At 48.8% G+C, this 57,671-nt stretch carries 48 protein-coding genes and 1 pseudogene (1 of these 49 only partly in view); 37 read left to right on the top strand and 12 right to left on the bottom strand.

Annotation, left to right across the window (positions count from 1 at the left end):
* Positions 1-24: 24 nt before the first annotated feature.
* Positions 25-1,215, bottom strand: coding sequence for an NO-inducible flavohemoprotein (gene hmpA / locus HMPREF3091_RS01160; protein WP_070713470.1), 1,191 nt, complete (start codon positions 1,213-1,215; stop codon positions 25-27).
* A 370-nt stretch (positions 1,216-1,585) separates the two neighbouring features.
* On the opposite strand from hmpA, the gene glyA reads away from it, so the two are divergent.
* Positions 1,586-2,839: a serine hydroxymethyltransferase gene (gene glyA, locus HMPREF3091_RS01155; protein ID WP_004847488.1), complete on the top strand. Its 1,254-nt coding sequence runs from the start codon at positions 1,586-1,588 to the stop codon at positions 2,837-2,839.
* 61 nt (positions 2,840-2,900) lie between these two features.
* Here the strand turns inward: glyA and HMPREF3091_RS01150 are convergent, their stop codons facing one another.
* Complete coding sequence (locus HMPREF3091_RS01150; RefSeq protein ID WP_070713468.1) at positions 2,901-3,911, bottom strand: PRD domain-containing protein; 1,011 nt, start codon at positions 3,909-3,911, stop codon at positions 2,901-2,903.
* Positions 3,912-4,090: 179 nt separating this feature from the next.
* Between HMPREF3091_RS01150 and HMPREF3091_RS01145 the strand changes: the two genes are divergently transcribed.
* The gene (locus HMPREF3091_RS01145; protein WP_070713464.1) at positions 4,091-4,756 is read left to right on the top strand and encodes a DUF1007 family protein; all 666 of its coding nucleotides are present in this window, start codon (positions 4,091-4,093) and stop codon (positions 4,754-4,756) included.
* Positions 4,747-5,757 (top strand): nickel/cobalt transporter, encoded by a 1,011-nt coding sequence (locus HMPREF3091_RS01140; protein WP_070713460.1) that lies wholly within the window; start codon positions 4,747-4,749, stop codon positions 5,755-5,757. Before HMPREF3091_RS01145 ends, HMPREF3091_RS01140 begins: the two co-directional genes overlap by 10 nt.
* 65 nt (positions 5,758-5,822) lie before the next feature.
* Here the strand turns inward: HMPREF3091_RS01140 and suhB are convergent, their stop codons facing one another.
* On the bottom strand, positions 5,823-6,626 hold the full coding sequence (gene suhB, locus HMPREF3091_RS01135; protein ID WP_008812492.1) for an inositol-1-monophosphatase: 804 nt from the start codon (positions 6,624-6,626) through the stop codon (positions 5,823-5,825).
* 231 nt (positions 6,627-6,857) lie between these two features.
* Between suhB and trmJ the strand changes: the two genes are divergently transcribed.
* From trmJ to HMPREF3091_RS01015, 24 genes are all read left to right on the top strand, one after another.
* The gene (gene trmJ / locus HMPREF3091_RS01130; RefSeq protein ID WP_004847477.1) at positions 6,858-7,589 is read left to right on the top strand and encodes a tRNA (cytosine(32)/uridine(32)-2'-O)-methyltransferase TrmJ; all 732 of its coding nucleotides are present in this window, start codon (positions 6,858-6,860) and stop codon (positions 7,587-7,589) included.
* A 232-nt stretch (positions 7,590-7,821) separates the two neighbouring features.
* A complete protein-coding gene (gene iscR, locus HMPREF3091_RS01125; RefSeq protein WP_004847474.1) occupies positions 7,822-8,319 on the top strand; it encodes a Fe-S cluster assembly transcriptional regulator IscR in 498 nt (165 codons plus the stop codon).
* A gap of 70 nt (positions 8,320-8,389) precedes the next feature.
* Positions 8,390-9,604: an IscS subfamily cysteine desulfurase gene (locus tag HMPREF3091_RS01120; protein WP_004847473.1), complete on the top strand. Its 1,215-nt coding sequence runs from the start codon at positions 8,390-8,392 to the stop codon at positions 9,602-9,604.
* A 30-nt stretch (positions 9,605-9,634) separates the two neighbouring features.
* Positions 9,635-10,021, top strand: a complete 387-nt coding sequence (iscU, locus tag HMPREF3091_RS01115; RefSeq protein ID WP_004847471.1) for a Fe-S cluster assembly scaffold IscU — start codon at positions 9,635-9,637, stop codon at positions 10,019-10,021.
* Between the two features lie 100 nt (positions 10,022-10,121).
* Positions 10,122-10,445 (top strand): iron-sulfur cluster assembly protein IscA, encoded by a 324-nt coding sequence (iscA, locus tag HMPREF3091_RS01110; protein WP_004847469.1) that lies wholly within the window; start codon positions 10,122-10,124, stop codon positions 10,443-10,445.
* Between the two features lie 149 nt (positions 10,446-10,594).
* Entirely contained in the window at positions 10,595-11,113 is a 519-nt protein-coding gene (hscB, locus tag HMPREF3091_RS01105; RefSeq protein ID WP_070713455.1) for a co-chaperone HscB, read from the top strand.
* Positions 11,114-11,193: 80 nt separating this feature from the next.
* Positions 11,194-13,044: a Fe-S protein assembly chaperone HscA gene (gene hscA, locus HMPREF3091_RS01100; RefSeq protein ID WP_070713452.1), complete on the top strand. Its 1,851-nt coding sequence runs from the start codon at positions 11,194-11,196 to the stop codon at positions 13,042-13,044.
* Positions 13,045-13,046: 2 nt separating this feature from the next.
* Positions 13,047-13,382: an ISC system 2Fe-2S type ferredoxin gene (fdx, locus tag HMPREF3091_RS01095; RefSeq protein ID WP_004847463.1), complete on the top strand. Its 336-nt coding sequence runs from the start codon at positions 13,047-13,049 to the stop codon at positions 13,380-13,382.
* A 65-nt stretch (positions 13,383-13,447) separates the two neighbouring features.
* On the top strand, positions 13,448-13,648 hold the full coding sequence (gene iscX / locus HMPREF3091_RS01090) for a Fe-S cluster assembly protein IscX (RefSeq protein ID WP_004847462.1): 201 nt from the start codon (positions 13,448-13,450) through the stop codon (positions 13,646-13,648).
* A 296-nt stretch (positions 13,649-13,944) separates the two neighbouring features.
* On the top strand, positions 13,945-15,243 hold the full coding sequence (gene pepB / locus HMPREF3091_RS01085) for an aminopeptidase PepB (protein ID WP_070713448.1): 1,299 nt from the start codon (positions 13,945-13,947) through the stop codon (positions 15,241-15,243).
* An 88-nt stretch (positions 15,244-15,331) separates the two neighbouring features.
* Entirely contained in the window at positions 15,332-16,168 is an 837-nt protein-coding gene (gene sseB / locus HMPREF3091_RS01080; protein WP_004847458.1) for an enhanced serine sensitivity protein SseB, read from the top strand.
* A gap of 138 nt (positions 16,169-16,306) precedes the next feature.
* Entirely contained in the window at positions 16,307-21,286 is a 4,980-nt protein-coding gene (locus HMPREF3091_RS01075) for an alpha-2-macroglobulin family protein (RefSeq protein ID WP_371328669.1), read from the top strand.
* A gap of 10 nt (positions 21,287-21,296) precedes the next feature.
* Positions 21,297-23,621, top strand: coding sequence for a peptidoglycan glycosyltransferase PbpC (gene pbpC / locus HMPREF3091_RS01070; protein WP_070713443.1), 2,325 nt, complete (start codon positions 21,297-21,299; stop codon positions 23,619-23,621).
* 298 nt (positions 23,622-23,919) lie between these two features.
* Positions 23,920-24,351, top strand: coding sequence for a nucleoside-diphosphate kinase (ndk, locus tag HMPREF3091_RS01065; protein WP_004847454.1), 432 nt, complete (start codon positions 23,920-23,922; stop codon positions 24,349-24,351).
* A gap of 287 nt (positions 24,352-24,638) precedes the next feature.
* Positions 24,639-25,898 carry a dual-specificity RNA methyltransferase RlmN gene (locus HMPREF3091_RS01060; protein WP_004847452.1) on the top strand — a complete coding sequence of 420 codons (1,260 nt, stop codon included), beginning with the start codon at positions 24,639-24,641 and terminating at the stop codon, positions 25,896-25,898.
* Between the two features lie 87 nt (positions 25,899-25,985).
* Entirely contained in the window at positions 25,986-26,738 is a 753-nt protein-coding gene (pilW, locus tag HMPREF3091_RS01055; protein WP_004847451.1) for a type IV pilus biogenesis/stability protein PilW, read from the top strand.
* On the top strand, positions 26,728-27,738 hold the full coding sequence (rodZ, locus tag HMPREF3091_RS01050) for a cytoskeleton protein RodZ (RefSeq protein ID WP_070713440.1): 1,011 nt from the start codon (positions 26,728-26,730) through the stop codon (positions 27,736-27,738). The genes pilW and rodZ overlap by 11 nt, the downstream gene beginning before the upstream one ends.
* Positions 27,739-27,944: 206 nt before the next feature.
* The gene (gene ispG, locus HMPREF3091_RS01045; RefSeq protein WP_070713435.1) at positions 27,945-29,069 is read left to right on the top strand and encodes a flavodoxin-dependent (E)-4-hydroxy-3-methylbut-2-enyl-diphosphate synthase; all 1,125 of its coding nucleotides are present in this window, start codon (positions 27,945-27,947) and stop codon (positions 29,067-29,069) included.
* Positions 29,070-29,186: 117 nt separating this feature from the next.
* Entirely contained in the window at positions 29,187-30,461 is a 1,275-nt protein-coding gene (gene hisS / locus HMPREF3091_RS01040) for a histidine--tRNA ligase (protein ID WP_004847443.1), read from the top strand.
* 13 nt (positions 30,462-30,474) lie between these two features.
* Positions 30,475-31,095, top strand: a complete 621-nt coding sequence (locus tag HMPREF3091_RS01035; RefSeq protein WP_004847441.1) for a YfgM family protein — start codon at positions 30,475-30,477, stop codon at positions 31,093-31,095.
* An 11-nt stretch (positions 31,096-31,106) separates the two neighbouring features.
* Positions 31,107-32,285, top strand: a complete 1,179-nt coding sequence (gene bamB, locus HMPREF3091_RS01030; protein WP_070713432.1) for an outer membrane protein assembly factor BamB — start codon at positions 31,107-31,109, stop codon at positions 32,283-32,285.
* Between the two features lie 190 nt (positions 32,286-32,475).
* Positions 32,476-33,963 (top strand): ribosome biogenesis GTPase Der, encoded by a 1,488-nt coding sequence (gene der, locus HMPREF3091_RS01025; protein WP_070713430.1) that lies wholly within the window; start codon positions 32,476-32,478, stop codon positions 33,961-33,963.
* A 160-nt stretch (positions 33,964-34,123) separates the two neighbouring features.
* Entirely contained in the window at positions 34,124-35,080 is a 957-nt protein-coding gene (locus tag HMPREF3091_RS01020; RefSeq protein WP_004847435.1) for an AEC family transporter, read from the top strand.
* Positions 35,081-35,089: 9 nt separating this feature from the next.
* Entirely contained in the window at positions 35,090-35,311 is a 222-nt protein-coding gene (locus HMPREF3091_RS01015; protein WP_004847432.1) for a zinc ribbon domain-containing protein, read from the top strand.
* 95 nt (positions 35,312-35,406) lie between these two features.
* Here HMPREF3091_RS01015 and HMPREF3091_RS01010 read toward each other — a convergent pair whose 3' ends face one another.
* The 3 genes from HMPREF3091_RS01010 to xseA all read right to left on the bottom strand — a co-directional run bounded on the left by HMPREF3091_RS01010 (position 35,407) and on the right by xseA (position 39,934).
* A complete protein-coding gene (locus HMPREF3091_RS01010) occupies positions 35,407-36,594 on the bottom strand; it encodes a MalY/PatB family protein (RefSeq protein ID WP_070713427.1) in 1,188 nt (395 codons plus the stop codon).
* 14 nt (positions 36,595-36,608) lie between these two features.
* Positions 36,609-38,180, bottom strand: coding sequence for a maltose/glucose-specific PTS transporter subunit IIBC (gene malX / locus HMPREF3091_RS01005; protein ID WP_070713424.1), 1,572 nt, complete (start codon positions 38,178-38,180; stop codon positions 36,609-36,611).
* A gap of 377 nt (positions 38,181-38,557) precedes the next feature.
* On the bottom strand, positions 38,558-39,934 hold the full coding sequence (xseA, locus tag HMPREF3091_RS01000) for an exodeoxyribonuclease VII large subunit (RefSeq protein WP_070713422.1): 1,377 nt from the start codon (positions 39,932-39,934) through the stop codon (positions 38,558-38,560).
* A 170-nt stretch (positions 39,935-40,104) separates the two neighbouring features.
* On the opposite strand from xseA, the gene guaB reads away from it, so the two are divergent.
* The 3 genes from guaB (at position 40,105) to HMPREF3091_RS00985 (ending at position 45,608) form a co-directional block, all read left to right on the top strand.
* The gene (gene guaB, locus HMPREF3091_RS00995; protein WP_008812510.1) at positions 40,105-41,571 is read left to right on the top strand and encodes an IMP dehydrogenase; all 1,467 of its coding nucleotides are present in this window, start codon (positions 40,105-40,107) and stop codon (positions 41,569-41,571) included.
* 102 nt (positions 41,572-41,673) lie between these two features.
* Positions 41,674-43,251, top strand: a complete 1,578-nt coding sequence (gene guaA / locus HMPREF3091_RS00990; protein WP_004847419.1) for a glutamine-hydrolyzing GMP synthase — start codon at positions 41,674-41,676, stop codon at positions 43,249-43,251.
* A 299-nt stretch (positions 43,252-43,550) separates the two neighbouring features.
* Positions 43,551-45,608, top strand: coding sequence for a hypothetical protein (locus tag HMPREF3091_RS00985; RefSeq protein ID WP_070713419.1), 2,058 nt, complete (start codon positions 43,551-43,553; stop codon positions 45,606-45,608).
* A 174-nt stretch (positions 45,609-45,782) separates the two neighbouring features.
* On the opposite strand, the gene hemL is transcribed toward HMPREF3091_RS00985, so the two are convergent.
* The gene (gene hemL / locus HMPREF3091_RS00980; RefSeq protein ID WP_004847413.1) at positions 45,783-47,066 is read right to left on the bottom strand and encodes a glutamate-1-semialdehyde 2,1-aminomutase; all 1,284 of its coding nucleotides are present in this window, start codon (positions 47,064-47,066) and stop codon (positions 45,783-45,785) included.
* A gap of 248 nt (positions 47,067-47,314) precedes the next feature.
* Between hemL and clcA the strand changes: the two genes are divergently transcribed.
* Both clcA and erpA read left to right on the top strand, forming a co-directional pair.
* Complete coding sequence (clcA, locus tag HMPREF3091_RS00975) at positions 47,315-48,763, top strand: H(+)/Cl(-) exchange transporter ClcA (protein ID WP_035503242.1); 1,449 nt, start codon at positions 47,315-47,317, stop codon at positions 48,761-48,763.
* A gap of 125 nt (positions 48,764-48,888) precedes the next feature.
* Positions 48,889-49,233, top strand: coding sequence for an iron-sulfur cluster insertion protein ErpA (erpA, locus tag HMPREF3091_RS00970; RefSeq protein ID WP_004847400.1), 345 nt, complete (start codon positions 48,889-48,891; stop codon positions 49,231-49,233).
* 81 nt (positions 49,234-49,314) lie between these two features.
* Here the strand turns inward: erpA and yjdN are convergent, their stop codons facing one another.
* On the bottom strand, positions 49,315-49,743 hold the full coding sequence (yjdN, locus tag HMPREF3091_RS00965) for a VOC family metalloprotein YjdN (RefSeq protein ID WP_070713414.1): 429 nt from the start codon (positions 49,741-49,743) through the stop codon (positions 49,315-49,317).
* Positions 49,744-50,433: 690 nt separating this feature from the next.
* Here yjdN and HMPREF3091_RS00960 point away from each other — a divergent pair.
* Both HMPREF3091_RS00960 and HMPREF3091_RS00955 read left to right on the top strand, forming a co-directional pair.
* The gene (locus HMPREF3091_RS00960; RefSeq protein ID WP_070713411.1) at positions 50,434-51,687 is read left to right on the top strand and encodes a PTS ascorbate transporter subunit IIC; all 1,254 of its coding nucleotides are present in this window, start codon (positions 50,434-50,436) and stop codon (positions 51,685-51,687) included.
* 83 nt (positions 51,688-51,770) lie between these two features.
* Positions 51,771-52,094, top strand: a complete 324-nt coding sequence (locus HMPREF3091_RS00955) for a cupin domain-containing protein (protein WP_070713408.1) — start codon at positions 51,771-51,773, stop codon at positions 52,092-52,094.
* Positions 52,095-52,188: 94 nt separating this feature from the next.
* On the opposite strand, the gene HMPREF3091_RS22785 is transcribed toward HMPREF3091_RS00955, so the two are convergent.
* Positions 52,189-52,422, bottom strand: a complete 234-nt coding sequence (locus HMPREF3091_RS22785; protein WP_246839938.1) for a glycosyl hydrolase-related protein — start codon at positions 52,420-52,422, stop codon at positions 52,189-52,191.
* Between the two features lie 221 nt (positions 52,423-52,643).
* Here HMPREF3091_RS22785 and HMPREF3091_RS00945 point away from each other — a divergent pair.
* Positions 52,644-53,291, top strand: a pseudogene (locus HMPREF3091_RS00945) (GntR family transcriptional regulator); the annotation flags it as partial.
* Here HMPREF3091_RS00945 and HMPREF3091_RS00940 read toward each other — a convergent pair.
* From HMPREF3091_RS00940 to mtnN, 3 genes are all read right to left on the bottom strand, one after another.
* Positions 53,292-53,906: a TRIC cation channel family protein gene (locus HMPREF3091_RS00940; RefSeq protein ID WP_004847386.1), complete on the bottom strand. Its 615-nt coding sequence runs from the start codon at positions 53,904-53,906 to the stop codon at positions 53,292-53,294. It lies immediately after the preceding pseudogene.
* Positions 53,907-54,121: 215 nt separating this feature from the next.
* Positions 54,122-54,940 (bottom strand): vitamin B12 ABC transporter substrate-binding protein BtuF, encoded by an 819-nt coding sequence (btuF, locus tag HMPREF3091_RS00935; RefSeq protein ID WP_070713404.1) that lies wholly within the window; start codon positions 54,938-54,940, stop codon positions 54,122-54,124.
* Positions 54,941-54,964: 24 nt separating this feature from the next.
* Entirely contained in the window at positions 54,965-55,666 is a 702-nt protein-coding gene (mtnN, locus tag HMPREF3091_RS00930; RefSeq protein ID WP_035503237.1) for a 5'-methylthioadenosine/S-adenosylhomocysteine nucleosidase, read from the bottom strand.
* A 165-nt stretch (positions 55,667-55,831) separates the two neighbouring features.
* Here mtnN and dgt point away from each other — a divergent pair, with 165 nt between their 5' ends.
* Positions 55,832-57,343 (top strand): dGTPase, encoded by a 1,512-nt coding sequence (gene dgt / locus HMPREF3091_RS00925; RefSeq protein ID WP_070713401.1) that lies wholly within the window; start codon positions 55,832-55,834, stop codon positions 57,341-57,343.
* 254 nt (positions 57,344-57,597) lie between these two features.
* A protein-coding gene (gene degP, locus HMPREF3091_RS00920) for a serine endoprotease DegP (RefSeq protein ID WP_070713399.1) crosses the window boundary here: on the top strand, positions 57,598-57,671 show its start. Its footprint extends 1,354 nt past the window's final position; 74 of the gene's 1,428 nt are visible here — the first part of the coding sequence; it begins with the start codon at positions 57,598-57,600; the stop codon falls past the right edge of the window.

The raw sequence follows: 57,671 nt of genomic DNA, 5'->3' as shown, positions 1-57,671 counted from the left end.
CATCATTAATCGCTAATCGAAAACTCATACCACTTTATGCGGCCCAAAACACTCATAGTGCATACGATCCGCATCGACACCCAGTGCCTGTAGCTGTTTTGCAACATGTTGCATAAAGCCTACCGGTCCGCAGAAGTAATAGTGCATTTCATTATTTTTCAGCGCATCAGCGACCGGCGTGATATCCATTAAACCCTGATAGTTAAAATCGACATCAATGCAATCGTCTGTGCTGGTTTGCTGTAGCCAGACGTGGCTTTGTGCGTTTGGCATAGCGGCAATAATCGTATTCACTTCATCGGCAAAGGCGCGTACTTTGCTGTTTTCTGCAGCATGCAGCCACTGAATTTCTCCCTGATGACCGCGAGCCTGTAGCGTACGCAGCATGCCGAGCATAGGTGTTTGGCCTACGCCGCCGGAAATCAGTGCAACAGGCGTGTTTTCTTTGACTTCAAGGAAGAAATCACCGTGCGGAGGCGCGATTTGAATTACGTCGCCTTCTTGCGCGATATCATGCATAAAGTTCGAAACTTGACCCTGACCTTCGCGTTTTACCGCAATACGATAGTATTCACCGTTGGGTTCGTTGGTCAGAGAATATTGGCGGATTTCTTGATGTGGCAAGCTCGGATGGTGGATATAAACCGCTAAGTACTGACCCGGCTGGAAATCAGCCACGCGGCTTCCGTCTTCGGGCACCAGAATAAAGCTGGTGATGAGATCGCTTTGTTTCTCTTTTTTGAGGATCTTGAACGGACGCAGATCGCGCCAGCCACCTTGTGTGCTTTCACTCTGTTGATAAATCTGTGATTCGCGCTGAATAAAGACGTCGGCTAAAACGCCATAGGCTTTGCCCCATGCATCCAGCACTTCATCTCCCGGATTAAACATCTCTTCCAGCGTTTTTAGCAGGTGATGACCGACGATCTGATACTGTTCGGGCTGAATATTGAAGCTGGCGTGTTTCTGTGCAATACGCTCAACTGCAGGTAACAACGCCGCCAGATTTTCAATATTTGTCGCGTACGCGCAGATCGCATTGAACAGCGCTTCACGCTGGTCGCCATTACGCTGGTTACTCATATTAAAAATTTCTTTCAGCTCTGGATTGTGCTCAAACATGCGATCGTAAAAATGCGCGGTGAGTTTTGGTCCAGTTGCAGCCAGTAAAGGGATGGTCGATTTAACGGTGGCGATGGTTTGGCTATCCAGCATAAAAGTATCCTCACAGATGCAGGTGTTTTTAATGATGTATTTTAAATGCAACTTACAGATTTTTCTTTGCGCTGTAAATCCCTATTTTTGTTGTGTTGATGTTATTTAGTGACCTCTCTTACAAATATTGTTTCTGTTAAGTGAAATAGTTGCACATCACATTTGAAGAAAACTCCGGTTGCAATGCCTGTTGTTTCGCCAGATCAAATCCTTATTCCACGCCAAGCCAATCGTTTGCGTAAAAACATGGCCTAGGGTCTATCGTAACAAGGTGAAAACATATTACACTGTGGGCAGTCGCCCAAGAGGGTGTGTTTTTATTGAACAATGTCTAATAGACAATTCAGGTTAGCTGAGTCAGGAGAAGCGGATGTTAAAGCGTGAAATGAACATTGCCGATTACGATGCCGAGCTGTGGCAGGCAATGGAGCAGGAAGTCGTGCGTCAGGAAGAGCATATTGAGCTTATCGCATCAGAAAACTACACCAGCCCGCGTGTCATGCAGGCTCAGGGCTCTCAGCTGACCAACAAGTATGCTGAAGGCTATCCAGGTAAGCGTTACTACGGCGGCTGCGAATATGTCGACGTAGTTGAACAGCTGGCAATCGATCGCGCTAAAGAGCTGTTTGGTGCTGATTACGCGAACGTGCAACCGCACTCAGGTTCTCAGGCTAACTTTGCTGTTTACACCGCGTTGTTGCAGCCAGGCGATACCGTTTTAGGCATGAACTTGGCACATGGTGGCCATTTAACCCACGGTTCTCCAGTTAACTTCTCTGGCAAACTGTATAACATCGTTCCTTACGGTATCGATGAAAGTGGTCATATTGACTATGACGATCTGGCTACTCAGGCTGAAAAACATCAGCCGAAAATGATTATCGGCGGCTTCTCTGCCTATTCTGGCGTGGTTGACTGGGCTAAAATGCGTGAAATTGCTGACCGTATTGGTGCCTATCTGTTTGTCGATATGGCTCACGTTGCTGGTCTGGTCGCAGCCGGTGTTTATCCAAACCCAGTTCCACATGCTCACGTTGTGACCACCACCACACACAAAACTCTGGCTGGCCCTCGCGGTGGCTTGATTTTGGCGAAAGGCGGCAGCGAAGAGATGTATAAAAAGCTGAACTCCGCGGTATTCCCTGGTGCGCAAGGCGGCCCTCTGATGCATGTCATCGCGGGTAAAGCGGTAGCGCTGAAAGAAGCGATGGAACCTGAGTTCAAGGCATATCAGCAGCTGGTTGCGAAAAATGCCAAGGCGATGGTTGAAGTCTTCCTGAACCGTGGATACAAAGTGGTTTCTGGCGGTACTGAAAACCACCTGTTCCTGTTGGATCTGGTTGATAAAAACATCACCGGTAAAGATGCCGACGCCGCGCTGGGTCGTGCAAATATCACCGTGAACAAAAACAGCGTTCCTAACGATCCTAAGAGCCCGTTTGTCACTTCAGGTGTGCGTGTTGGTACCCCTGCAATTACTCGCCGTGGCTTTAAAGAAGCTGAAGCGCGTGAACTGGCTGGCTGGATGTGTGATGTGTTGGATAACATCAACGATGAAGCTACTATTGAACGCACCAAACAGAAAGTTTTGGATATCTGCGCCCGGTTACCGGTTTACGCATAATCTCTGATTTCTGATGTGCTAAGCCCGCGTAATTGCGGGCTTTTTCGTCTCTGTGAAACCTCTATCTTTCGGCGAGCACGCCTTCCTGCATTAGCCATGCGCCAAAACTAACCGCGATGAGGCAAAGCTCTTCGGGAGGAAAATGAATTTGGTAATTCTGTTCGATACGTTGAACGGCTTTCTGAGTCATTGACATCAGTCCGGGATAGCGGGTTTCGATCTCTTCCAACAGAGGGTTACCTATTTTTATCCCAAATAAGCAGCGCTCGATTGCTGGCCCCATATGGGCAAAGAGTTGGGTGCAAAGCTGTTCACGATGGTTAAAGGTTATTTGGGTCAGTTTTTCAATTTGCTGAATGGCTAATTCTGTTTCATCCATGAGATGCCGATCTTCTGAGTGCATCTCAGGTAAATAGCGATAGGTTTTAATGAGCGTTAAGAATAGCGTGGTAAATTCAGACTCAAGCTCATGTATACCGATAGGCAACGAACCGTGAGTGGCTTGGCAGAGGCGTTCTGCAATACGGTATTCTTCTTTCTCGTGCAGCCAATATCTTAAATGTTGCGGGAATGACGGCAGAGAGAGCGTTTGTCTTTGATACTGGCAGTAGCGTAAAAAATACTGAATTAGCTCTCGGGATTGCTCGCCAAACGTCCGATGTAGTGCCGACTCGGCTTGCTCAAGAATATCGTCGATCTGCTGGAGAAAGTGTACAGATGGTGGGGCAGGATATTTTTCATTGATGCGTGGAATGAATATGGTTTCAATGCTATTTGGGAGCAGACGTTGAGCTCGCCTCAGCCAATGCAGCATACATAGCCGCTGATCGTAGGCCGAGCCCTGTAGCCGATACCCCTGTTTCGGATGATATACCACGCGTAATGCATGGAAACGCATGATCTCCTGACCGATGCTATGGATATCTTGTTCGGCTTGTTCAGGCAAAACCCGATTGATCCGACCAATAGTGGTCAGATGCAGTGGAGTCGTCGGTGTAAAAAGCAATAGCACAAGATTGCAGTGCCTTTGCTGTGCTGAGAGCTCAGGCACCAGAGGTGTGTCTAAACTCATATTCATTTCTCTTTGGCTGAGGTCAGTGAATGAACATGTTTCGTTGGCTAAGAATAGCAAAGTTGTGCAAAGCCGCGGGGTTGATATGCCATGTTTTTGTATTTTTGTGATACAGAAATAAATGAATGTAGTATTTTGCCGCGCTTTGTCGCGGTGGCTAATGATTAAACAGGGAGTTTATGTTGCATTTTGACATCAAAAATCAGCGTATTTACCGTTGGATTAGCATTTTATTCATTGCATTAGGCTTGTTTTTGACGCGGGCTGTCATGGCTCATCCACACAGTTTCATTGAGATGAAAAACTCTTTGGTCATTACGGATAATCAATTAACCGGCATGAAAATGACGTGGACCATGGATCCTTTGACGTCCGCTGATTTGCTTTATGATGCGGGAAATGCGGCGAACGGATCGGAGATTTGGAAGCAGCTTGCGGCAGAAGTGATGGCAAACGTCATTGGTCAGCACTATTTTACCGAGCTATACCATGAGGGCAAAAAGGTAAAATTCCTCAATCGTCCGAGTGAGTATCACCTTAGCCGTGAGGGTAATAATGCCATTTTGTCATTCGAGATGCTGCTGGCAAAACCCCAGTCGCTCAATGCTGAATTTACGCTCATGACATATGATCCTACGTACTATGTAGATATGACCTACGCCGATGAGAAATCTGTGACTTTGCCAATAGATGTGCAGGCACGCTGTACTCTCAAGGTGATAACACCAAAGCCAGATACGTCGCTAAAAGCCTATGCGTTGAACTTAGATAAGGCCGATGCGCCGGATGAAGATATGGAGCTTGGCAAGCAATTCGCCCAGCGAGTGGAGATAAAATGTCATTGATATTCTCCTCTGCCAAAAAATCCTCTACGCGTTGGCGTTTTATCCCTATTGCCATGATGACTGCGTTAGCGATGAGCGCGCTGGTATATGCATTTGTACACTGGAATGAGTGGTTACTGGTGAGTATTGAATGGCAGAAATCGCTCCATCAGTCGATGTCATATTTATTACAGCGGGTGGCAGATAATGCGCGGCAGGCAGGTGTAACGCTAGTCGCATTGAGTTTTGCTTACGGTGTTCTGCATGCGCTTGGGCCGGGACACGGTAAAGTTGTCATTACGACCTATTTGGCAACGCATCCCTCACGTTTACGTAGCAGTGTACGTTTGACGCTGGCGGCTTCATTACTGCAAGGCTTGGTGGCTATTGCGCTGGTTTCCGGCGTGTTAGGTGTGCTGCAGCTTTCAACCCGTGACTTACACCTAAGCAGTTTTTGGTTAGAGAAAGCCAGCTATGCTTTGGTGATATTTCTCGGTGCGGTGCTTTGCTGGCGAGCGTTAAATAAGATCAGGTTGATGAGGCGCAGCTCGGTAAAATCCGGCCTACATATTTCTGCGATAAAGCCGTTAGAGCGCCATCACCAGCATAGCGCCAACTGTGGCTGTGGTCATAAGCATGTGGCAAATGACCGTGAAATTGCGACGGCAACCACGTGGCGAACTCAGTTGGCAGTGGTTGCTGCGATGGGTATGCGACCTTGTTCTGGGGCTATTTTAGTGCTGCTGTTTTCCAAGGTCATTGGCGTTTATCTGTGGGGCGTGTTAGCTGCCATGGCAATGGCTGCAGGTACGGCGTTGACGATTAGCGGAATTGCATTTTTAGTGCACATCGCTCGGAAAATAGTGGAACGTTGGGCAATACAACGTGGCCGAAGTTTTAGTCCTTATTGGCGTTTAGCGCTGATGCTATCCGGAGGTGTGCTGCTTATTTTGATTGGCCTATTGATGTATCAAAGTGCGGTGCTAACGGGGATGGGAAGCGGCAGAGTGTTTGGACGATAACGGCCAGTCGCTAAAACGAAAAAGCCGCTCGAAAGAGCGGCTTTTTTACTGAACAAGCGCAAGAATTAACGCTTCAGCGCTTCGCTCAGTTCATCACGTACGTTAGCCAGAATAGCTTTAACAACGCGTGGGTTACCCGCAATGATATTGCCTGAGCTCAGGTAGTTATGACCACCAACAAAGTCAGTCACCAGACCGCCAGCTTCACGAACCAGCAGTTCGCCACCGGCGAAATCCCATGGTTTCAGACCAATTTCAAAGAAACCGTCAACGCGACCAGCGGCAACATAGGCCAGATCCAGCGCAGCGGAACCGGTGCGACGGAAGTCAGCGCACTGAGTGAACAACTTGCCCAAAATGGCGATATAAGCAGGAGCGTGTTGTTTAACTTTGAATGGGAAGCCAGTTGCCAGAATAGTGCCGTCTAAATCTTTAGCCGCTGCACCACGCAGACGATAGCCATTCAACTGAGCACCCTGACCGCGGGTTGCCGTGAACAGTTCGTTACGCATTGGATCATAAACAACAGCAACTTCAGTACGGCCTTTGATGCGTACTGCGATAGAGACTGCGAAATGTGGAAGACGTTTGATGAAGTTTGCAGTGCCATCCAGTGGATCAACTACCCATTGAATGTCGTGATCTTCACCGACCAACTCACCGCGTTCTTCGCTGATAATCGTGTGCTTAGGGTAAGACTTACGGATGGTCTCAATGATCAGGTGTTCAGCGTCACGGTCAACGTTGGTCACAAAATCGTTGCTGCCTTTCTGTGTAGTTTCGACAGCGTCAGGAGTTTCGTAATTTTTGGCAATCAGGTTACCAGCCTTACGCGCAGCGCGTATGGCGATATTCAGCATCGGATGCATGGGTATCTTCCACGGGATGTTAAAGAACAGGAAACGGCGCGCATTATAGCAGGCTGTGAATTAAACAGCCACGTCTGATTTCAATTCACTCCTGTTTATATCTGACCAATAGATTGCGATGAAAAGGTGGCGTGATGAAAACTCAATCAGAAACGGATTAAATCAATAGAAACGATCAATAGAAGCTTTATGTTAAGATATCCCGATTATCCAAACCAACTCAGAGTTAGCATGCTGGACAACATTCGTATTGTGCTGGTGGAGACTTCCCATACCGGAAACATGGGTTCGACTGCACGAGCTATGAAAACTATGGGGTTAACTAACCTCTATCTCGTCAATCCACTCGTGAAACCGGATTCTCAGGCTATTGCCTTGTCGGCTGGTGCGAGCGACGTGATTGGTAACGCGACTATCGTTGATACCTTTGATGAGGCTATCGCAGGCTGTAGCCTCGTAGTCGGCACTAGCGCACGTTCTCGTTCGTTGCCTTGGCCAATGTTAGAGCCACGCGAATGCGGTCAGCGTAGCGCGATGGAATCTGAACATGCGCCGGTAGCGATTGTCTTTGGCCGCGAGCGCGTTGGTCTGACAAATGAAGAATTGCAAAAGTGTCACTACCACGTGGCGATCCCAGCTAATCCAGAATACAGCTCGTTAAATCTGGCGATGGCGGTGCAGATCATTTCTTATGAAATACGCGTTGCTCATCTCGATCGTATTGCCGCGCACGAACCGGTGCCGGAAGAAGAGCCGTATCCATTGGTAGACGATCTTGAACGTTTCTACGCTCATCTGGAAGAAACTCTGCACGCGACAGGATTTATCCGTCCGACTCATCCAGGCAATATCATGAGCCGCTTGCGCCGATTGTTTACTCGTGCTCGCCCTGAAGCGCAAGAATTGAACATTTTGCGCGGTATTTTGGCGTCAATTGAGAAGCAAGAGCACGGAAAGCACTAAATCGAGACTGCTTTCGTCGGAATATCATAGTAAAATACACAGGTATTCCGATGAGTAAGATGCTGATAGTAAACAGGGAATGTTGTTGTACTGGTAACGTTGTTTTAACAGGATGTAATAGTTGAGTGAATTACTAGGTTAAATAGTTGACTGTTTTACTCAGGAATGAGAAAATTAACGCGTTCGATAAGTAAGCGTGTTTCATCTTTTTTCTTAAAGGTTACTATTTGCCATGAGACTGACATCCAAAGGCCGTTACGCTGTTACAGCTATGCTTGATGTGGCATTGCACTCCCAGGAAGGGCCAGTTCCGCTGGCAGATATTTCCGAACGTCAGGGCATCTCGCTCTCTTATTTGGAACAATTATTTTCGCGTCTGCGCAAGAATGGATTAGTTTCCAGCGTGCGTGGACCGGGCGGTGGTTATCTGCTGGGTAAAGACGCAGCTGAAATCGCCGTAGGTACCGTGATCACTGCCGTTGATGAATCTGTTGATGCAACGCGTTGTCAGGGTAAAGAAGGTTGTCAGGGTGGGACCCGTTGTCTGACGCATACGCTGTGGCGTGACTTGAGTGAGCGTATCAGCGGTTTTCTGAATAACATCACTCTGGCTGAACTGGTGAATAACCAAGAAGTGCTAGATGTTGCCGATCGCCAGAATTCCGATACGCGTCGTGGTGCCAATACTAACGGTCGTCAGGACACGATTAACGTGAATCTGCGCGCATAAGCAGCTGCGACGACGAGTCATAACACTTTCTTTAAATGCATTATTTGGAAGTGATGTACGGAGCAAGAGAATGAAATTACCGATTTATCTAGACTATTCAGCAACTACGCCAGCCGATCCGCGCGTAGCTGAAAAGATGATGCAGTTTTTAACCTTGGACGGTACTTTCGGTAACCCGGCTTCACGTTCCCACCGTTTTGGGTGGCAGGCGGAAGAAGCGGTAGATATCGCACGTAACAACATTGCTGAACTGGTCGGTGCCGATCCGCGTGAGATCGTCTTTACCTCCGGAGCAACCGAATCTGACAACTTGGCGATTAAAGGTGCTGCTAATTTCTATCAGAAGAAAGGCAAGCACATCATCACCAGCAAAACCGAACATAAAGCTGTGCTGGACACTTGCCGTCAGTTAGAACGTGAAGGCTTTGAAGTGACCTATCTGGCACCGCAACGTAACGGTATTATCGATCTCAAAGAGCTAGAAGCAGCCATGCGTGAAGATACCATTGTGGTTTCTATCATGCATGTAAACAACGAGATTGGCGTGATTCAGGACATCGAAGCTATCGGTGAACTGTGCCGCAGCCGTGGCATCATCTTCCACGTTGATGCGACGCAAAGCGTAGGCAAACTGCCTATCGATTTGAGCAAATTGAAAGTCGATTTGATGTCTTTCTCTGGCCACAAAATTTATGGCCCGAAAGGTATTGGTGCACTGTACGTCCGTCGTAAACCACGCGTTCGTATTGAAGCACAGATGCACGGCGGTGGTCATGAGCGCGGTATGCGTTCGGGTACCTTGCCTGTTCATCAGATCGTCGGTATGGGCGAAGCTTACCGTATCGCTAAAGAAGAAATGGCTACCGAAGTTCCACGTCTGCGCGCGCTGCGCGATCGTCTGTGGGATGGATTAAAAGATCTTGAAGAAGTGTACCTAAATGGTTCTTTAGAGCACGGTGCACCGAATATCCTGAACGTAAGCTTTAATTACGTCGAAGGCGAATCCTTAATTATGGCATTGAAAGATCTAGCCGTATCTTCTGGTTCAGCCTGTACTTCTGCCAGTTTGGAGCCGTCATACGTGCTGCGTGCTTTGGGAATGAACGATGAGTTAGCACATAGCTCTATTCGTTTCTCATTGGGTCGCTTTACCACGGAAGAAGAGATCGACTACGCCATCGCTCTGGTTCGTAAGTCTATTGGCCGTCTGCGTGACCTGTCTCCACTGTGGGATATGTTCAAGCAGGGTGTAGACATCAGCACCATTGAGTGGGCTGCTCATTAATCTCAGGATTCAAATTTAAGGAGTAACGTTATGGCTTACAGCGACAAAGTTATTGATCATTATGAAAATCCGCGCAACGTTGGTTCTTTCGATAACGAAGACCCAACCATTGGTAGCGGCATGGTCGGCGCACCCGCGTGTGGCGACGTGATGAAGTTGCAGATTAAAGTCAACAATGAGGGTATCATTGAAGATGCTCGCTTTAAGACTTATGGCTGTGGTTCAGCAATCGCATCAAGTTCACTGGTTACCGAATGGGTAAAAGGCAAGTCTCTCGACCAAGCTCAGGCTATCAAAAACACGGATATTGCCGAAGAGCTGGCTCTGCCACCAGTGAAAATTCACTGTTCGATTTTGGCTGAAGACGCCATCAAAGCGGCTATTGCAGATTATAAAACGAAGCATTCCGCTAAGTAATTTGTAGACGTTTTTCAGTGAGTTTCAGGACTGGCGATTTAAGACTGAATCGCCAGTAACCGTTATCAGAGAAACGCTTAACAAGAATTGAGGTTGTTGTATGTCTATTAGCATGAGCGACGCTGCCGCACAGCGCGTACAGACATTTTTGGCTAACCGCGGTAAAGGGTATGGCTTACGTCTGGGAGTGAGAACTTCTGGCTGTTCGGGAATGGCGTATGTACTGGAATTTGTTGATGCACCCAATGAAGATGATGTGGTGTTTGAAGACAAAGGCGTAAGAGTGATCGTTGATGGTAAAAGCTTGGCGTATCTTGATGGTACGGAGCTGGACTTCGTGAAAGAAGGCCTGAACGAGGGCTTTAAGTTCAACAACCCAAATATGACCAGCGAGTGCGGCTGCGGCGAAAGCTTTAACGTCTGATTGGCCGGACTGCTGTCTGCTGACGTATCGCAACGTTTTGTATACCCGTCATAGTTCAAGCTGCATGTGCGTTGCCTGCGACTCGAATTATTTAGGGTATATGAGGTATTTTGGGACACCTCATCCACAGACCAACATCAGAGCACGGCATGGATTACTTCACATTATTCGGGCTGCCGGTTCGCTACCCAGTGGACGGCAGCCTTCTTGCTTCACGCTATCAGGAATTGCAGCGTCAATTCCACCCCGATCGCTACGCGTCTAAACCTGAACGCGAGCGTATGCAGGCTATTCAACAAGCTGCAACCATCAATGATGCCTATCAAACTCTAAAACATCCCCTTAAACGCGCAGAGTATATGCTCTTTTTGCAGGGATTTGATTTGAGTAATGAACAGCACACAATGCGTGATACATCGTTCCTTATGGAACAGTTAGAATTGCGTGAAGAGCTTGATGGTATTGCGCATAAGGCCGACCCTGAAGAAGCGTTAATAGCCTTTTCAGCGCGGATCGCTAAAATGACCAAAACGCGCAGTGCACAGATGCTTACCGAGCTGGATCAACAGCAGTGGGAATCAGCGGCGGACACTGTACGTAAGCTACGTTTTCTCGACAAGCTACAGCAGCAAGTGGAACAACTCGAAGAAAAACTGCTGGGCCTATAACCGATTTTTGATTGTGTTGATTCAATGGATGTTTGCTAACAGACGTTGTTCTGACAAATCTTGTTTAACGGAAGCTCAAGATGGCTTTATTGCAAATTAGTGAGCCGGGGCTGAGTGCTGCTCCGCATCAACGCCGTTTAGCGGCGGGTATCGATTTAGGTACGACCAATTCATTGGTGGCGACCGTGCGCAGCGGCCAAGCAGAAACTCTGGCCGATGCGCAGGGCCGTCATTTGCTGCCTTCTGTCGTCCATTATCTTAAAGATGAAATTAACGTTGGCTATGACGCTCGCCAACAGGCGGCTCAAGATCCGGTTAATACCATTAGTTCTGCCAAGCGCCTGATGGGACGCTCTTTAGCCGATGTGCAAGCACGCTATCCGCATATGCCTTACCAGTTTGAGGCCAGCGAAAATGGCTTGCCGATGATGATAACGGCGGGCGGATCGGTGAACCCGATTCAAGTGTCAGCTGAAATTTTAAAAGCGCTGGCAGAGCGCGCCAAAGCGACCTTGGAAGGTGAGCTGGATGGCGTGGTGATCACCGTTCCTGCTTATTTTGATGATGCTCAGCGTCAGGGGACGAAAGACGCGGCGCGTCTGGCTGGCTTGCATGTATTGCGCTTGCTGAATGAGCCTACCGCAGCGGCGATTGCCTATGGTTTGGATTCAGGCCAAGAAGGTGTGATTGCGGTATACGATCTGGGCGGTGGCACTTTCGATATTTCTATTCTGCGCTTAAGCCGTGGTGTCTTCGAAGTTTTAGCGACCGGCGGCGATTCTGCTCTGGGCGGTGATGATTTCGACCATCTGCTGGCCGATTTTTTACGTGAGCAATCTGGTTATGCCGATCGCAGCGATGCGCGCATTCAGCGTCAGTTCCTTGATGTGGCTGTTGAAGCCAAGATCGCGCTCAGCGATGCTGAAAAGGTAGACGTTGAGGTGGCGGGCTGGAAAGGCTGCGTGACTCGCGCGCAGTTTGACGAACTGATTGGATCTTTGGTTAAGCGTACGTTGCTTTCCTGTCGCCGTGCGTTGAAAGATGCTGGCGTCACCGCCGATGAAGTGATTGAAGTGGTGATGGTTGGGGGTTCTACTCGCGTTCCTTTGGTTCGCGAACTGGTGGGCGATTTCTTTGGCCGTACACCGCTGACCTCTATCGACCCCGATCGCGTCGTGGCCATTGGTGCCGCTATTCAGGCAGATATTCTGGTGGGTAACAAACCTGATTCGGAAATGCTGCTGTTGGACGTTATCCCACTGTCTCTGGGCTTAGAAACCATGGGCGGATTGGTTGAGAAAGTGATCCCACGCAATACCACGATTCCGGTAGCGCGTGCGCAGGAGTTCACGACGTTCAAAGATGGCCAAAACGCCATGATGATCCACGTGGTGCAGGGTGAGAGAGAACTGGTTCAAGACAACCGATCCCTTGCTCGTTTTACTCTGCGAGGGATCCCTGCCATGCCTGCTGGCGGTGCGCATATTCGCGTAACTTTCCAAGTCGATGCTGACGGCCTGCTGAGCGTCACCGCGATGGAGAAATCCACCGGTGTGCAATCTTCGATTCAGGTAAAACCATCCTATGGCCTGAGCGATGATGAAATCATCACCATGATTAAAGACTCCATGGCAAATGCCACGGGGGATATCAGTGCGCGTATGCTGGCGGAACAAAAAGTAGAAGCGGCTCGTGTGTTGGAAAGCCTGAACGGTGCGCTGGCGGAAGATTCTGCACTGCTCAGCGAGTCAGAGCTGAGTAACATCAAGCAGGCCGTTACTGCCCTAGAGCAGGCCGCTGCGGGTGATGTTGCTGGAGATATTGAAGCTGCGATTAAAGTGCTTGATGCACAAACGCAAGAATTTGCTGCGCGCCGGATGGATGCATCTGTTCGCCGAGCGCTGGCTGGTCATTCTGTGGATGAGGTTTAAAAATGCCAAAAATCGTATTTCTTCCTAATCAGGAGCACTGCCCAGATGGCGCAGTTCTTGAAGCTCAGGAAGGCGAAACGATTCTCGACGTTGCTCTGCGTAACGGAATCGAAATTGAACATGCCTGCGAGAAATCATGCGCTTGCACAACCTGCCACTGTATCGTCCGCGAAGGTTTTGACTCGCTGGAAGAAAGCAGCGAGCTGGAAGATGACATGCTAGATAAAGCATGGGGTCTAGAACCGGAAAGTCGCCTGAGCTGTCAGGCAAAAGTTGCGGATCAGGATTTGGTTGTTGAGATCCCTCGTTACACCGTTAACCACGCGCGTGAGCATTAAAATAAGCGATTGCGTCTGTCATTTTGAACGTGGGCAGTGCTGATAACGCTTATTAGGGAGAATATATGGGACTTAAGTGGCAAGACAGCCGTGAGATTGGCGAAGCGCTGTATGACGCGTTTCCAGATGTTGATCCTAAAACGGTTCGTTTCACCGATATGCACCAGTGGATTTGCGATCTAGAAGATTTCGATGATGATCCTACAAAATCGAACGAAAAAATTCTGGAAGCGATCCTGCTAGTCTGGTTAGATGAAGCAGAGTAAACAGCATAGGGCTACCTGAGAAGGTGGCCTTTTTACTAAATGTACCCGTAGTAAATGTACCCGTCATAATTCAAGCAGCATCAGGGGTGGCGACGTTCGCTGTGTACGCATCATTGGAATGCGCTTGCTGGCTTTCTCAATGCAACTCGAATTATTTTTGGTATAAATACTGAGCAATAATAATCGCTGAACAATTTCACTGAAAAACGAACGATTAATAACTATACCCCGCATCATACAAGTTACGGCCAACGCATCTGTATTTGACGTAAGACGGGGATATCAGGAGAAGACTTATGTCGAACGAATTTATGCCGATTAGTTTGTCCCATCAGCCAGCGGATGCACGCTGGGGGGAAAAAGCGCTGTTGAGCTCTAATGCCGAAGGTATGGTGATCCACCTGAACGGCAGTAGCGAACTTGTCGCCGTCCAGCGTGCGGCACGTAAGCTGGATGGCCAAGGGATCAAACAGGTACACCTGAGTGGTGAAGGCTGGGATCTGGAAAAATGTTGGGCATTCTGGCAAGGCTACCGTGGTCCAAAAGGATCGCGTCAGGTGCAGTGGCCAGAACTGAGTGAATCCGATCGTGCAGAATTAGATCGCCGCCTGAAGATCGTTGACTGGGTACGAGACACGATCAATGCGCCAGCGGAAGACGTTGGGCCTTCGCAACTGGCACAGCGTGCCGTCGATCTGATGTGCAGCGTAGCGTGTGATAACGTGAGCTATCGCATTACCAAAGGTGAAGATCTACGTGAACAGGGTTACATGGGGCTGCATACCGTCGGTCGTGGCTCTGAACGTTCGCCAGTGTTGCTTGCGTTGGACTACAACCCAACCGGCAATCCTGATTCACCGGTTCTGGCTTGCTTGGTCGGCAAAGGTATTACCTTTGACTCAGGTGGCTACAGCATGAAGCAAAGCGCATTCATGGACTCCATGAAGTCGGATATGGGCGGCGCGGCCACGGTTACTGGCGCACTGGCGCTGGCGGTGTCACGCGGTTTAAATCAGCGTGTAAAACTGTTCCTGTGCTGTGCAGATAACTTGGTCAGCGGCAACGCCTTTAAACTGGGCGATATTATCACTTACCGTAACGGTAAAACCGTTGAAATTATGAATACCGATGCGGAAGGACGTTTGGTCTTAGCCGACGGTTTAATTGATGCATCAGAACAGAATGCCGAGATGATCATCGATTGTGCCACCCTGACCGGCGCGGCTAAAACCGCATTGGGTAATGACTACCATGCATTGTTCAGCTTTGATGATGCACTGGCCGCTGATTTACTGCAAAGCGCAGAGCAGGAAAACGAAGCCTTCTGGCGTTTACCGCTGGCTGAGTTCCACCGTAGCCAACTGCCATCTAATTTCGCGGAACTGAATAACGTTGCTGGTGCTGCCTATGGCGCTGGGGCGAGCACCGCTGCGGCCTTCCTATCTTACTTCGTTAAAGAGTATCGCCAAGGTTGGTTACATATTGACTGTTCCGCGACCTATCGCAAAAGTGCGGTCGACCAGTGGGCTGCGGGTGCAACGGGTCTAGGCGTGCGAGCGCTGGCGAATCTGTTGTTGGAAAAGGCGAAGGCTTAATTACGAGCTTTAGACCTCATTCTACGTCTCCCCCGAGAAGGGGGAGGCTAGAAGACGGTTGATATACCGATCATTTTTGGAGTACCCGATGAGTTCTCATCATCACGATCATCACCATGACACGCCGGAAGAACAGCTAGAAAAAAGCCTTGAAAAGGCGGTGAAAGATCCTGCTTATCGCACGTTGTTTTACCGCACGTTGCTAGATTCCACGGTTTATATTCTGGCCGAAAGCGGTGTACAGGATAAAGGTGAGTTAATCATAGCGCCTAATGCTGAGCTGAATGTTCAGCATTGGGAGATGCAGGATGGTCTATCAACGATTCCCTTTTTCTCCTCGCTGAAAATGCTACAGCAGGCGGTTGAGGATGAAGAACAGCCGTTTATGGCGCTGCCGGTGCGTGATTTATTTGCAATGACAAAAGGCGCACAGCTGTTTCTGAATCCAAAATGTGAATATGGCAAAGCCTTTTATCCGCAGGAAGTGGCGATGCTCCTCCAGACTGGGGGCATGGCGCAGCCGATGGAGCAGGTGATTGACGGTGGAAGCAAAATCTTGCTTGGCCAGCCGGAAGAGTACCCGTCTGCAATGGTTGATGCGTTAACGACGTTATTTACCCAGCGTAAAATTGTACGTAATGCTTATTTGGCCCTATTTCAGGATCAAACCGTGGATGAAAAGCCAAACCTGTTGATTGGATTAGAAATTGACGGCTCAGATGCTGAAATCGAACTGTTGATTCAGGAGACGGGAAGCTTAGCGAGCGAAACGGCACCAGAAGAGGAGCCCGTTGATCTCTGTCTGGTGACGGATGAGAAAGGCGATGCGGTAAGTCACTATCTCAAAACGCATACTCAGCCGTTTTATCAGCGCCGCTGGGGCAGCTGGCTTAGAAACAGCATTCCAGCCAGTGGAACTGCGTAATAATGCAATGATAGAGAGAGCCGCTAGGCTCTCTATTTTCATTTTAGGCCTAGTATATTCCGAATTAAATTTTCGGCATTTCACTTTCATTATTTGTCGCAGATAATAGAGTCATTCAGACTAATAATGGAAAATGTCATGCGCCAAGGATCATCCCTGCCAGATAAACACCGTACCGCACGTATTTTACGTCGCAGTGTACTTGTGGCCACATTTATCTCAGCGCTTTCTGCATGTGATAACAACGATGTTAAAACGGCGCAGTCTGCTCCAGCGGAAGTGACGCAGAAGAAAGCCCTAACCGATGCTGAACTTACGGTATTGGCGAAACAGTCGCAGGGTAAAGCGTTGACCATGCTGGATGCTTCAGAGCTACAGCTGGATGGTGCTGCGGCACTGGTCCTGACATTTTCCGTTCCTTTAGATCCCAAACAAAAATTTGCCGATCGTGTTCATTTAGTCGACACCGAGAATGGCAAAATTGATGGTGCATGGGAGCTGGCAGATAACTTACGTGAACTGCGTTTGCGTCATTTGGAGCCCAAGCGCAAATTATTATTAACGGTTGATCCTGAATTGACCGCTCTTAACGGTGCGACTCTGGGTAAAGAAGCCCAACAGAAAATAGCCACCAAGGATATTCAACCAAGCGTTGGGTTTGCTAGCCGCGGTTCGCTATTGCCAGGTAAAGTCGCAGCGGGTTTACCGGTTATGGCGCTTAACGTGAACAGTGTTGATGTGAATTTCTATCGCATCAAATCGACGTCGCTACCCGCGTTTCTATCTGAGTGGGGCTATGGCCAGTCTGTTGAATCTTGGCGTGCCGACGAATTGCTAAAAATGGCCGATCTTGTTTATACCGGACGTTTTGATCTTAACCCTCAGCGTAACACGCGAGAAAAACTTCAACTGCCACTCGCAGATATAAAGCCATTACAAGACAGCGGTGTTTACCTTGCGGTTATGCAGCAGGCAGGTCGTTACACCTATAGCAATCCAGCCACGCTACTCACGCTGAGCGATATCGGTGTTTCGTTACATAGCTACCATGAGCGCATGGATGTATTTACTCAAGCACTCGCCGGTGGTGGAGCGATGAAAGACGTCGCTTTGCAGGTGCTAGATGAGAAAGGCCGCGTGCTGGCTGAAGGTAAAACGGATGCGCAGGGTCATGCACAGCTGGGTAAATCACCGAAAGCGAAATTACTGTTGGCGACCCAAAATGGGCAGACCAGCATTATCGATTTAACACAACCTGCGTTGGATCTCAGCGAGTTTGATATTGATGGTCCAAAGGGGTTCACTAAGCAGATATTTGCCTTTGGTCCTCGCGATCTCTATCGCCCAGGCGAAACGGTCATTGTTAACGCGTTGCTGCGCGATGCCGATGGGCAGCCACTGCCGGAACAGCCGATCAAAGTGGATGTTTTACGTCCAGATGACAGCTTGGCATCCAGCTTTGTCTGGAAACCAGAAAATGGACTGTATCAATATCGTTATGCCTTGCCGGAAGGTGCGGCTACGGGCAAATGGTCGCTGCGCTTTAATCTTGGTGATAACCAGCCACGTTACTACGCCATTAACGTTGAAGACTTCATGCCTGAGCGTATGGCATTAGAAGTCAAGCCGCAAAGTACGACTCCGCTTGAGATGAAACAGAGCGTAACGTTTGATGTCTCTGGTCGCTATTTATATGGCGCTCCGGCGGATTCTAATCGCTTACAAGGCCAGCTTTATTTGCGTCCACTCACTGAAGCCGTTGCCGATTTACCGGGCTATCGTTTTGGTTTAGAGCCTGAGGAAAGCCTCAGACGCACTTTGGATGAAGTCGATACCACGCTGGATGCGCAAGGTAAAGCGAGTATCAAAACAGAAAGCCAGTGGGGTGATGTTAAATCGCCGGTGCGTCTTATTTTTCAAGCCAGTTTATTAGAATCAGGTGGACGTCCTGTCACTCGTCGCAGTGAGCAGAATGTGTGGCCTGCCAAAACGTTGTCAGCAATTCGTCCTTTGTTTGGCAAGCAAGAAATCTACGATTATCAAACCAATAGCTATCGCAGCCAGCCAATGGTGGATGAAAATAGCGAAGCCTCGTTTGATGTTATCTATACCGATCCTCAAGGGAAGCGCTTGGCGAAGCAGGGACTAAAAGCCACGCTCATTCAGGAACGTAGGGATTACTACTGGCAGTGGTCTGAGTCATCTGGCTGGCAGTCGCAGTACGATCAAAAAGATCTCGCGGTGGGAGAGCAAACGCTGAATATCGCTGCTGAAGGCAGTGCAAAAGTGAGCTTCCCCGTAGAGTGGGGCTCTTATCGTATTGAGGTCAAAGATCCCAATAATGGCTTAATTAACAGCGTGCGCTTCTGGGCTGGATACCGTTGGCAAGATAATACCGATGGTACGGGAGCAGTGCGTCCCGATCAGGTTAAGCTCAAACTGGATAAACCAAACTACCAGCCGGGTGAAAAAGCTAAGGTCACGATTACTGCGCCAAGCGCAGGTAAAGGCTATCTGATGATGGAGTCCAGTGAAGGGCCTCTGTGGTGGCAGGAAATTGATGTGCCGGAAAAAGGCATTACGGTCGACGTTCCCCTAAATCAGGCTTGGCGCCGTCACGATTTGTATCTTAGTGCGCTGGTGGTTCGTCCTGGAGAGAAAGATCGCCAAGTGACGCCGAAGCGCGCAGTAGGCCTATTGCATGTACCGCTGAATGAAGAGGCGCGTAGATTAGATGTGACGTTGACCGCTCAAGATAAAATTCGGCCTAACCAAACCGTACCCGTTCAGGTAAACGTTGCCAGCGTCAAAGGAGAGAAACAGAAAGATGTCATGGTATTGCTCTCTGCGGTAGACGTTGGAATTCTGAATGTCACTGATTTTAAAACGCCTGATCCTTATGACGCCTTCTTAGGCCGTAAACGCTATGGCGCAGATCAATATGATATTTATGGTCAGTTGATTGAAGGATCGGGTCGTTTGGGTACGCTGCGTTTTGGTGGTGATGGCGATATGTCCCGCGGCGGTAAAAAACCACCAACGGATGTCAATATTGTTGCTCAGCAGATGCAAAGAGTGACCTTAGATGAAAATGGTAACGGTGTCGTTCAACTGCCGGTACCTGATTTTAACGGTGAACTGCGCTTGATGGCGCAGGCGTGGAATGGCCAGAATTTTGGTAGTGCAGAACGCAAGATGACGGTAGCAGCGCCGGTGATCGCAGAGTTGCAAACCCCGCGTTTCTTAGCGGGCGGTGATAGCAGCCAACTCGCGCTTGATGTGACGAATTTATCAGGACATCCGCAGACCTTGGGGGTTGCGTTGACCACAAGTGGCTTAATTAGCCTCAGTGGTGAAAATAGTCAGCCGCTTGTTTTGGAAAATGGCGAACGCAAAACCCTAACCATCCCGGTGACTGCGCAAAATGGTTTTGGTGAAGGTAGCGTTGCGGTGCGGATTGTAGGGATGCAACTGCCTGGCGAACAAATCAGTGACTATCAGCACAGCTGGAAAATTGGTGTCCGCCCTGCGTACCCCGCTGAAACACGTCATTTGGCGAGCGTGATTCAGCCGGGAGAAAGCTGGAGTGTGGATACAGAACAGTTTTCTGGGCTAGAGGCTCCTGAAGCGAAGTTATTACTGACAAGCCGTCCGCCACTGAATATAGCCCGCTATATTCGTCAACTGTACGCCTATCCGTATGGCTGTGCGGAGCAAACAACCAGTGGGCTCTATCCATCGTTATATACCAATCAGCAGCAGTTGGCGCAGTTAGGCATTAAAACCTCAAGCGATGAGGTTCGCCGCCAAAAAATTGAAACCGGTATTAATCGCCTACTGGGAATGCAACGCTACGACGGCAGCTTTGCGCTATGGAGTAGTGATGGCCCAGAGGAATATTGGCTGACCGCTTATGTCACCGACTTCTTGCATCGCGCGCGTGAGCGTGGATTTGCGGTGTATGACGACGGATTAAAGCAGGCAGATGCCGTATTACTTCGTTACCTGCAGGATCGCAACCGAATTGATGTGAGTTCCAGTGCTCGCCCAGACGCGACTCGCTTTGCCGTACAAGCCTATGCGGGATTTGTATTAGCCAAGCAAAAACAGGCTCCGTTAGGTGCCTTACGTGAGTTGTATGAGCGTCGAGCTCAGGCCGAATCGGGTTTACCGCTGGTTCAATTAGGTATTGCTCTGAAGGTCATGGGCGATGTGCCACGCAGCGAAGAAGCTTTAAAACAAGGCTTGGCAATGTCGCGTCAGTCTAACAACTACTGGTTAGACGATTATGGTAGCCCAGTGCGCGATGAAGCGATGATTATCGCGCTGATGGAAGAGTTTAACGTGGATCCAAAAGCACAGGAGCAGCGCTTACTCTCACTGTCCGATCGACTGACCACCATCCAGTATTTGTCTACGCAGGAACTGAATTCTGTGTTTATGGCAAGCAAAGACGCTATTGGTCAAGCTGAGGGGCCGTGGAAAGCGGTTATTTCATCTGCCAAAGGGATGGATTTAGCCAGCGGTGAAAGCATGCAGGTGAAAGACTATGATGAGTCTTGGTTAGCTAATGGGGTAGTGATCAATAACCAAGGCGAGTCCGCACTTTATCCTCGTTTTGACGTAGTGGGATATCCAACGTCAGCGCCGCAGCCGATGAGCAACAATTTGGATATCAAACGTGACTTCCTTGGCTTGGACGGCAAACCTGTAGATCTAAACCAACTGAAAAGTGGACAATTGTTCTTAGTCCACTTGGATATCTGGTCATCTGAGCACGTCCCAGACGCGCTGGTTGTTGATTTGCTACCGGCGGGCGTGGAACTGGAAAACCAAAATCTTAATGATTCCAGCGCCAGTATGAATGAAGCTGCCGCCGAAGTGGTTTCCCTGTTAGATGCATCTCGCCAGTCAGCGGTTAAACACCAAGAGTTTAGAGACGATCGCTATATTGCCGCGATAGACGTTCAGCCAGAACAGCATACAACGCTGCTGTATCTTGCAAGAGCCGTTACTCCAGGGAAATACTTACTACCCGCGCCGCAGGTGGAGTCTATGTATATTCCACAATGGCGAGCGGTGGGAAGCACGCCAGAATCAGTCACCATTGGGCAGTGATAACCGGTTGATGATGTTACTAAAACGGTTATGCAAGTGGTGCGGGATAATCGCACTGCTTGCGCTGTTGGCTGTTACTGGACTTTGGGTAGCGGATAGGGTGTGGCCGCTACCCATCAAAGATGTGCAAGTCGCTCGCGTCGTGGTTGCCGCTGATGGATCTCCACTATGGAGATTCGCCGATGGGCAAGGCGTTTGGCGATACCCTGTGAATGTTGATCAGGTTTCCCCTTATTATCTCCAAGCATTGTTAACCTATGAAGATCGCTGGTTTTACCAACATCCTGGCATCAATCCTTTTGCTTTAGCGCGTGCGGCATGGCAAGACGTTAGCCATGGCAGAATTATTTCTGGTGGTAGCACGTTGTCCATGCAGGTCGCGCGTTTGCTGGATCCTCATTCTCGAACGTTTGGCGGCAAAGTTCGCCAAGTTTGGCGAACGGCTCAGCTTGAATGGCACCTGTCTAAGACCCAAATCCTTGAGCTTTATTTAAACCGCGCTCCTTTTGGCGGTACGCTGCAGGGAATTGGCGCTGCAAGCTGGGCCTATTTGGGTAAACCCCCCGATGAACTCACTCGCTCTGAGGCGGCACTGCTTGCGGTATTACCCCAGGCTCCTAGCCGTTTACGTCCCGACCGTTACCCTATTCGCGCACAAACCGCGCGTAATAAAGTGCTCGATCGCTTGGCGCAGTATCAAGTATGGACACAGCAGCAAGTTGATGATATTAAACAGGAACCTGTTTGGTTGTCACCGCGCCAGATGCCACAGAGTGCACCGCTGTTAGCTCGACGGATGATTCAAACCTATCCTCAGCAGGGCGTCATCAACACGACGATAGATGCCTCGTTACAGCGACAACTAGAGACGCTGGCTAAAGGCTGGGTCTCTCGTCTTCCTGCTAAGACTTCCGTTGGCGTTTTGATTGTTGATCATACCGATATGCAGGTGAAGGCGTATCTGGGATCGCTAGATTTTGCCGACAATAGCCGCTTTGGACATGTGGATATGGTGAGAGCCTCGCGTTCTCCTGGCTCAACCTTAAAGCCATTCTTATATGGATTGGCCTTGGATGATGGTTTGATCCACAACGAGTCGCTATTACAAGATGTTCCACGACGATTTGGCGATTATCGACCCGGTAATTTTGATACGGGTTTCCACGGCGCGGTAAGCGCCAGTGAAGCATTAACCCGTTCGTTAAATCTGCCAGCTGTGCAGCTATTAGAGGCCTATGGCCCTAAACGCTTTGCTGCGCAATTACGTAATGCCGGGTTAGAACTGAGTTTTCCCGATAACGCCGAGCCGAATCTTGCGTTAATTTTAGGGGGGGCGGGGGCTCGATTAGAACAGCTGGTTTCCACCTATAGTGCCTTGGCTCGTCAGGGGGAAAGTGCTGATTTGCGCTATGTCGTTGGGCAGAAAATATATAACCGTCCATTAATGTCGCCGGGAGCGGCATGGATTATTCGGCGTACGTTAGCAGGGCAAGCAAGGCCAGAGCCCGATGATTCACTTAGCGCAGTTGTGCCTCTTGCTTGGAAAACGGGCACCAGCTTCGGTTATCGCGATGCGTGGGCGATAGGGGTTAATGCGCGTTATACCATTGGCGTATGGGTTGGGCGGCCAGATGGTACGCCAGTAGCAGGGCAGTTTGGTTATGCCACCGCGGTACCATTGCTATTTCAGCTGAATAATTTATTGCTGAATAACCCGACATTACGGGGGAATGGCTGGCCCACTGATCCGCGCCCATCAACGGTTACACGAGCAATGATCTGTTGGCCCAGCGGACAACCATCAAATGAACAAGACGGAAATTGTCGTCAGCGGCGCTCGGCATGGGTGTTGGATGAAACCACTCCGCCGACGTTGGTTGCTCCAGAACAGGAGAGCAGTCAGGGGATTTGGCAGCATGAATGGCTAGATGCCGAGGGCAAGCGGGTTGCACCAGAATGTCATGGTGCGGTCGAGAAGTTGCTAGCACTCTGGCCCTTGCCGCTTGAGCCTTGGTTACCTGAGGCAGAAAAGCGAGCTAACCGTATTCCGGCTGCGAGTAAAGTTTGTCCTCCACCGGTAGAAAACCTATCAGCCCCTCTCATCTTGATTGGATTAAGTGATGGCTCGATTCTGCGTCGCCCCCCAGGAAAAACGGACATTGATTTGCGGCTGATTACGCAGGGCGGTGAGGGACAACGCTGGTGGTTTTTGAACGGAGAACTTGTTTCGCAGGAGGCATCGTTATTTTATCGATTCACTAAAGTTGGCCGTTATCAGCTCACAGTAATGGATGGCGGTGGGCAGATTGCCAGCGTAGATTTTCAGGTGGAGTGATACCGCTTTGTGCTTTAAATCAAAAAAGTAATATTTCCTTAACATTTTTATCTCATTTCAATAGGCAAATATTAGCTGCCCATCTATAATCGGCGGCGATTCATAGCCGGAGTTTGGCTATCGAGGTATGAAAATAAGAGAATAATCCTTTCATTCAAATGGTTAGAACTCTAAAAATATTCCATCTGCCTTGATGTGGTCGTAAACTCACGAAAATAGTCTCTCCGTAGTTCTTAGCGTTAACGCGCTAACCGCGAAGGAGTTAACGGCTTTCATTGGAAGTTAGACAGAGGTTTAAATGACAGTAGAACGTACCTTCTCCATCGTAAAACCCAATGCGGTGGCTAAAAATGTTATTGGCGCTATTTATTCTCGTTTTGAAGCAGCAGGGCTGAAAATCGTTGCAGCAAAAATGGTTCATCTCACCCGTGAACAGGCTGAAGGTTTCTATGCTGAGCACAAAGGCCGCCCATTCTTCGATGGTCTGGTTGATTTCATGACTTCTGGCCCGATTATGGTTCAGGTGTTGGAAGGTAAAGATGCCGTTCGCCGTAATCGTGAAATCATGGGGGCAACAAACCCTGAAAATGCATTAGCAGGTACGTTGCGCGCTGATTATGCAGATAGCCTGACCGAAAATGCGGCACACGGTTCTGATTCATTAGAATCAGCCGAGCGTGAAATTGCCTATTTCTTTGCAAGCAATGAAGTTTGCCCACGCACTCGTTAATCGACTGCGCAAATCGGTAAGAGATTCTGTTCGTGAAGCTTAACGGCATAGCATCCCGCCGATAGACCGAGTACAATATCGCGCCCTGAGTGGTTATTCCTCAGGGCCGTTTTTTTAAACACATTATCAGCGTAATTATTAATACAATGTTTTTAATGTGTTGTACCTAACAAGACTGAATACGATGCGAACCGAGTTTGTATCTACCCGCAACAGGCGTTACGCTTGTCTAGTCAGTCACCTTAATTATCGCGCCGCAAAGTGTAACAACGAGGCCAGAGTTTAGTATGTCAAAAGATCCAGTGATCAAAGCCCATTCATCTCATTCAGATATTACGTCTGAATCTATTGTCGTCGAGTCAAACTTGTCTGAAATTAGCGCACCTATAAATGCTGCGCAGGCTGATGCTATGCAGTCTGCCCCGGCCAATACGTCGGAAAAAATTAACCTTCTCGATCTCGATCGCCAACAAATGCGCGAATTCTTCGCTAAGTTGGGTGAGAAACCTTTCCGCGCCGATCAGGTGATGAAATGGATGTATCACTACTGTTGCGATAATTTTGATGAGATGACCGACATCAATAAGGTGTTGCGTAATAAGCTCAAAGAAATTGCTGAAATTCGTGCCCCAGAAGTGGCAGAAGAGCAGCGCTCAACCGATGGCACCATTAAGTGGGCAATTCAGGTGGGCGACCAGCGGGTTGAAACGGTTTATATTCCGGAAGACGATCGCGCGACATTATGCGTATCTTCGCAGGTCGGTTGTGCACTGGAATGTAAATTCTGTTCTACCGCACAACAAGGGTTTAACCGTAACCTGCGCGTATCAGAAATTATTGGTCAGGTGTGGCGTGCTGCCAAAATTATCGGTGCGCATAAAGTCACGGGACAGCGCCCAATCACTAACGTTGTCATGATGGGAATGGGTGAGCCGTTGCTGAATCTGAACAACGTCGTGCCAGCAATGAACATCATGCTCGATGATTTCGGATTTGGTCTCTCCAAGCGCCGCGTTACTTTATCGACCTCAGGCGTTGTTCCTGCTTTAGAGAAACTGGGCGATATGATTGATGTCGCGTTGGCCATCTCTCTTCATGCGCCGACAGATGAGATCCGAGACGAAATCGTACCCATCAACCGTAAATACAACATCGAAACTTTCCTCGGTGCGGTACGTCGCTATTTAGAGAAATCTAATGCAAATCAGGGGCGTGTTACGGTTGAATACGTCATGCTGGATCATATCAACGATGGTATGGAGCACGCGCATCAGTTAGCTGAATGCTTAAAAGATACGCCATGCAAAATCAACCTAATCCCATGGAACCCGTTCCCGGGAGCGCCGTATGGCCGTAGCTCGAATAGTCGAGTAGACCGCTTCTCTAAAGTTTTGATGGAGTATGGCTTCACCGTGATCGTGCGTAAGACACGCGGCGATGACATTGATGCGGCGTGTGGGCAGTTGGCCGGTGATGTTATTGACCGAACAAAACGGACCATGAAGAAAAAAATGGCGGGTGAACCTATCGCGGTTCGAGAGGTCTGACGCAGAGTGCGTTCATATTAGTGACTTCCCTAACGCTGTTGGTCAAACCCTTTGAGATTCAAAGGAAAAGGATAATAGGGTAAAGCAATGAAGCTAAAAATGAGATGGGTAGTCGGACTGCTGACGGTCAGTTTGTTGGCAGGCTGCTCAAGTTCTAAACCTGAGAGCCAGCAAACCGCGACGGTATCACAGAGCCGGTTGCAGCTCGGGTTGGAATACTTGAATCAGGGCGACTTGAAAGCCGCTCAGCAAAATCTGGAAAAGGCACGAGATGCTGCGCCAGATGATTACCGTACTCAGCTAGGCATGGCGCTTTATCAGCAGCGTGTGGGAGATAATCAGGCCGCACAGGAAAGTTATCAGAAAGCGATGAATTTAGCGCCACAGAATGGCACCGTGATGAATAATTACGGTGCGTTTCTGTGTAGTTTAGGGCAGTATGTACCAGCACAACAACAGTTTAGTTCAGCTGCAAATCTTCCTGATTACGGTCAGGTTGCAGATAGCTTCGAAAATGCAGGTTATTGTTTTCTAAAAGCAGGACAGACTGAGGAAGCGCGTAAGCTATTTAGCCGCGCTTTGAAGAGCGATCCGGATAAGGGAGTTTCGTTAATTGCGGAAGCTATCCGGGAATTTGACCAAGGGAAGCGCGGAGATGCGCGAATAATGTTGGATGTTTACAATCATATTCTACCGGCTAGCGCTAATAGTCTATGGTTACAAATCCGCTTCGCTGCGTTAGATGGGCGCCAAACGAACTTAGAGCGTTATGGCAAACAACTGGCGCGAAATTTTCCACAATCTCAACAGTACCAGCAGTTCCTAGCGAATGAATACTGAAGCCCCCCAAGATCAAACAGCTCCATTGACTACAGGCGAACGCCTGCGCCAAGGCCGCGAAAAGTTAGAACTGTCACAACAGGCTGTTGCAGAACGTCTGTGTCTGAAAGTTTCAACCGTTCGCGATATTGAAGAAGATAAGGCTCCGGTTGAGTTGGCCTCAACATTTTTGCGCGGGTACATACGTTCCTATGCAAAATTGGTTCATATCCCGGAAGACGAATTAACGCCGCTGCTAGAAAAGCAAGCACCGTTGAAGGTGGCAAAAGTTGCGCCTATGCAGAGCTTCTCACTGGGTAAAAAACGTAAAAAGCGCGATGGTTGGCTGATGATGTTTACCTGGCTTGTGGTATTTGTGGTTATTGGTCTCACCGGTTCGTGGTGGTGGCAAAACCATAAAGCCCAGCAAGAAGATATTGCGACAATGGCGAATGAATCCTCTGCTCAGCTGGCAAAAAATGGCCAATTACAATCGTCAGATCCTTCCAATGGTTCTGATGATGTTGCGGCTGCAACGGATACTCAGGAGTCTGCCGGAACCCCGCCAGATTCATCGGTCGCGGCAACTGACAGTCAAACGGCGAACGTTCCTGCGAGTACAACGGCAACGGCACCTGTAGCTAATGCTGAAACTCAGCAGAGCCAGAACAACGCAGTTGTATCGCCAAGTCAGGCTCCGATTGATACGACAACCAATGCGAATACGGCAACGTTACCCACTGCGAGTGCAACAGTAGATGCTGCTGCAACCGTGTCCAATAATCTGGTAATGAAGTTTAATGCGGATTGCTGGTTAGAAGTAAAAGACTCAACGGGTAAGACGCTTTTCAGCGGTATGCAAAAATCCGGTGCATCTTTGGATCTTGCAGGAACAGCGCCATATAAGCTGAAAATTGGTGCGCCAGCAGCCGTACAAATTACGTATCAAGGCAAACCTGTTGATCTGAGTCGCTTTGTTAAATCAAGTCAGGTCGCACGTTTGACACTGAATGCTGAGTGATTCGTTGAATCATTCATGGTGAGCGCAGTACGCTGCGCGCATAGATGAGATCACCAAAACTGGCGTTGGAAACAGCGGTTAGTCTAGGTGATTCATTTTTGGCAGCGTTGGCAGTATAAGTATTTTGTTTACCTGAGTGCCGGTTAGATATTGGATTGTGAAGTGTCATTATCCCACTGATAGCACGGCACTTATGGAGAGTTAATATGCATAATGAGTCGCCCATTAAGCGGAGAAAATCGACCCGCATTTATGTTGGCAATGTGCCTATTGGTGATGGCGCACCGATTGCTGTGCAGTCGATGACAAATACCAAAACAACGGACGTTGATGCAACGGTAAAACAAATTCGCGCCCTCGAACGTGTCGGCGTTGATATTGTACGTGTGTCAGTTCCAACCATGGATGCCGCTGAGGCATTCAAGCTTATTAAGCAGCAGGTTTCTGTGCCGCTGGTCGCCGATATTCATTTCGATTATCGCATTGCGCTGAAAGTTGCTGAATATGGCGTTGATTGCCTGCGTATTAACCCAGGCAACATCGGTAATGAGTCCCGTATTCGTTCGGTCGTTGATTGCGCTCGTGATAAAAATATTCCGATTCGTATCGGGATCAACGGCGGATCGTTAGAAAAAGATATTCAGGAAAAATACGGCGAGCCAACGCCGGAAGCCTTACTGGAATCAGCCATGCGCCACGTTGATATTCTGGATCGTCTTAACTTCGACCAGTTTAAAGTCAGCGTTAAAGCATCGGATGTTTTCCTTGCCGTACAGTCATATCGCTTATTGGCTTCCCGTATCGATCAACCGCTGCACCTCGGGATCACCGAAGCCGGCGGGGCGCGTAGCGGATCGGTTAAATCGGCGGTGGGTTTAGGCATGCTGCTGGCTGAAGGAATTGGTGACACGTTACGTATTTCGTTGGCCGCAGATCCTGTTGAAGAAGTTAAAGTTGGCTTTGATATTCTTAAATCTCTTCGCATTCGTTCGCGCGGGATTAACTTTATCGCTTGTCCAACCTGCTCACGACAAGAGTTTGACGTCATCGGCACCGTTAACGCGCTGGAACAGCGTCTAGAAGACATTATCACACCAATGGATGTCTCTATTATCGGTTGCGTGGTGAACGGTCCGGGCGAAGCTTTGGTTTCAACGATTGGCGTGACAGGCGGACACAATAAGAGCGGCTTCTATGAAGACGGCGTACGTCAGAAAGATCGCTTCGATAACGAGAAGATGATCGATCAGCTAGAAGCGAAGATCCGCGCTAAAGCTTCAATGCTGGATGTGAATAAGCGCATTGAAGTCAGCCAGATTGACGAGAAGTAACCGACCGTGGTCTGCATGGTCGTTTACTTTGATTAAACAATGTCCCGATTGATGAGATTGCCCTAATCCTCCATAATCGGGTTCATTTTTTTGAATTAAATAGTATAGAGAATTGACGTGGCGAAGAATATCCAAGCTATTCGTGGCATGAACGACTACCTGCCGGAAGACACGGCGCTTTGGCAGCCGATTGAAGCTGCGCTCAAACAAGTCCTGACCAGCTACGGTTACAGCGAAATCCGTTTGCCGATTGTAGAGCAGACCCCGTTATTCAAACGTGCGATTGGTGAAGTAACCGACGTCGTTGAAAAAGAGATGTACACCTTCGATGACCGTAATGGTGACAGCCTGACTTTGCGTCCTGAAGGGACTGCGGGCTGTGTGCGTGCCGGTATCGAGCATGGTCTGCTGTACAATCAAGAACAACGTTTATGGTACATCGGTCCGATGTTCCGCCATGAGCGTCCGCAAAAAGGCCGTTATCGCCAGTTCCATCAGTTGGGAGCCGAAGTCTTTGGCCTAAATGGGCCTGACGTAGACGCCGAGCTGATCCTGCTGACTGCCCGTTGGTGGCGTGCGCTGGGCATCTCTGAGCATGTCTCTCTGGAACTGAACTCAATCGGTTCTCTGGAAGCACGCGCGAACTACCGTGACGCACTGGTCGCTTATCTGGAGCAGTTTAAAGATAAACTGGACGAAGATTGTAAGCGCCGTATGTACAGTAACCCGCTGCGCGTTCTAGATTCGAAGAACCCAGAAGTACAAGCCTTGCTCAATGACGCGCCACGCCTGTCTGAATATCTGGACGAAGAGTCTCGCGAGCACTTTGCTGGCCTGTGCAAGTTACTCGACGATGCGGGTATTGCGTATACCGTAAATGAGCGTCTGGTGCGCGGTCTGGATTATTACAACCGCACGGTATTTGAGTGGGTGACGAATAGCCTGGGCGCGCAGGGAACCGTTTGTGCCGGTGGTCGTTATGATGGTTTGGTTGCTCAACTCGGTGGGCACGCCACGCCAGCTGTTGGGTTTGCTATGGGCTTGGAACGTTTGGTTCTGTTGGTTCAAGCGGTTAATCCTGATTTCCAGCCACAGCGTGCGGTTGACGTTTATCTGATTTCTTCTGGTGAAGGTACTCAGAGTGCGGCGATGCGTTTGGCTGAAAAAATTCGTGATGCTTATCCGCAGGTCAAACTGATGACCAACTATGGCGGTGGCAACTTCAAGAAGCAGTTTGCACGTGCTGATAAGTGGGGCGCTCGCATTGCTCTGGTATTAGGCGAAAATGAGATGAACGCGGGTCAGATTAATGTTAAAAATCTGCAAAGCGGCGATCAGCAAACTATTGCACAGGACGACGTTGCTGCGATCCTGGCATCAATGTTGGCGTAAGGAGTAAAGAACAGTGGAAGTCTATAGCACAGAGAACGAACAGGTTGATGCCTTACGTCGCTTCTTTATTGAGAATGGTAAGGCGTTAGCGATTGGTGTTGTGATTGGTATAGGTGCACTGCTTGGTTGGCGTTACTGGCAGAATCACCAGCAGGCTGAAATGACAGGGGCTTCCCAGTCTTATCAGCAGGCAAGCGAGGCGCTGACCGGTGGTAAAGCGGACGGTGTTGCTTTAGCTGAAAAATTTATTGAAAAAAATGCTAATAACTATGGTGTGTTAGCTGCATTGCAGGTAGCGCAGCATGATGTTGACCAGAAAGACTTTGCTAAGGCTGAACAGCGGTTAGCTTGGGCTCAAGGTCAAACTAAAGATGAAAACCTGAAATCCCTGATTGATTTGCGTTTGGCTCGTGTTCAGCTGCAGGAAAATAAGCTGGACGACGCATTGAAAACTCTGGATTTAGTCAAGGCGACCGGCTGGGTTGCTATGGCGCAGGACGTACGCGGCGATGTACTGGTTAAGAAAGGCGATGTAAAAGGCGCCCGCGAAGCATACAGCAAAGGCTTGGCCTCTGATGCTTCCCAGTCTTTGCAGGCTTTACTGCGCATGAAACTGAACAATTTATCCAACTAAGGGGATAATAAATGCAATTGCGTAAAACGCTCTTGGTGGGATTACTGTCTGTAACATTTTTGAGCGGATGCTCTTGGTTCAACAGTGAAACTGACGTTGTAACCATGTCACCGTTGCCAAAAGTTGAAAATCAATTCACACCAACTCAGGTGTGGAGTACATCTGTTGGCAGCGGTGTGGGGGAATTCTATTCTCACCTGCGCCCTACTTGGCAAGATAACCGTATTTACGCCGCCGATCGTATGGGCGTGGTAAAAGCGATGGACGCGGAAAAAGGCGATGTGATCTGGTCTGTCAATCTGGCAGAAAAAGATGGCTGGCTCTCGCACAAAACTGCGCTGCTGTCTGGTGGCTTAGCGGTTTCGGGTGGCAAGGTTTACGTGGGGTCTGAGCGTGCGGTGGTTTATGCATTGAACGCTGAAGACGGCACGGAAGCTTGGAAAACCACCGTTGCTGGCGAAGCGATTTCTCGTCCCGTGGTGAGTGATGGATTGGTATTGGTTCATACCGCTAACGGTATGCTGCAGGCTTTAAATGAGGCTGATGGTGCAATCAAATGGACCGTTAACCTCGATATGCCTTCTCTGACACTGCGCGGCGAATCGGCTCCGGCGACTGCCTATGGTGCAGCGATTGTCGGCGGTGATAACGGGCGTGTGAGCGCGGTGATGATGCAGCAGGGCCAAATGATTTGGCAGCAGCGTGTTGCTCAACCAATGGGTTCAACGGAGATTGACCGCCTGAACGACGTGGATACAACCCCTATCGTTGTTGATGGTGTTGTATACTCCCTAGGTTATAACGGCAACTTAGCGGCTTTGGATCTGCGTTCCGGTCAGATTCAGTGGAAACGTGAAATGGGTTCCGTGAACGATTTCATCGTTGATGCCGGCCGTATTTACGTTGTTGACCAAGATGACCGTGTCGCGGCGTTAAGCGCTGACGGTGGTGTATCTCTGTGGAAACAAAGCGATCTGCTGCACCGTAACCTGACCGCTCCAGCGTTGTATAACGGCTATCTGGTTGTGGGTGATAGCGAAGGTTATCTGCATTGGCTGAATACTGATGACGGTCGTTTTGTTGCTCAACAGGAAGTAGACAGTTCTGGTCTGCTTAGCGCGCCGCTGGTAGCCAGCGATAAGCTGATTATTCAGGCTCGCGGCGGTAAAGTTTACGCATTTACCCGCTGATATATCCAATGATTTGGCGTATCAATGCCAAGTTAGACGGTTATAAAACAATTATTTAGGGCGGCAATATGGCCGTCTGGGAACGGCTCCTGATCACCTCAGGAGCCGTTTCGTCTTCTGAAAAGTCCTTGCGCGGGCGCGATCTTTCCCCGTGTATTTGGAATTAAATTAAGTAATAGAGGCTTCAACAATGATACCTGTCGTCGCGCTGGTCGGGCGCCCGAATGTGGGTAAATCCACTTTATTTAACCGCTTAACGCATACTCGTGATGCTCTGGTTGCGGATTTCCCTGGGTTGACCCGTGACCGTAAATACGGTCGTGCTGAAGTGAGTGGTCATGAATTCATTATCATTGATACCGGCGGTATCGATGGCACTGAAAACGGTGTTGAAACGCATATGGCTGAGCAATCGTTAATGGCGATTGAAGAAGCTGATATCGTGCTGTTTATGGTGGATGCTCGTGCTGGCTTAATGCCTGCGGATGAGGGCATCGCCCAGCACCTGCGTAGCCGTGAGAAAGCCACTTTCTTAGTCGCGAACAAAACGGATGGTATTGATCCTGATGTTGCTATCGGTGATTTTTACTCACTTGGCTTTGGTGAGGTTTATCCCATCGCTGCCTCTCATGGCCGTGGTGTAGCTCAGCTGATCGAAGAAGCCCTGATCCCGTTTGTTGGTGTGCCAGAACCTGAGCGTGAGTTGACCGAAGAAGAGGCGAATGCCGCTTATTGGGCAGAGCAGGAAGCTGATGAAGCGGGAGAGTTGGCTGAAGAGGAAGAGGACGACTTTAATCCTCAGGATCTGCCGATTAAAATCGCTATCGTAGGTCGTCCTAACGTAGGTAAGTCCACACTAACAAACCGTATTTTGGGTGAAGACCGTGTCGTAGTCTACGACATGCCGGGCACGACGCGTGACAGCATTTACATCCCAATGGTTCGCGATGAGCGCGAATACGTGCTGATTGATACCGCTGGGGTTCGTAAGCGTGGGAAAGTGACTGATACCGTTGAGAAATTCTCCGTTATCAAAACGCTGCAGGCGATTGAAGATTCCAACGTTGCATTGTTGGTGATTGATGCACGTGAAGGTATTTCTGACCAAGACCTGTCGCTATTGGGCTTTATCCTGAATAGTGGGCGCTCACTGGTAATTGTGGTGAATAAGTGGGATGGCCTGTCTGAAGATGTCAAAACTCAGGTCAAAGAGATGCTGGATCTGCGTTTGGGCTTTGTCGACTTTGCCCGCATCCACTTTATCTCCGCTCTGCACGGTAGCGGCGTAGGTAATCTGTTTGAATCTATTCAAGAAGCCTATGATTGTGCGACTCGCCGCGTAAGTACATCCTTACTTACTCGTATCATGAATATGGCGCAGGAAGATCATCAGCCGCCGTTGGTACGTGGTCGTCGTGTAAAACTGAAATATGCGCATGCCGGTGGCTATAACCCGCCAATCGTGGTTATCCATGGTAATCAGGTAAAAGATCTGGCTGATTCTTACAAGCGTTATCTGATGAACTACTTCCGTCGTTCGCTGAAAGTGATGGGTACGCCAATCCGCATTCAGTTTAAAGAAGGCGACAACCCGTATGCGGGTAAACGCAATATGCTGAATCCAACTCAGCTACGTAAACGTAAACGCCTGCTGGCTCATATCAAAAAGAGCAAATAACGTTTACTGACAACGAAAAACCACAATGGGGTGCAGAATATGCATCCCATTTTTTTATGGTTTTCTCTATTTTTTACGGCGTTGCATATAGTCGCTGTGTGAGCTTTGAGTGTATTCTCTTTGCTTGCAAAGTATTTTCGACATCAACAAGGATTTAAGTATGTCTTGGGAGACGTGGAGTTTTGCCTTCGGTGTCACAGTACCTAATCTGTTGATGTTACTACTGGGAGTGTTGTTGCGCCGATTACGGCTGTTGGACGATGCGTTCTGCGATGGCGCGACTCGGCTCGTTTTTAATCTCTCTCTTCCTTGCCTGTTGTTTTTCAGCATTGCCACTAACCACTCTACGCTTGGCAACAACTTAGCCTTCGTCGTTTACGGCGGAGCCGCAACGGTGATCAGTTTTCTCCTGTTGGAACTGGTGGCGCTTAAGTTGGTAAAAGATCCACGCGAGCGTGGCATCTTTGTTCAGGGCGGGTTTCGCGCCAATACGGCGATTGTTGGTTTAGCTTATTGCGCCAGCGCCTACGGTAGCGAAGGCGTTGCCATTGGGTCGATGTACATGGCCGTGACGGTGATCCTGTTTAACGTATTGTCGGTCGTGACTCTTACCCGCACGCTGAGCTCGGATAGCCAGCAGAAAATCAGCTGGGGAAAAATACTGCGCGGGGTTATCACTAACCCATTGATTATCGGTATCGTGTTTGGCCTATGTTATTCCTTCACTCGGCTCCCGATGCCGGAGGTTTTATCATCAACCGGCAAATTTATCTCTGGCATGGCGTTGCCGCTTGCGCTGCTGTGTACCGGAGCGAGTATTGACTGGCACGCGATGTTTAGCTCATCTAACGTTGCGGGCTATGCGAGTGCGGCAAAGCTGATTGCCGTCCCAGTATTCATGACATTAGGCGGCTGGCTGCTTGGATTCCGTGGCGTTACACTCGGCGTGATGTTCTTATTTACGTCGACGCCAACGGCGGCTGCCAGCTATGTTATGACGCGAGCAATGGGAGGAAATGCCACGCTTGCGGCTAACATTATTGCGATTACCACCGTTGGGTCTTTTTTCACGACCGCGCTTGGGCTTTATTTCTTGCGTAATTGGGGTGTGATTTAGGAGGTTAAAATGGACGTGTTATGTCCAAAGTGTCAGCAACAGATGCAGTGGGTAAACGGTGATTATTATTGCCCTAGCTGCCAGCAAGCATACCATCAACATGCGGATTGTCCTGAATGCGGGAAACCATTACAGGTATTGAAAGCCTGTGGCGCGGTGGACTATCTGTGCCAGCATGGACATGGGATGATATCCAAGAAACGTGTGAAGTTTAGCTATAGCGAAAAATAGCATTCGAGAGTGAATGCAAAGATTTAATGCGACGACGGGCGCATCCTTGCGCCCTAGTATTCAAACAAACCGTGACGGATATAAACGTTATCTCTTCATCCACAACGCCGTTGTACAAATTCTTCTAAGCGCACCATCGCTTGTTCAATCAACGCCTTCGGCGTGCCAAAGTTAATGCGGATATAGTTCTCACCGTTTTGCACATAGTGGGTGCCATCTTCAACAACAACGCCGGTTTCATGCGCTAGCTGATGAGTAAAATCATAGGCACTCATGCCCGTGGCGCTGACGTCCACCCATGCTAGATAGGAAGACTCTGTTCGCATCATTTTGAGCGTTGGTAGGCGCTCACTAATGAATTGATAAAGATAGCGCTCGTTTTCTGCAAGATATTGGTTGAGCGCTTTCAGCCATGGTAAACCTCGGTTATAGGCATAAATTAACCCCCAGACGCCAAACATATTAGGGGAGGTAATTGAGTTTTTCTCCAGCTGCTGGCGAAAACGCGAGCGCAATGTCTCATTAGGTATAATGCTGTAAGAGGTTTTTAACCCACCAAGGTTGAATGCTTTATTTGGTGACGTAAGTAATATGAGATTGTCTGGGGCGGCACAATCCTTGTTTAGCGCATTGATAAAGTTGCCTTGCAAAATATGTTCTGCATGTACCTCATCGATAACGAGAATTACCCCGTATTTCTGACAAAGATCGGAAACTCGATGAATTTCTTCGGCACTCCAAATTCTCCCAGCGGGGTTGTGTGGAGAGCAGAAGAGATAAAGTTTCGGTTGATGCTGTTTTATTTGGTCTTCAAGTAATTCGAAATCGAGCTGGTAGCGGTTATTTTTCACCACCAGAGGGTTCGCAATAATGCGTACTTTTTGACGTTCGGCGGCCAGCGCAAAAGGATCATACACCGGCGTATTCATAAGAATGCAGTCACCTTCCGTGCAGAATGCCTGAATGGTGTAATGCAACGTTGAGACGGTGCCGTAGGTTAGCGTGATCCACTCGCGATCAACATGAGCGTTGTGCTGCTTGGCCTGAAAGTCGATCACCGCTTGGTAAAATTCGTCGAAGCAATAGGTATAGCCAAAAGTGCCGTGCTCTACGATTTGGCGCAGGCCTTCAATCACCTCGGGTGGAGATTTAAAGTCCATATCGGCAATCCACATGGGAATAAAGTCTCTCGGCACGGTACCAAAGCGTGAGCAAACATAGTCGTAATCCCACTTACGGCATTTATCGACGCGGCGATCGATGATCTCATCAAAATTATACATGCTGGCTCCTTGGCCTAAATTAATGCTTCAATGCCGGTTTTTACACTTTGGACTTGTGGCCCAATGATCACCTGTAAACTGTGATTATCAAGCACGACCACGGCAAGAGCACCCGCTTTCTTTAATATTTCTTTATTAATAAGCGCCATGTCTTTAACGACTAAACGTAAGCGGGTGATACAGTTGTCCAGTGAGTCGATATTTTCTTTCCCTCCCAAAGCGGAAAGAATGAGTTCTGGGTCGTACTGAGTTCCTTTTTTATTTCCGCTGGGCTTCTCTGCGTTTACGTTTTCAGTAATATCGTCATCCTCTCGCCCCGGTGTTTTAATATCGTGCTTGAGAATATACCAACGGAATACAAAGAAGTAGATAGCAAACCAAACAATGCCAACGGGGATAACTAAATACCATTTGGTTGCGGTGCCTTGTATTATGCCAAAGATTAATAAGTCTAATATTCCGCCGTCGGTATTTCCGATTGTCACACCGAGTAATGCCATCACCATTAAAGCAAGGCCGGACATAATGACATGGAAAACATATAAGAAAGGTGCGATGAATAAAAAGAGAAACTCAATCGGCTCGGATATACCGGTTACCATGGAAACTAAAACGCCCGAAAGCAGTAATCCTTTTATGATAGGGCGGTTTTCAGGTTTAGCCGTTCGGTAAATAGCATAAGCGACAGCAGGTAAGCCAAAGATAAAGGTAGGCATGAAGCCTTGTGATAAGAATGCGGTAACGTGAGGGCTAAAAGGCAGACCCGCTTTAAGCTCAGCATAGAAAATGTTTAGCGCTCCTGATATTTCCTGCCCGCCAACAAATTCAGTTCCGCCAGCGGGGGTGAAACGTACCATCGCCAGCAAAATATGGTGCAAGCCAAATGGTTTAAGTAATAGAACGCCAACGCCGTATAAGAATGGGCCAAACACGCTGGTGCTCTGGATTAATCGTCCAATTGCGGTAATGCCAATAGCCACATATTCCCATAAGAACGGAATGACTAGCCCAACGATGGATAGCGTTAGGGCGGTAATGATAGGGACAAAACGGATCCCGCTAAAGAAGGCAAAAGCATCATGGAGCCGGGTATCTTGGAAACGTTCGTGTAAGAAATAGGTAATGACACCCACGACGATCCCGCCTAAAACCCCCATCTCTAGCGATTGAATTCCTAATACCATCGCTTGACCCGCTTGCTTCATATTGGCTGCGTCGGCGAGTTGATGGCTACTGAGAAGATAATAATTAATCGATAGATTCATTATCATATAGCCGACAAAACCAGCGAATGCACCGATGGCCTTATTCCGTTTCGCCAGCCCCAGTGGAATGGCCATAGCGAACATAATAGGTAAATAAGTAAAGGCAAATCCGCCAACGGTAGCAACAAAACCAAATGTTAATTGCACTAATTCATTTCCCAAAAAAGGGAAACTTTTTATAGTAGAGGGGCTGGTAATAGAACTACCAATACCTAATAACAAACCCATAAATGCGAGTAAAGATACGGGGAACATAAACGTCTTTCCCAGACTTTGAAAAAATTCCCATAACCTTGACTTGAATGATTTTGTGTCCGACATGTGGGCACTCCCAATAAGCTGGTAACTATAATAAACCTTCATCATCCAAAATGAATGACGATAATTTTTTATCTGTGAGCTAAGGGAATTTTTAATAAATGAGATGATTCCCCAATGACCTAAATAGGCTGTTAGGAATTAAAGCAAAGCGATTGTTGATAGAATGCACCGAGGATCACAGTTTTATTTTGCTCGGGATTTAGGCTATTTTGCTTTCGTTTCATAACCAACCAAAAGCAAAGCGAAAAATTAGCGAGTAAATTTTATCTATAAAGTAAGGAATCGTGTAGAAGATAACGAAAGTGGGGATATATAGGATGTAGGCCACGGCTTTTATTATACGACGTGACCTATCTCACAGAACTCACTATTAGCGTCTAGACGTCACGTTTGGACACGCGTTTTTTGGGGAGCGGTGCGATCGCGGTAACGGTGCTTTCAATCCATCCATCTTGCACTCGCGTTTTCAGTAATTCGCCGTTATTCACCTGCTTAACACTTTTCAATACGCTACCGTTTGGTGACTGAGTGACGCTAAATCCACGCGACAGCGTAGCGAGTGGGCTCACACCTTCCAACTGTGAGCAAAGTGCGCCAAAACGCTCACGGTTGCTACTTAGCTGGCGCTGGATGAGCAGTTCCATACGATTGTGAATTTGCGTTAATCGTTGCTGATTACGCTGGATCCGTGCCGATGGTTGTTGTTGGTTGAGGCGCTGGCTCAGACGTTCCTGCTGGCGTTCTGCGAGACGTAGGCGAGTTTGCACGGCCTCATCCAACCGACGGCGTAGCTTAAGAAGTAACGTGTTCTGACGCGCCAGACGGAGCTGTGGATGCTGTTGCTGTAAACGATGGTTGAGTCGTGTAAAACGTTGCTGGTGGCGAGCAAGATAATAATCCATCGCCATTTCCATGCGTTGCTGCTGCGAGAGCATTTGGCGCATAAGTTCTGTTTGATTACGGCTAACCAATTCAGCCGCTGCAGATGGCGTTGGCGCACGTAAATCACCGACAAAATCGGCAATGGTGACATCGGTTTCATGGCCGACTGCGCTCACAATGGGAATTTGGCTGGCAAAAATAGCCTTGGCCACGCGTTCATCGTTGAAACTCCACAGATCTTCTAGCGATCCACCGCCGCGCCCGACAATCAATACGTCGCACTCTTTACGCTGATTGGCTAACTCGATGGCGCGCACAATCTGCATCGGCGCATCGACGCCCTGAACTGCGGTTGGATAGATAATCACGGGCAAAGAGGGATCGCGACGCTGTAAAACGTTCAGAATGTCATGCAGCGCAGCACCGCTTGAAGAGGTCACAACACCGACGCAACGCGCGGGCGAGGGCAGCGGTTTCTTGTGTGCGGGATCGAACAGGCCTTCTTCCTGCAAACGCTGCTTGAGTTGTTCAAACTGCTGTTGCAGTAAGCCATCCCCTGCGGGCTGCATACTTTCGGCAATCAGTTGGTAATCACCACGCGGTTCGTACAGCGTGATGGTTGCGCGCATCAATATCTGCTGACCGTTTTGTGGGCGAAACGTCACCCGACGGTTGCTGTTGCGAAACATTGCGCAGCGCACCTGAGCACGATCGTCTTTTAACGTGAAGTACCAGTGGCCGGAAGAGGGCTGGGATAAATTAGAAATTTCACCTGATAGCCAGATCTGCCCCATTTCCATTTCTAACAGCTGACGGACGGTTTGGTTTAACCGACTAACGGTAAAAATTGGCGGGGAAGATGGCAGTGACATGTGACGTAGATCAAACTCTAAATCAAGGTGTTAATTAGTCGATACTACATGCTTGAATGACCTTCGCAAGACTTTTTTGTAAAAAGTACTGGAGGCAACCGTTTTCGGCCTGTATAATGCCGCGGCAATATTAAATCTATTTGATTTACCACTCTGGTGAGATATTGCCCATGCTACGTATCGTTAAAGAAGCCCTGACGTTTGACGACGTCCTCTTAGTTCCAGCCCACTCTACCGTTCTGCCAAACACTGCCGATCTTAGCACTCAGCTGACTTCATCTATTCGAATGAACATCCCCATGCTGTCTGCGGCAATGGATACCGTTACCGAAGCCCGTCTGGCGATTGCGCTGGCGCAGGAAGGCGGTATTGGTTTCATCCACAAAAACATGTCTATCGAGCGTCAGGCTGATGAAGTCCGCCGCGTGAAAAAACATGAAAGTGGTGTAGTCAAAGATCCTCAAACTGTTACTCCAACCACGACTCTGCGCGAAGTTAAAGAGCTGACCGAACGCAATGGTTTTGCCGGTTACCCTGTTGTGACCGATGAACTGGAACTGGTGGGGATCATTACTGGCCGTGACGTGCGTTTTGTCACCGATCTGGAACAGCCCGTGACTGCAGTAATGACGCCTAAAGAGCGTCTGGTAACGGTGAAAGAAGGTGAAGCGCGCGAAGTGGTTCTGCAACGTATGCATGAAAAGCGCGTTGAGAAAGCGCTGGTCGTGGATGAAAACTTCCACCTGTGCGGCATGATCACCGTTAAAGACTTCCAAAAAGCTGAGCGTAAGCCAAACGCATGTAAAGACGAGCATGGTCGTCTGCGCGTGGGTGCTGCGGTTGGCGCTGGTGCTGGCAATGAAGAACGCATCGCTGCGTTGGTTGAAGCCGGCGTCGATGTTCTGTTGATTGACTCCTCTCACGGTCATTCCGAAGGCGTGTTACAGCGTATTCGTGAAACTCGCGCTAAATTCCCCGATCTGCAAATCATTGGCGGTAACGTAGCGACGGCAGCCGGTGCGAGAGCATTGGCGGAAGCCGGTGTGAATGCGGTGAAAGTGGGCATTGGTCCTGGCTCTATCTGTACGACGCGTATCGTAACCGGTGTTGGGGTTCCACAGATCACTGCGGTTTCTGATGCCGTTGAAGCCCTTGAGGGCACCGGTATTCCGGTTATCGCAGACGGTGGTATCCGCTTCTCTGGCGATATTGCTAAAGCTTTGGCAGCAGGCGCAAGCTGTGTCATGGTCGGTGGTATGCTGGCAGGGACTGAAGAATCTCCGGGTGAAATCGAGCTGTATCAGGGGCGTTCATTCAAATCGTACCGTGGTATGGGTTCACTGGGCGCAATGTCTAAAGGTTCTTCTGACCGTTATTTCCAGAGCGATAATGCCGCGGATAAACTGGTTCCAGAAGGTATCGAAGGCCGCGTTGCATACAAAGGCCATCTGAAAGCGATCATTCACCAGCAAATGGGCGGTCTGCGCTCATGTATGGGGCTGACTGGTTGCGCGACGATTGATGAACTGCGTACTAAAGCAGAATTCGTTCGCATCAGCGGTGCAGGTATTCAGGAAAGCCACGTTCACGATGTGACCATCACTAAAGAGTCACCGAACTACCGTATGGGATCGTAATTCTGAATGTCGAGGCGAGAGCGTATTGCGGGTTCTCGCCGCTCGGTATTTAGTCACCTATTTTCGTTTTTTGGCTATTTATTTTTCTAAACAAGGCCTTACATGACTCAAAATATTCATAAGCATCGCATTCTGATTCTGGATTTCGGCTCCCAGTACACCCAGCTTCTTGCGCGTCGTGTTCGCGAAATCGGCGTATATTGCGAACTGTGGGCGTGGGACGTCACCGAAGAGCAGATCCGCGAATTTAACCCAAGCGGTATTATTCTGTCCGGTGGTCCAGAAAGCACCACAGAGAACAACAGCCCACGAGCGCCAGAATATGTGTTTACTGCTGGTGTGCCTGTGTTTGGCGTGTGCTACGGCATGCAGACCATGGCGATGCAGTTGGGTGGCCATGTAGAAAGCTCTAACGAACGTGAATTTGGCTATGCGCAGGTAGAAGTTACCGCACACAGCAAAATGTTTGATGATATCAAAGACTCCCTGACCAAAGACGGCACGCCAGTGCTGGATGTCTGGATGAGTCACGGCGACAAAGTGACCGCTATCCCTTCTGATTTCGTCACCGTCGCCAGCACCGAAACCTGTCCTTATGCCATCATGGCAAACGATGAAAAACGTTTCTACGGCGTACAGTTCCACCCTGAAGTGACTCATACCCATCAAGGGCAGCGCATGCTTGAGCGTTTCATTCTGGATATCTGCGGTTGCGAAGCGCTGTGGACGCCAGCGACGATCATTGAGGATGCGGTCGTGCGCCTGCGTGAGCAAGTCGGCGAAGACGAAGTGATCTTAGGCTTGTCCGGCGGCGTTGACTCCTCTGTGACTGCTTTACTGCTGCATCGTGCTATCGGCAAGCGTCTGACCTGTGTCTTCGTTGACAACGGACTGCTGCGCCTGAATGAAGGCGAGCAGGTAATGGACATGTTCGGCGATAAATTCGGCCTGAATATTATCCATGTCAAAGCCGAAGATCGCTTCCTGAATGCGCTGGCTGGCATCAACGATCCAGAAGCCAAGCGTAAAACTATCGGCCGCGTATTCGTTGAAGTGTTCGATGAAGAAGCGTGCAAGCAGCCTAACGTTAAGTGGTTGGCACAGGGCACCATCTATCCTGATGTGATTGAGTCCGCAGCGTCAGCAACCGGTAAAGCTCATGTGATCAAGTCTCACCACAACGTAGGCGGTTTGCCGAAAGAGATGAAGCTGGGTCTGGTGGAGCCGCTAAAAGAGCTGTTTAAAGACGAAGTGCGTAAGATCGGTTTAGAACTGGGTCTGCCATACGACATGCTGTACCGCCATCCGTTCCCAGGTCCAGGCTTGGGCGTGCGTGTACTGGGTGAGGTCAAGAAAGAGTACTGCGACCTGCTGCGTCGTGCGGATGCGATCTTCATTGAAGAATTGCATAAGGCTGATCTGTATAACAAAGTGAGCCAGGCATTTACCGTATTCCTGCCGGTTCGCTCTGTTGGCGTAATGGGCGATGGCCGTAAATATGATTGGGTCGTTTCTCTGCGTGCGGTAGAAACTATCGACTTCATGACCGCGCATTGGGCGCACCTGCCATATGACTTCCTGGGTCGTGTATCCAACCGCATCATTAACGAAGTGAACGGCATTTCCCGCGTAGTGTACGATATCTCCGGTAAACCACCGGCTACGATTGAGTGGGAATAGTGCTCGGCCACCAGTAACGATGTGAGTCGATAGCAAACATCTTAAGCCCTCTGAGAGATCAGAGGGCTTTCTTTTTTCTACCGGCGGTAGCGAAGGCTGAACATCGGATTTTTTGATGCCAGTTTGGCACCACTTTGGTGAAAAATAGCGTCGTTACTCTTTCTCTATTTTCGTGAACTTCGTGAGTGTGGTGGGCTCTAACCAAAATGACTTCTGGACAACGTGAATCATGGGGTAGAGCGCCCAATGGCGTTGTTGATACAGTTTAAATGCCAACAAAATATCTTCAGGGAACACGAATGCCACATTTTGATTTGTCCTCAAATGGAAAACCGTTTCGCACACTATCGTTAGCGGCACTTATTGCGGCAGCGCTGGTTTTTCCGCAGAGTAGTTTTGCTTGTGGGCCAGACTTTCCCAACCGTTTACTGCTTAATCGTAACGATACTCTTCTGTCGATGCCGGAAGGCAATTTTGTATTTGAAGCTAGCCGACTCGTGCCTGTAGACAAGCAATTACCACTTTGGAAAGCACCTGTATCTTCAACACTCGGTACGTCATCGAAACCTGCTCCGTTGTCGCCAGAACAACAAATTATTGCTGAGATGCGGCAAACTCACAGCGTTGAGGCTGCTGCTGCGATCGATGCGAAGAGCCTATCGAACGCAGCACGTTTGTATACGTTGGGTGCCGTGGCTTTTGGAGAAAAAGATCCTCGTGCATCGGAATATTTTCAGCAGGTTCTGGCTCTCCCCGTTGCTGAGCAGGGAGAATGGGGACTACGAGCGCAATATTCACTGGGGCGCGCGCAGATGAACGATTATGGTACGCCGGAAGACGTATCTGGATTGAACACGCCACCAGCGTCGCATCCCAAAAAAGAGCAGCTTGAGCAAGCTCTGGCTTCCTTCCAGCAGGTGATTGATAACGTGAAAAGCGGGGCTGTTGATCCTGAACAATTGGCGCTGAGTAGCCTAGGGCAGCAGGCGCGTATTCATCTATGGCTTGGCGACATTATCCCTGCGACACAGTTATATGCACAGCAAGCGGTTCAGGGCGATACCGATGGCGGGCTTTCGCTGATGTATATCTCCGGCTATCTGATTAGACCAGAAAATAGGGATGCGCTTAAGCAGGCCATTAGCGATCCATTGGTGCAGCAGTTGGTGACTATCGAACTCTTTGCTCGTAGCAGTAATTTGCAGATGGGGGCTGCCAAGCCAGAACAGACTATTGCTCCGATCCTCTCGTTACTGATGGATTCAGTGAAAAGTGGCTTCAGCGGTAGCGATCGTTTAGCTGCGTTAGCTTATCGTTCTGGACAATATACGATGGCTGCCAGCCTGCTGAAGAACGCTGGCGACGGCGGTTTAGCGTGGTGGCTACGAGCCAAGATGGCTCTACGTGATGGTGATGTGAAGTCAGCCACCGCGGCCTATGCGAAGGCGGCTTCCGCATTCCCTTCGGATGAAAGCTGGGGGCTACAGCGTAATGACGATTATGTGCCAGAAATGATCACCCCAGTTTGCCGAGTTTCTGGTGAGCAGTCCATTCTGGCACTGAATCGTGGCGATTATCTGCAAGCCATGGCTTTTATGTATCAAGGTAAAGAAAACTATTGGGCAGATGTGGCTGATATCGCCGAGCGAGTGTTAACCATTGATGAATTGAAACGCTTTGTTGATGAACACATACCAGCACCTAGCACACCATTGAAGTCCATTAATCCGGATGGGTACAGCGATCACCAGATCACGCAGGATGAAAAACTGCGTGACTTGCTAGCACGAAGAATGATGCGGGCTGGGCGCTATCAGGAAGCGGTGAACTACTTTGCGTTCCCAGCTTATCGTCAGTTTGCGCAGGAATTTGTTGATAGTATGAATACTGCCAAAAATAAAACGTCTGACAAGAGAGCCAAGGCCAAAGCCTATTATCACGCCGCCACATTACTACGGGAGCAGGGACTGGAGTTTATGGGCTATGAAATGACGCCGGACTACGCTATTTATGGCGCTAATATTTCTTATCTGGGTGATGCGTTTGATACGCGCGATTTACAGCATAAAAGCTGGATCAGCGTGGCTGAGGCCAGTCGGGCAGTGAAATCATTGCCAGAGGCGGACAACCACTTCTTGCATTACCGCTGGCGAGCGGTGGACTTGGCTCAGAAAGCAGCCAATTTATTGCCACCAAAAAGTCAGGCTTATGCTGCCGTATTGTGTAATGCCACAAGCTGGGTGATTGCATACGATACGAAGACGAGCCGAGCATTGTACCAACGCTATATCAAGAATGGCTCGTATTATGACTGGGCAGCCAAGTTTGGTGAGAATTGTCCTGAACCGCAGTTTTAAGCGTAGTGCCGCGATCGAGAATGAAGCCAGTGTTTGAAAACCTCGAGGAGGAGGGTAGCAGGCAAAACGTTCCTGATATCCTCTTAACGCGCGACTTCAGAGCGTTCACGCTGCATATTTAAGTAGCCGCATATTTTAAGTAGCCGCATGGCGCGGCTACTTAATGGATAAAGATTACTTCATCTTCACAAAACAGCGGCGCGCGGCGTCGATGGTCTTCTGGATATCTTCCTGAGAATGCGCCAGTGACATAAAGCCAGCTTCAAACGCCGACGGCGCGAAGTACACGCCTTCTTCCAGCATCAGATGGAAGAATTGTTTAAAGCGGTCTACGTCGCAGCGAGTGACATCGGCATAGCAAGTTACGGTTTCTTGATCGGTAAAGAAAATCCCGAACATGCCGCCCACGTGGTTAACCACTAATGGAATGCCTTCTTTTTGCGCAGCGTTTAACAGGCCGGAAGCCAGATTGTCAGTCAGCTCAGTCAGCTGTGGATAGATCCCCGGCTGAGAAATCTCGTTCAGACAGGCAAATCCAGCAGCCATCGCGACGGGGTTACCTGATAGCGTCCCCGCCTGATAAACCGGGCCCGTTGGTGCCAGAGCTTCCATGACATCGCGACGGCCGCCAAATGCGCCCACTGGCATACCACCACCGATGATTTTCCCTAAGCAGGTGAGATCTGGTGTTACACCGTAATAGTCCTGAGCCCCCGCTAATGCCACGCGGAAACCGGTCATGACTTCGTCAATGATCAACAAGGCACCATATTGGTCACACAGCTCACGCAGACCCGGTAGGAATTCAGGCAGAGGTGGAATGCAGTTCATGTTGCCAGCTACGGGCTCAACGATAATACAGGCGATATCGTTAGGGTATTGCTTGAACGCCTGCATGACAGATTCTACGTCGTTATAGGTGCAGGTCAGCGTATGCTTAGCAAAGTCAGCGGGAACGCCCGGAGAGTTTGGTTGGCCTAGCGTCAGTGCGCCGGAGCCCGCTTTAACCAACAGATGATCTGCGTGGCCGTGGTAGCAGCCTTCAAATTTGATGATTTTGTCGCGACCGGTAAAACCACGCGCCAAACGAATGGCGCTCATGGTGGCTTCGGTCCCTGAGTTCACCATGCGAACCATGTCCATACTTGGCACCAAGTCGGTAACCAATTGGGCCATTTTCACTTCCATTTCCGTCGGCGCGCCGAAGCTCAAACCACGGCCTACGGCTTCCAGAACGGCTTCGCGGATCGCTGGGTGGTTGTGGCCGAGAACCATTGGCCCCCATGAGCCAACGTAGTCGATATAGGCTTTACCATCGGCATCGTACAGGTAAGCGCCATCTGCGCGCTCGATAAACAAAGGCACGCCACCAACGCCGGTGAAGGCGCGAACGGGGGAGTTTACGCCACCCGGAATTAGCTCTTTTGCCTGAGCGTACAGACTTTCAGACTTACTCATAAATCGGCTCCTGACCTGTGCTGAATGTAAAAAGTCGCGTCTATTCTAAAGAAGTCGCCGCAGAGATGAAATGAAGAAAAGCTCAAGCTAAGGGATTGAACAGAATTCAATCGTTCTTTTCTCAATCATCATACTATCCTTAGGGAGTATTCAACTTTCCTCATAAGAGGACTTTGCAGCATTTGAGATGTAGAATAGCGCCTCTTTTATTTGTATTACTTATCAACCACAGCTTTAGTTGACTGATTATGACACAGAAAGAACAACACACTTCTCTGCCGTCTGCCACGCGTTTGCGCCGTAGTGACGTTATGCTGCAAATTTTACGTCGCGATAAAACACCCGTGGCAATCTTGTTTATGGCGGCGGTTGTCGGGACGCTGGCGGGACTTATTGGCGTGGCATTTGAAAAATGCGTCGATTGGGTGCAGCAACAGCGCTTAGGCGGATTGGCTCATGTGGCCGATTACTGGATCATCGTTTGGCCGATGGCGTTTATCGGCTCTGCGCTGTTAGCCATGTTTGGCTACTATTTGGTGCGCCGCTTTGCTCCTGAAGCCGGAGGTTCCGGCATTCCTGAAATTGAGGGCGCATTGGAGAATTTACGCCCCGTGCGCTGGTGGCGAGTGATCCCCGTGAAGTTCTTCGGTGGGTTGGGAACGCTAGGCGCGGGCATGGTGCTCGGACGCGAAGGCCCCACCGTGCAGATGGGCGGCAACCTCGGTCAGATGGTGTTCGATCTCTTTCGTGCTCGGAGTACGGAGGCTCGCCACAGTCTGTTAGCAACCGGTGCCGCTGCGGGTTTAACTGCCGCGTTTAATGCGCCGTTGGCAGGCATTTTATTCGTTATTGAAGAGATGCGTCCGCAGTTCCGCTATAGCCTGATTTCTATCAAAGCGGTATTTATCGGCGTGATTATGTCCTGTGTCGTTTTTCGCTATTTCAACGGTGAACGCACGGTGATTGAGGTGGGGAAACTCGGTAGCGTAGGTATCAACACCCTATGGCTGTACCTGATTTTGGGAATGGTATTTGGCGTTGTTGGCGTGTTGTTTAACCGTGGTGTATTCCGCGCTCAGGATATGTTCATGCGTCTGCACGGCGGAGATTGGCGCAAACTGGTGCTTATCGGCGGTGCACTTGGCGGAATGTGCGGGGTGTTAGGGCTAATTCAACAAGAAGCTGCTGGTGGGGGTTTTAACCTGATTCCTATTGCGGCGGCGGGAAACTACACCGTTGGCATGCTGCTGTTTATCTTTATCGCGCGCGTAGTGACTACGCTGCTGTGCTTTGGATCCGGTGCGCCGGGTGGCATCTTTGCACCGATGTTGGCGCTGGGTACCCTACTGGGAACCGCATTTGGAATGGCAAGTGCGCATCTTTTCCCACAATACGGTATCGAGGCGGGGACTTTTGCCATTGCAGGGATGGGCGCGCTGTTTGCTGCTACGGTTAGAGCCCCGCTCACCGGTATTGTGCTGGTGTTAGAAATGACGGATAACTATCAGCTCATTTTACCGATGATCATTACTTGTCTTGGCGCTACACTATTGGCCCAGTTTTTAGGTGGCAAACCGCTATATTCTTGCATCTTGGAAAGAACGCTTAAGCGTCAGGAACTGGCTCAAAAGCAGGCACAAGAGCAGGCGGCCCAACAAGAAGCGGAAAAGACGTCGTTACCGACGAGCAATACTTGAACGAATTAGTCAGGTATTAGATAATGACCGCATAAATCAGCATGGCTTTCTAGCGCTACCTGTATTTTGACATCGCCATGCTGTGTAGAAACATTCTGTGAAAAGCAGAGTTTTGGGAGTGAGAAATGAGTGAAGATATGGCTCTGCCGTTGCAGTTCACCGAAGCTGCAGCTAATAAAGTAAAAGTCCTGATCGCAGATGAAGAAAACCCGGATCTGAAACTGCGAGTCTACATCACTGGCGGCGGCTGTAGCGGCTTCCAGTACGGCTTCACCTTTGACGATAAGGTGAACGAAGGCGATATGACCATTGAGAAACAGGGCGTTATGCTGGTGGTAGATCCAATGAGCCTGCAATATCTGGTGGGCGGCTCTGTTGACTATACCGAAGGCCTAGAAGGTTCTCGTTTTATCGTCACTAACCCGAACGCAAAAACCACCTGCGGTTGTGGATCGTCCTTTAGTATCTAATCTTTGAGTCCCCCTCGCCAATTTCTCGCTTTACAAGGGCGTTGGCGGGGGGACTTATCAAAACAATCCATCTCTTCAAAACTATCCCATCTCTTTTTCCACGTTTACCATCCACGGTATCCCGAACCGATCGGTTAACATGCCAAACCCTAATGCCCAGAATGTTTCCTGAAAGGGCATCGTCACGTTCGCCCCCACGGATAACCTGTCAAACCATGTTTTGCCCTGCGCTAAATCGTTGGAATGCAGGCTGACGGAAAAACCGCCATGCTTTTTTTCCTCGGCGCACATGTTGCCGTCGCTCAGCATCAAGAGGCCATCACCGATCTTGAGTGAGGCATGCATGATTTTATCGGCTGGAAATGGAGGCGTAGTGGCACATTGGGAATCATCGACCGGCGCTTCGCCAAACCGTATTTTGTACAAAACTTCTGCGCCAAGCGCCTGAGTGTAGAACGTTAGCGCTTGTTCTGCGTTGCCGTCGAAGAACAGATAAGTACTCAGTTGCATAACAATATTCCTCGGTATGTGATTGGATTACCGAGAATTCATGATCCGACGCTTCATGCCTGAGAGTCGGGCTCTGCTATTAGAAGAGTTATATGCTGATAGTAATCCGCACAAGGAAGTTTAGCTGAAGATGACGCTGGCTGCCGCTGCGCTCGTAGTGAGTTTGATGTCTTCTTAATCATAGTTGTTTCATTGTTTTTGAAACGCTGGTTTAGTTAACGCCATCACAAAATAATAGTTCTCTTTTGCTAGAATGCCTTTCTGTGAGACTAAAACTCGATTGTGTATTACGGTGATGGAGAGAAATTTGAAAGATACTTAAAAAATATAACCTAAGCTTAATCAGCACATCGACTTAATGAAATTATTTAAGCCAGTGATTTATTTCTATCCCTCTTTCTGTAGGGAGGGAAAACTGTCTCTAAAATTATGGATGATATAAGTCAACTCTGTTTTATAAAATACCAGAGGTGATGAGAACGCTTAAATATTAAATAGTCATATCCATATTATAGTTGGATATTGGCTGCTTATCGTTCGAATAGTAGTGGGTTTATCTATTAGTCGTCATTTGATATCGATTTTTATAACACCAGGATTATCAGGTTCAGATACATCGTGGAAATGGATGCTATTGTCTTAAAAAACACGATGGTCGATTTAATAATTATATTAAAAATAAGGCGTTTTATGGACTACATATTAAAGGTTTTTGGAACTCCATCAATAATTATCGCTTTTATCGCATTTTGTGGACTCTGTTTACAACGAGCAAAACTCACCGTCATTATCAAAGGCACCGTATTAGCATTCTTGGGTTTTGTGCTGATTAAAACCGGTGGCGGAATACTCGGCGGCGTATTGACCATGTTTAGCGACCTCTTTACCAATGCCTTTGGTTTGAGGGGGGTAGTACCAAGTAATGAAGCTATCATGGCTCTTACCATCGATCGCTTAGGCCGCCCAGCGGCGATTATTCTTTTCTTTGCGATGGTCATCAATATACTTTTGGCTCGCTATACACGATTTAAATCAATTTACCTCTCTCTACACTTAATTGTCTTTATGGCTTTCTCTGTAACGGCTGCGCTTGTTGGTCTAGGGTATAGTGAGTTATTTTCTATTATCTTCGGCTCTGTTGTTATTGGGACATACATGGCTGTGTTCCCAACAATTTTATCTAGATTCAGCCGAAAAATTATTGGGCACAATGAATATTGTATAGCGCATGCAGCATCCAGTTCCTACCTTATCGCTTCTTATTTGGGAAAATGGTTTGGGGATACCTCAGTTAACGTTGAGCATGTGAACGTTAGCGATAAATTTAGTTTCTTAAAGAATTCCGATGTTGCTACTTTTTTGACGATGTTCTGTTTGCTGGGCATATCCTCTCTTTTCTCTAGTCATGAATATTTAACGAGCATTATGGAGAAAAAGCCTTATCTGGTATGGCTATTAGAAAAATCAGCCATTTTTGCGGGTGGCTTATTTATTGCTAAAAAAGGTGTGGTGCTATTTGCCGAAGAAATTGTACCTGCTTTTAAAGGCATTTCGAAAACCATTGCGCCGGGCTCGATTCCTGCCGTAGATCCGATGGTGTTATTTGATAAATCACCTAATGCCGTATTGATCGGTTTTCTTATCAGTTTCTTTGCGGAGCTTTGCTGCATTGCTATTTTTCCGATGCTGGGGTTACCGATTATTGTCCCGGGTATTCTGGCAAGTTTTACCTGTGGTGGTACGGCGGCCATTTTTGGCAATGCGACGGGGGGACTTCGTGGGGCCATCATTGCCAGCTTCGTCAATGGCCTATTGCTGTGCTTCTTACCGGCATTAGTGTTGCCACTTTTCAGCTACTTAGGTGCTACTGGCGTGACCTTTGCCGATCCTGATTTCACGATTTTATCTACTTTCATTAAATATACATTTGGTCTTGTACACTAAGCTAATTTGGCTTGGTATTGATATTAATAACTACCGCAAGCAGCTATTAATCACCATCGCTCTTGCATTAGAAGGAATGCATTATGTTCTTTTTGAACCAAAATATGGTCAGCGAATCTGTTGGCGACGGTGTTACTCGTAAAATTCTCGCCCATGGTGGCACCATGATGATGGTAGAAGTGTGCTTTCAGGCGGGGTCTGTTGGCCCGATGCACAATCATCCGCATGAACAGACCACATACGTAAAGTCTGGTGTTTTCGATTTTACGGTTGGCGATGAAACTCATCGCGTATCTGCTGGCGATACGCTGTACAAAAAGCCTAACGTCATGCATGGCTGTATATGCGTTGAAGCGGGGACTCTGATTGATGTCTTTACGCCTCAAAGAGACGATTTTATTTCATAAGCCATGGCGTGAGCACGGCGCCATATGAGCTCAAAACAAACCTCATCCAACGTTGCTGGATGAGGTTTATGTTTCACGAGCTTAGGCTAAGGCATTACTTTTTTAGTGCAAAACTGAACGTCTTCGACTGGCACGGAGCAAAATTGCCCATGTCTTCCGATTGATATTGAGTTTCTTCCCGTAAAATTTCATCCATTCCCGCTTCACTCCAATGAATTGTTTGCGGATGAATGCTGACTTCCCCCATAGCCGCTGTCTGTTCACTTGGGTTATAGCAACGAATAATCAGTTCCTCGCGATCTTCTGCTTTTTTCAATGCGCTGAGCATCACACCGCTGCGTGGCATTTCCAGTAGGCTGTAGTGGTGTGGTGTCTGATGAGGCGCAAGGTTTAGCTTCATCGCGTTGTACGGCATTTTGTTATAACAACGTATGGGCGTGAGATAGTCGCGGGCAAACTGCGGAACTCCAGCCTCCAATGCTGTTCCTGTAAAACCGAACAGGGCGAACTGAAAACGATGTTTCCCTTTCATCTGTGAATCAGGCGTGGGATGCTTTGCCAACAGAGGCTCGTCTACGCGAGATGTATTCTGTCAGCCGCGTTACGGTGCGACAGGCAATTCGGTTGCTTGTTGAACAGCAGATACTGGAAAGCATTCAGGGAAGTGGCACTTACGTCAAAGAAGCTAAGGTAAATTATGATATTTATCAGCTCACTAGCTTTGATGAAAAACTGTCTAACCATAATATTCATACCCACAGCGACGTACTGACTTTTACTGTGATGACTCCGCCACCGATTGTGGCCGAAGAGCTCTCGTTGAATGAAGGGGAGCGGGTTTGGTATGTAAAACGTCTGCGTTATCTGGGTGACAAAGCGGTTACGCTAGAAGAAACGTGGATGCCGTTGGCGCTGTTTCCCGATCTCACTTTTCAGGTGATGGAGGGGTCGAAATATGTGTGGATTGAGCGGGTAAAACAACTATCGATTGAGCGTAGCGAGCAGGAAATTATTCCTCGGATGCCGTCTAAAGAAATGGCTCAGCTACTTGGATTAGCTGCCGATAAGCCTATTCTCGAAAAGGTGTCTAAGGGATATTTAAGCGATGGTCGATTGTTTGAATATAGTCGCAATTATTTTAGCACCGATGACTATAAATTTACGCTGGTGGCTCGTCGCCATCCAGCGTCGGCGTAATTAGCTATCTAAAGTAAATGTCGGGAGTTTCAGGTGCCAACGGATGGCTGCAAGACGAATCGCTAGGGTGACAAACATCCCCAGCATCATGGCATTTTGCAACGCCATGTTGAAGGTGGCATAGGCCGTCACGTGAACGATACCGCCAATGATGCAGGCGGTCGCGTAAATTTCAGTACGTAAGATCATAGGAATTTCGCGCGCCAGAACGTCACGGATCATTCCCCCGCCTACGCCGGTAATCACGCCCATACACACGGCGATTAGCGGGCCAGCTCCGCCAGCAAAGGCTTTATTCACGCCGATTCCCACAAATACCGCTAAACCAACGGCATCCAGAACCGGCAAGATCCAACTGGGCAAACGGCGCGGTTGGCGTACTAACACAATAGTGGCCAGACAGGTAATCATCGCGACCACAAGATCGGTCGGATCTTTCACCCAAAACACCGGTCCGTGATCGAGTGCCATATCGCGGATAGTCCCGCCGCCGACGGCGGTAACGACGCCGAGCACCAAAACACCAAACGGATCCATTCTCAATTTACCGGCGAGCAGTACGCCTGAAATGGCAAATACAGCCGTGCCCAAAATATCCAGCCAATACACCAGCATGGTTGGTTTCCCCTGTCTAAATCTTAGTGTTATGTAGCAATAGTCTAATTTATGAGGTGATTGTTATATAATTAACTTATTGTTTTAATTGATTATTTTTGTTTTTATGATGCAATAAGATACATTGAATTTTGAGGAGTTTCTACGGGGAGACACAGAATTAAGCACTTTTCTGCCAAAATAGTGGGAGAAAAGTGCAGTTAACCACGGCTAGCTTAGCGGGGAGTTTTGACGGAGAGAGTATCTAGCTGTTCACATAGTGCCCGTGCAGCAAGAATAATGCGTGGACCGCTGCGGTTTAACCAGTCTTCATTAATGGCGATGACAGGAATGTTCAACTGCGGCTTCCAGAACTGCTTCACGGTTTCGGCCTGCTTTTGCGAGCCGCTCACCACGATGACCTGCGGCTTACGTATAATCACCTGTTCCCGACTTACCTGCGGCCACGGAACAGGGCTATCGGCAAAAATATTGGTTGCGCCACACAGTGAGAGTAAATCGCTTTGAATTGTGGCTTTAGAGGTGGTGAATAGCGGCTGAGTGCCGAATTGCATGAGCACGCGGCTTGAATGAGGACGATGGTATTTTTCGCGTAACACCTTCACTTGATCCCGAAAATGGTTTGCTGCATCGTGGGCGATCTGCGGGGTGGGGCTATAGGCGGCTAAACGATCGAGATCGTCGGCAATGCCATCAATGGTTTTGGGATCGGAATAAAAGATCGGGATACCGAATCCTGACAGCTGATCTAAAACCCGCTGTGGGTTTCCACCGCGCCATGCCAGAATCAAATCAGGCTTTAACGCTAAAATACGCTCCAGATTAATCCCCTGCCATGAGGCGACTTTTTCCAGTTTTTCCGCGGCTGGTGGGTAATCAGAATAAGCGCTCGCAGCCACCATTTTATCGTCTAAGCCCGCAGCATAGGCCATTTCGGTGGTATGGGGAGAGAGGCTAATCACGCGGTCTGCCGCAAAAAGCGGCAGACACAGCAGCAGCCAAAGAGCGCCAAAGAGGCGAGAGACAGGCTTCATACGGTAGGTCTCATCTTTGTTCGATCACGCGCGCTTGGCAAATTCTTGCAGCATGGCTTCAACCATGAGCGAAGATTGCTGAGCGGCAACAACTAAAAATTCATCAAAGCTCAGGTGAGATTCTTTGTCTGCAACGTCAGAAATCGCGCGAACCACCACAAACGGTGTTTTAAACGCATGGCAAACATGAGCAACCGCGGCCGCTTCCATTTCTACAGCAGCAACGTTAGGGAAGGTTGAACGAATGCGAGCCAAAGGCTCTGCGCCGTTAATGAAGGCATCGCCGCTGCAAATCAGGCCGCGAACTGCATTCAGGTTTAGCGCCGTGATGCAGCGTTCAGCCAGCGCAATCAAATCCGCATCAGCGATAAACGCGGCGGGGCAGCCAGCCATTTGACCCGGCTCATAGCCAAAAGCGGTAACGTCAGCGTCGTGATAGCGAACTTCATCTGAAACGACGATATCGCCCACGGTCAGTGTGCTTGCCAAACCGCCTGCTGAGCCCGTGTTAATCACCACGTCTGGGTGGAAATGTTCTAGCAACAGCGTGGTTCCCATCGCGGCAGAAACCTTGCCAATGCCAGACTTCAGCAGTGCGACTTCCACGCCGCACAGCGTGCCGGTATAGATTTCACAGCCCGCACGCTGCATAGTTTGGCGGTTTTCGATACGGTCGCGCAGCACAGCAACTTCTTGCTCCATTGCACCAATGATGCCTACTTTCATGATGATACCTGCAAAATTGTGAGTTAGAACTGGAGGCATTTAAGCCTTGTACTAGTCTAACATGCGAGCGCAAAGATTCTGGCTGGATTTGCATTTTACGTAGCGCATTGTTATCACTAGTGAATAGCAATATATGTTCACGCTCGGCAACACAGGACGCAGACGGTGACCAATTTCAGCAGCAAGTTTAACTATCAACGCTATTTCAGCAGTCCGATCAACGTAGAGGATGAATACGATATTATTCGTCAGTTTGAAAGCGACCGTGGGCGAATAGTAAACTCGGCGGCGATCCGTCGCTTACAGCAGAAAACGCAGGTCTTTCCGCTGGAACGCAATGCCGCAGTCCGTAGCCGCCTGACGCACTCTATGGAAGTCCAACAGGTGGGACGCCATATAGCTAAAGAAATTCTGCATGATTTGCGCCGCCACGATCGATTAAATGAAATGGGGTTAACGCTGTTTATCGATCCCTTTGAAAGCATTGTTGAAATGGCGTGTTTACTGCACGATGTGGGCAATCCACCTTTTGGTCATTTTGGTGAAGCTGCGTTGAATAACTGGTTTCGCCAGCATTTAGGCGTGGATACGCAGGGGAATCTTCTCACCGATGAAATGAGCTGTCAGGTGGCCTGTCTACGGCTAAAAGCCGGTGACTCTGAGCTTAATTCATTGCGTACCCGCGTGCGGGCCGACCTCAGTTACTTTGAGGGAAACGCTCAGGCTATCCGTTTAGTGCATTCGTTGCTGAAGCTGAATCTGACCTATGCTCAAATCGCCTGCGTACTGAAATATACCCGCCCAGCTTATTGGCAAGGAGAAGTTCCGGCTAACTATCATTATTTAATGAAGAAGCCAGGTTATTATTTAGCTGAAGAAAAATTCATCCAACGGCTGCGCCAAGAATTAGAAATGAAAGAGTTTCACCGTTTTCCACTGACTTATATTATGGAAGCGGCTGATGATATTTCTTATTGCGTTGCCGACCTCGAAGATGCGGTGGAAAAAAATATCCTAACGGTCGATCAGCTTAGAGCCTATTTAGAATCGGAATGGGGACAGGTAGAAAAAGGCGATCTGTTTGATATTACCGTGGGTGAGGCTTACCGGCGACAAAAAGAAAAATACGGGCACCGTAGCACCGACGATCTTTTCTTTATGTATCTACGGGTCAACGTGGTTAAAGCTTTGGTTCCGCATGCCGCAAGACGTTTTATAGAGAATCTCCCACAGATCGTGGACGGTAGTTTTAATCAGGCGTTGCTCGAGGCTTCTGATTCCGCCAATCATTTGTTAAGCGTATTTAAAAAAGTTGCCTTTCAGCATGTGTTTAACCACCACGAGGTGGAACAGTTAGAGTTGCAAGGGTATCGCGTTATCGGCGGTTTGCTAGATATTTACAGCCCACTATTACAAATGCCTCTGGCTGACTTTGCCCAATTGGTTAAGGACGATACCCATCGTGGCTACCCGATTGAAACGCGGCTATTCCATAAGCTATCCGTGAAGCACCGCTTAGCCTATGGTGAAGCGCTAGAGTTATTAGAAACCCAAAGCCCTGATGAGTTTATGGTGTGGGAGTATTATTACCGCGCCCGCTTAATTCAAGATTATATCAGTGGTATGACCGACCTGTATGCATACGATGAATATCGGCGCTTAATGGCGGCTGAATAATAGGATAGATGAATAAAGTTGAGTTTTGTAAAGATAGGCCATAATTTTTTACGCTTCCTTGACTTATTGAAAGGGAACTTCAATGTTTTATCCGACTCTTAATAAGCACAAATATCACGGCTAATTTGCCAGTGATCATTAGGGAACCGTTGAAAACGTTCGTATCAGACTTACTTTATGAGTAAGTACATCATTGGCGATGTTACGCGTTCCTCAAATTATTTATCGTTGATAATACAAGAGAAAAACATTCTATGAAAAAATCCACTTTAGTATTGAGTGCAGTAGCATTGAGTTTGGGTATGGCGTTAAGCCCGATGTCAGCCAG

Origin of the sequence: Hafnia sp. HMSC23F03 (genome assembly GCF_001816025.1) — a bacterium.
GTDB lineage: Bacteria > Pseudomonadota > Gammaproteobacteria > Enterobacterales > Enterobacteriaceae > Hafnia > Hafnia paralvei.
The sequence above is the reverse complement of the archived record's forward strand: the minus strand, read 5'-3'. Positions and strand labels throughout refer to the sequence as shown.

Excerpts from the sequence above, each read along its gene's own strand:
- hmpA (WP_070713470.1), bottom strand. The coding sequence starts at position 1,215 with ATGCTGGATAGCCAAACCATCGCCACCGTTAAATCGACCATCCCTTTA.
- glyA (WP_004847488.1), top strand. The coding sequence starts at position 1,586 with ATGTTAAAGCGTGAAATGAACATTGCCGATTACGATGCCGAGCTGTGG.
- HMPREF3091_RS01150 (WP_070713468.1), bottom strand. The coding sequence starts at position 3,911 with ATGAGTTTAGACACACCTCTGGTGCCTGAGCTCTCAGCACAGCAAAGG.
- HMPREF3091_RS01145 (WP_070713464.1), top strand. The coding sequence starts at position 4,091 with ATGTTGCATTTTGACATCAAAAATCAGCGTATTTACCGTTGGATTAGC.
- HMPREF3091_RS01140 (WP_070713460.1), top strand. The coding sequence starts at position 4,747 with ATGTCATTGATATTCTCCTCTGCCAAAAAATCCTCTACGCGTTGGCGT.
- suhB (WP_008812492.1), bottom strand. The coding sequence starts at position 6,626 with ATGCATCCGATGCTGAATATCGCCATACGCGCTGCGCGTAAGGCTGGT.
- trmJ (WP_004847477.1), top strand. The coding sequence starts at position 6,858 with ATGCTGGACAACATTCGTATTGTGCTGGTGGAGACTTCCCATACCGGA.
- iscR (WP_004847474.1), top strand. The coding sequence starts at position 7,822 with ATGAGACTGACATCCAAAGGCCGTTACGCTGTTACAGCTATGCTTGAT.
- HMPREF3091_RS01120 (WP_004847473.1), top strand. The coding sequence starts at position 8,390 with ATGAAATTACCGATTTATCTAGACTATTCAGCAACTACGCCAGCCGAT.
- iscU (WP_004847471.1), top strand. The coding sequence starts at position 9,635 with ATGGCTTACAGCGACAAAGTTATTGATCATTATGAAAATCCGCGCAAC.
- iscA (WP_004847469.1), top strand. The coding sequence starts at position 10,122 with ATGTCTATTAGCATGAGCGACGCTGCCGCACAGCGCGTACAGACATTT.
- hscB (WP_070713455.1), top strand. The coding sequence starts at position 10,595 with ATGGATTACTTCACATTATTCGGGCTGCCGGTTCGCTACCCAGTGGAC.
- hscA (WP_070713452.1), top strand. The coding sequence starts at position 11,194 with ATGGCTTTATTGCAAATTAGTGAGCCGGGGCTGAGTGCTGCTCCGCAT.
- fdx (WP_004847463.1), top strand. The coding sequence starts at position 13,047 with ATGCCAAAAATCGTATTTCTTCCTAATCAGGAGCACTGCCCAGATGGC.
- iscX (WP_004847462.1), top strand. The coding sequence starts at position 13,448 with ATGGGACTTAAGTGGCAAGACAGCCGTGAGATTGGCGAAGCGCTGTAT.
- pepB (WP_070713448.1), top strand. The coding sequence starts at position 13,945 with ATGTCGAACGAATTTATGCCGATTAGTTTGTCCCATCAGCCAGCGGAT.
- sseB (WP_004847458.1), top strand. The coding sequence starts at position 15,332 with ATGAGTTCTCATCATCACGATCATCACCATGACACGCCGGAAGAACAG.
- HMPREF3091_RS01075 (WP_371328669.1), top strand. The coding sequence starts at position 16,307 with ATGCGCCAAGGATCATCCCTGCCAGATAAACACCGTACCGCACGTATT.
- pbpC (WP_070713443.1), top strand. The coding sequence starts at position 21,297 with ATGATGTTACTAAAACGGTTATGCAAGTGGTGCGGGATAATCGCACTG.
- ndk (WP_004847454.1), top strand. The coding sequence starts at position 23,920 with ATGACAGTAGAACGTACCTTCTCCATCGTAAAACCCAATGCGGTGGCT.
- HMPREF3091_RS01060 (WP_004847452.1), top strand. The coding sequence starts at position 24,639 with ATGTCAAAAGATCCAGTGATCAAAGCCCATTCATCTCATTCAGATATT.
- pilW (WP_004847451.1), top strand. The coding sequence starts at position 25,986 with ATGAAGCTAAAAATGAGATGGGTAGTCGGACTGCTGACGGTCAGTTTG.
- rodZ (WP_070713440.1), top strand. The coding sequence starts at position 26,728 with ATGAATACTGAAGCCCCCCAAGATCAAACAGCTCCATTGACTACAGGC.
- ispG (WP_070713435.1), top strand. The coding sequence starts at position 27,945 with ATGCATAATGAGTCGCCCATTAAGCGGAGAAAATCGACCCGCATTTAT.
- bamB (WP_070713432.1), top strand. The coding sequence starts at position 31,107 with ATGCAATTGCGTAAAACGCTCTTGGTGGGATTACTGTCTGTAACATTT.
- der (WP_070713430.1), top strand. The coding sequence starts at position 32,476 with ATGATACCTGTCGTCGCGCTGGTCGGGCGCCCGAATGTGGGTAAATCC.
- HMPREF3091_RS01020 (WP_004847435.1), top strand. The coding sequence starts at position 34,124 with ATGTCTTGGGAGACGTGGAGTTTTGCCTTCGGTGTCACAGTACCTAAT.
- HMPREF3091_RS01015 (WP_004847432.1), top strand. The coding sequence starts at position 35,090 with ATGGACGTGTTATGTCCAAAGTGTCAGCAACAGATGCAGTGGGTAAAC.
- HMPREF3091_RS01010 (WP_070713427.1), bottom strand. The coding sequence starts at position 36,594 with ATGTATAATTTTGATGAGATCATCGATCGCCGCGTCGATAAATGCCGT.
- malX (WP_070713424.1), bottom strand. The coding sequence starts at position 38,180 with ATGTCGGACACAAAATCATTCAAGTCAAGGTTATGGGAATTTTTTCAA.
- xseA (WP_070713422.1), bottom strand. The coding sequence starts at position 39,934 with ATGTCACTGCCATCTTCCCCGCCAATTTTTACCGTTAGTCGGTTAAAC.
- guaB (WP_008812510.1), top strand. The coding sequence starts at position 40,105 with ATGCTACGTATCGTTAAAGAAGCCCTGACGTTTGACGACGTCCTCTTA.
- guaA (WP_004847419.1), top strand. The coding sequence starts at position 41,674 with ATGACTCAAAATATTCATAAGCATCGCATTCTGATTCTGGATTTCGGC.
- HMPREF3091_RS00985 (WP_070713419.1), top strand. The coding sequence starts at position 43,551 with ATGCCACATTTTGATTTGTCCTCAAATGGAAAACCGTTTCGCACACTA.
- hemL (WP_004847413.1), bottom strand. The coding sequence starts at position 47,066 with ATGAGTAAGTCTGAAAGTCTGTACGCTCAGGCAAAAGAGCTAATTCCG.
- clcA (WP_035503242.1), top strand. The coding sequence starts at position 47,315 with ATGACACAGAAAGAACAACACACTTCTCTGCCGTCTGCCACGCGTTTG.
- erpA (WP_004847400.1), top strand. The coding sequence starts at position 48,889 with ATGAGTGAAGATATGGCTCTGCCGTTGCAGTTCACCGAAGCTGCAGCT.
- yjdN (WP_070713414.1), bottom strand. The coding sequence starts at position 49,743 with ATGCAACTGAGTACTTATCTGTTCTTCGACGGCAACGCAGAACAAGCG.
- HMPREF3091_RS00960 (WP_070713411.1), top strand. The coding sequence starts at position 50,434 with ATGGACTACATATTAAAGGTTTTTGGAACTCCATCAATAATTATCGCT.
- HMPREF3091_RS00955 (WP_070713408.1), top strand. The coding sequence starts at position 51,771 with ATGTTCTTTTTGAACCAAAATATGGTCAGCGAATCTGTTGGCGACGGT.
- HMPREF3091_RS22785 (WP_246839938.1), bottom strand. The coding sequence starts at position 52,422 with ATGCTCAGCGCATTGAAAAAAGCAGAAGATCGCGAGGAACTGATTATT.
- HMPREF3091_RS00940 (WP_004847386.1), bottom strand. The coding sequence starts at position 53,906 with ATGCTGGTGTATTGGCTGGATATTTTGGGCACGGCTGTATTTGCCATT.
- btuF (WP_070713404.1), bottom strand. The coding sequence starts at position 54,940 with ATGAAGCCTGTCTCTCGCCTCTTTGGCGCTCTTTGGCTGCTGCTGTGT.
- mtnN (WP_035503237.1), bottom strand. The coding sequence starts at position 55,666 with ATGAAAGTAGGCATCATTGGTGCAATGGAGCAAGAAGTTGCTGTGCTG.